The 54586-nt window shown below is 40.5% G+C and carries 69 protein-coding genes (2 of these 69 only partly in view); 49 read left to right on the top strand and 20 right to left on the bottom strand.

What is annotated here, in order from left to right; all coding sequences use genetic code 11:
* The 7 genes from O3670_RS03285 to O3670_RS03255 all read left to right on the top strand — a co-directional run.
* Positions 1 to 684, top strand: the 3' portion of a protein-coding gene (locus O3670_RS03285; protein WP_175061724.1) for a DUF4767 domain-containing protein. 564 nt of this gene lie to the left of the window's left edge; only the last 684 of its 1248 coding nucleotides appear in the window; the start codon falls outside the window, past its left edge; the stop codon is at positions 682 to 684.
* Positions 685 to 811: 127 nt separating this feature from the next.
* Positions 812 to 1651 (top strand): DUF4300 family protein, encoded by an 840-nt coding sequence (locus O3670_RS03280; protein ID WP_175061725.1) that lies wholly within the window; start codon positions 812 to 814, stop codon positions 1649 to 1651.
* A gap of 48 nt (positions 1652 to 1699) precedes the next feature.
* A complete protein-coding gene (locus tag O3670_RS03275; RefSeq protein ID WP_175057489.1) occupies positions 1700 to 2449 on the top strand; it encodes a CPBP family intramembrane glutamic endopeptidase in 750 nt (249 codons plus the stop codon).
* 163 nt (positions 2450 to 2612) lie between these two features.
* A complete protein-coding gene (locus O3670_RS03270; protein WP_272159077.1) occupies positions 2613 to 3656 on the top strand; it encodes a FecCD family ABC transporter permease in 1044 nt (347 codons plus the stop codon).
* Positions 3657 to 3660: 4 nt separating this feature from the next.
* The gene (locus O3670_RS03265; RefSeq protein WP_272159078.1) at positions 3661 to 4416 is read left to right on the top strand and encodes an ABC transporter ATP-binding protein; all 756 of its coding nucleotides are present in this window, start codon (positions 3661 to 3663) and stop codon (positions 4414 to 4416) included.
* Positions 4417 to 4436: 20 nt separating this feature from the next.
* On the top strand, positions 4437 to 5453 hold the full coding sequence (locus O3670_RS03260) for an ABC transporter substrate-binding protein (RefSeq protein ID WP_371595776.1): 1017 nt from the start codon (positions 4437 to 4439) through the stop codon (positions 5451 to 5453).
* Positions 5434 to 6123, top strand: a complete 690-nt coding sequence (locus O3670_RS03255; RefSeq protein ID WP_070439307.1) for an alpha/beta hydrolase-fold protein — start codon at positions 5434 to 5436, stop codon at positions 6121 to 6123. The genes O3670_RS03260 and O3670_RS03255 overlap by 20 nt, the downstream gene beginning before the upstream one ends.
* A gap of 292 nt (positions 6124 to 6415) precedes the next feature.
* Here O3670_RS03255 and O3670_RS03250 read toward each other — a convergent pair whose 3' ends face one another.
* The 3 genes from O3670_RS03250 to O3670_RS03240 form a co-directional block, all read right to left on the bottom strand.
* A complete protein-coding gene (locus tag O3670_RS03250; RefSeq protein ID WP_156685483.1) occupies positions 6416 to 7297 on the bottom strand; it encodes a diacylglycerol/lipid kinase family protein in 882 nt (293 codons plus the stop codon).
* A gap of 102 nt (positions 7298 to 7399) precedes the next feature.
* A complete protein-coding gene (locus tag O3670_RS03245) occupies positions 7400 to 8425 on the bottom strand; it encodes a DUF389 domain-containing protein (RefSeq protein WP_175057491.1) in 1026 nt (341 codons plus the stop codon).
* Positions 8400 to 8894 (bottom strand): hypothetical protein, encoded by a 495-nt coding sequence (locus O3670_RS03240; RefSeq protein ID WP_230310551.1) that lies wholly within the window; start codon positions 8892 to 8894, stop codon positions 8400 to 8402. The genes O3670_RS03245 and O3670_RS03240 overlap by 26 nt, the downstream gene beginning before the upstream one ends.
* Positions 8895 to 9475: 581 nt before the next feature.
* Here O3670_RS03240 and O3670_RS03235 point away from each other — a divergent pair.
* The 10 genes from O3670_RS03235 to O3670_RS03190 all read left to right on the top strand — a co-directional run bounded on the left by O3670_RS03235 (position 9476) and on the right by O3670_RS03190 (position 17184).
* A complete protein-coding gene (locus O3670_RS03235; RefSeq protein WP_037603940.1) occupies positions 9476 to 9715 on the top strand; it encodes a GlsB/YeaQ/YmgE family stress response membrane protein in 240 nt (79 codons plus the stop codon).
* Positions 9716 to 9775: 60 nt separating this feature from the next.
* Positions 9776 to 10342: an alkaline shock response membrane anchor protein AmaP gene (gene amaP, locus O3670_RS03230; protein WP_004182832.1), complete on the top strand. Its 567-nt coding sequence runs from the start codon at positions 9776 to 9778 to the stop codon at positions 10340 to 10342.
* An 11-nt stretch (positions 10343 to 10353) separates the two neighbouring features.
* Positions 10354 to 10524 carry a DUF2273 domain-containing protein gene (locus O3670_RS03225; protein ID WP_004182830.1) on the top strand — a complete coding sequence of 57 codons (171 nt, stop codon included), beginning with the start codon at positions 10354 to 10356 and terminating at the stop codon, positions 10522 to 10524.
* A gap of 14 nt (positions 10525 to 10538) precedes the next feature.
* A complete protein-coding gene (locus O3670_RS03220; RefSeq protein ID WP_004182828.1) occupies positions 10539 to 11099 on the top strand; it encodes an Asp23/Gls24 family envelope stress response protein in 561 nt (186 codons plus the stop codon).
* A 72-nt stretch (positions 11100 to 11171) separates the two neighbouring features.
* Positions 11172 to 11375 carry a CsbD family protein gene (locus tag O3670_RS03215; protein ID WP_004182827.1) on the top strand — a complete coding sequence of 68 codons (204 nt, stop codon included), beginning with the start codon at positions 11172 to 11174 and terminating at the stop codon, positions 11373 to 11375.
* Between the two features lie 233 nt (positions 11376 to 11608).
* Complete coding sequence (locus tag O3670_RS03210; RefSeq protein ID WP_004182825.1) at positions 11609 to 11812, top strand: CsbD family protein; 204 nt, start codon at positions 11609 to 11611, stop codon at positions 11810 to 11812.
* 565 nt (positions 11813 to 12377) lie between these two features.
* Positions 12378 to 13718 (top strand): dihydrolipoyl dehydrogenase, encoded by a 1341-nt coding sequence (gene lpdA / locus O3670_RS03205; protein WP_037603937.1) that lies wholly within the window; start codon positions 12378 to 12380, stop codon positions 13716 to 13718.
* 104 nt (positions 13719 to 13822) lie between these two features.
* Positions 13823 to 14896, top strand: a complete 1074-nt coding sequence (locus O3670_RS03200) for a thiamine pyrophosphate-dependent dehydrogenase E1 component subunit alpha (RefSeq protein WP_014634179.1) — start codon at positions 13823 to 13825, stop codon at positions 14894 to 14896.
* A gap of 16 nt (positions 14897 to 14912) precedes the next feature.
* The gene (locus O3670_RS03195) at positions 14913 to 15944 is read left to right on the top strand and encodes an alpha-ketoacid dehydrogenase subunit beta (RefSeq protein ID WP_002890539.1); all 1032 of its coding nucleotides are present in this window, start codon (positions 14913 to 14915) and stop codon (positions 15942 to 15944) included.
* Between the two features lie 10 nt (positions 15945 to 15954).
* Complete coding sequence (locus tag O3670_RS03190; protein ID WP_371595774.1) at positions 15955 to 17184, top strand: dihydrolipoamide acetyltransferase family protein; 1230 nt, start codon at positions 15955 to 15957, stop codon at positions 17182 to 17184.
* A 179-nt stretch (positions 17185 to 17363) separates the two neighbouring features.
* Here O3670_RS03190 and O3670_RS03185 read toward each other — a convergent pair whose 3' ends face one another.
* A complete protein-coding gene (locus O3670_RS03185; RefSeq protein ID WP_048674347.1) occupies positions 17364 to 17957 on the bottom strand; it encodes a class I SAM-dependent methyltransferase in 594 nt (197 codons plus the stop codon).
* Between the two features lie 155 nt (positions 17958 to 18112).
* On the opposite strand from O3670_RS03185, the gene O3670_RS03180 reads away from it, so the two are divergent.
* The 3 genes from O3670_RS03180 (at position 18113) to O3670_RS03170 (ending at position 19942) form a co-directional block, all read left to right on the top strand.
* Positions 18113 to 18694 (top strand): TetR/AcrR family transcriptional regulator, encoded by a 582-nt coding sequence (locus O3670_RS03180; RefSeq protein WP_048674349.1) that lies wholly within the window; start codon positions 18113 to 18115, stop codon positions 18692 to 18694.
* Positions 18695 to 18790: 96 nt separating this feature from the next.
* The gene (locus O3670_RS03175; RefSeq protein ID WP_014633350.1) at positions 18791 to 19102 is read left to right on the top strand and encodes a hypothetical protein; all 312 of its coding nucleotides are present in this window, start codon (positions 18791 to 18793) and stop codon (positions 19100 to 19102) included.
* A gap of 90 nt (positions 19103 to 19192) precedes the next feature.
* Positions 19193 to 19942 carry a CPBP family intramembrane glutamic endopeptidase gene (locus tag O3670_RS03170; protein ID WP_048674351.1) on the top strand — a complete coding sequence of 250 codons (750 nt, stop codon included), beginning with the start codon at positions 19193 to 19195 and terminating at the stop codon, positions 19940 to 19942.
* Positions 19943 to 20188: 246 nt separating this feature from the next.
* On the opposite strand, the gene O3670_RS03165 is transcribed toward O3670_RS03170, so the two are convergent.
* Together O3670_RS03165 and O3670_RS03160 are read right to left on the bottom strand one after the other, a co-directional pair.
* Positions 20189 to 20386: a hypothetical protein gene (locus tag O3670_RS03165; protein ID WP_002886034.1), complete on the bottom strand. Its 198-nt coding sequence runs from the start codon at positions 20384 to 20386 to the stop codon at positions 20189 to 20191.
* A gap of 99 nt (positions 20387 to 20485) precedes the next feature.
* Positions 20486 to 20905, bottom strand: coding sequence for an SP_0198 family lipoprotein (locus tag O3670_RS03160; protein ID WP_037603928.1), 420 nt, complete (start codon positions 20903 to 20905; stop codon positions 20486 to 20488).
* Positions 20906 to 21081: 176 nt separating this feature from the next.
* On the opposite strand from O3670_RS03160, the gene O3670_RS03155 reads away from it, so the two are divergent.
* From O3670_RS03155 to O3670_RS03120, 8 genes are all read left to right on the top strand, one after another.
* On the top strand, positions 21082 to 21474 hold the full coding sequence (locus tag O3670_RS03155) for a YbgA family protein (RefSeq protein ID WP_037603927.1): 393 nt from the start codon (positions 21082 to 21084) through the stop codon (positions 21472 to 21474).
* Positions 21471 to 21833: a TIGR02328 family protein gene (locus O3670_RS03150; protein WP_037603926.1), complete on the top strand. Its 363-nt coding sequence runs from the start codon at positions 21471 to 21473 to the stop codon at positions 21831 to 21833. The genes O3670_RS03155 and O3670_RS03150 overlap by 4 nt, the downstream gene beginning before the upstream one ends.
* Positions 21834 to 21845: 12 nt before the next feature.
* Complete coding sequence (locus O3670_RS03145; protein WP_002885898.1) at positions 21846 to 22223, top strand: hypothetical protein; 378 nt, start codon at positions 21846 to 21848, stop codon at positions 22221 to 22223.
* 4 nt (positions 22224 to 22227) lie between these two features.
* Entirely contained in the window at positions 22228 to 22590 is a 363-nt protein-coding gene (locus O3670_RS03140; RefSeq protein WP_037603925.1) for a hypothetical protein, read from the top strand.
* Positions 22591 to 22693: 103 nt separating this feature from the next.
* Complete coding sequence (locus O3670_RS03135) at positions 22694 to 23305, top strand: CPBP family intramembrane glutamic endopeptidase (RefSeq protein WP_037603924.1); 612 nt, start codon at positions 22694 to 22696, stop codon at positions 23303 to 23305.
* A gap of 26 nt (positions 23306 to 23331) precedes the next feature.
* Positions 23332 to 23973 carry a GDSL-type esterase/lipase family protein gene (locus O3670_RS03130; protein ID WP_037603923.1) on the top strand — a complete coding sequence of 214 codons (642 nt, stop codon included), beginning with the start codon at positions 23332 to 23334 and terminating at the stop codon, positions 23971 to 23973.
* A gap of 95 nt (positions 23974 to 24068) precedes the next feature.
* A complete protein-coding gene (locus O3670_RS03125; protein ID WP_371595773.1) occupies positions 24069 to 24683 on the top strand; it encodes a DUF2140 domain-containing protein in 615 nt (204 codons plus the stop codon).
* Positions 24684 to 24930: 247 nt separating this feature from the next.
* Positions 24931 to 26592, top strand: coding sequence for a SulP family inorganic anion transporter (locus tag O3670_RS03120; RefSeq protein WP_371595772.1), 1662 nt, complete (start codon positions 24931 to 24933; stop codon positions 26590 to 26592).
* Between the two features lie 52 nt (positions 26593 to 26644).
* On the opposite strand, the gene O3670_RS03115 is transcribed toward O3670_RS03120, so the two are convergent.
* From O3670_RS03115 to O3670_RS03105, 3 genes are read right to left on the bottom strand one after another with little or no spacing between them, the layout of a single operon-like run.
* Positions 26645 to 27460 (bottom strand): TIGR03943 family putative permease subunit, encoded by an 816-nt coding sequence (locus O3670_RS03115; protein WP_003093491.1) that lies wholly within the window; start codon positions 27458 to 27460, stop codon positions 26645 to 26647.
* Positions 27460 to 28362, bottom strand: a complete 903-nt coding sequence (locus O3670_RS03110) for a permease (RefSeq protein ID WP_013990843.1) — start codon at positions 28360 to 28362, stop codon at positions 27460 to 27462. Before O3670_RS03110 ends, O3670_RS03115 begins: the two co-directional genes overlap by 1 nt.
* A 5-nt stretch (positions 28363 to 28367) precedes the next feature.
* A complete protein-coding gene (locus tag O3670_RS03105; RefSeq protein ID WP_002885949.1) occupies positions 28368 to 28499 on the bottom strand; it encodes an SPJ_0845 family protein in 132 nt (43 codons plus the stop codon).
* Between the two features lie 228 nt (positions 28500 to 28727).
* On the opposite strand from O3670_RS03105, the gene O3670_RS03100 reads away from it, so the two are divergent.
* The 7 genes from O3670_RS03100 to O3670_RS03070 all read left to right on the top strand — a co-directional run bounded on the left by O3670_RS03100 (position 28728) and on the right by O3670_RS03070 (position 34439).
* Entirely contained in the window at positions 28728 to 30860 is a 2133-nt protein-coding gene (locus O3670_RS03100; RefSeq protein WP_073686242.1) for a Tex family protein, read from the top strand.
* Positions 30847 to 31287 (top strand): SprT family protein, encoded by a 441-nt coding sequence (locus O3670_RS03095; RefSeq protein WP_002890560.1) that lies wholly within the window; start codon positions 30847 to 30849, stop codon positions 31285 to 31287. The genes O3670_RS03100 and O3670_RS03095 overlap by 14 nt, the downstream gene beginning before the upstream one ends.
* A 65-nt stretch (positions 31288 to 31352) precedes the next feature.
* The gene (locus tag O3670_RS03090) at positions 31353 to 31616 is read left to right on the top strand and encodes a PspC domain-containing protein (protein ID WP_002890561.1); all 264 of its coding nucleotides are present in this window, start codon (positions 31353 to 31355) and stop codon (positions 31614 to 31616) included.
* A 126-nt stretch (positions 31617 to 31742) separates the two neighbouring features.
* The gene (hprK, locus tag O3670_RS03085) at positions 31743 to 32672 is read left to right on the top strand and encodes an HPr(Ser) kinase/phosphatase (protein ID WP_048790721.1); all 930 of its coding nucleotides are present in this window, start codon (positions 31743 to 31745) and stop codon (positions 32670 to 32672) included.
* The gene (gene lgt, locus O3670_RS03080) at positions 32672 to 33463 is read left to right on the top strand and encodes a prolipoprotein diacylglyceryl transferase (RefSeq protein ID WP_048790722.1); all 792 of its coding nucleotides are present in this window, start codon (positions 32672 to 32674) and stop codon (positions 33461 to 33463) included. The genes hprK and lgt overlap by 1 nt, the downstream gene beginning before the upstream one ends.
* 124 nt (positions 33464 to 33587) lie before the next feature.
* The gene (locus tag O3670_RS03075; RefSeq protein WP_002885965.1) at positions 33588 to 33986 is read left to right on the top strand and encodes a DUF948 domain-containing protein; all 399 of its coding nucleotides are present in this window, start codon (positions 33588 to 33590) and stop codon (positions 33984 to 33986) included.
* Between the two features lie 12 nt (positions 33987 to 33998).
* Positions 33999 to 34439: a YtxH domain-containing protein gene (locus tag O3670_RS03070; protein WP_037603908.1), complete on the top strand. Its 441-nt coding sequence runs from the start codon at positions 33999 to 34001 to the stop codon at positions 34437 to 34439.
* 52 nt (positions 34440 to 34491) lie between these two features.
* On the opposite strand, the gene O3670_RS03065 is transcribed toward O3670_RS03070, so the two are convergent.
* The gene (locus O3670_RS03065) at positions 34492 to 34788 is read right to left on the bottom strand and encodes a DUF3270 domain-containing protein (protein ID WP_037603906.1); all 297 of its coding nucleotides are present in this window, start codon (positions 34786 to 34788) and stop codon (positions 34492 to 34494) included.
* Positions 34789 to 35026: 238 nt separating this feature from the next.
* On the opposite strand from O3670_RS03065, the gene O3670_RS03060 reads away from it, so the two are divergent.
* The 3 genes from O3670_RS03060 (at position 35027) to O3670_RS03050 (ending at position 37655) form a co-directional block, all read left to right on the top strand.
* Positions 35027 to 35956, top strand: coding sequence for a peptidase U32 family protein (locus O3670_RS03060; protein ID WP_037603903.1), 930 nt, complete (start codon positions 35027 to 35029; stop codon positions 35954 to 35956).
* Between the two features lie 95 nt (positions 35957 to 36051).
* Positions 36052 to 37338 (top strand): peptidase U32 family protein, encoded by a 1287-nt coding sequence (locus O3670_RS03055; protein ID WP_002885971.1) that lies wholly within the window; start codon positions 36052 to 36054, stop codon positions 37336 to 37338.
* Complete coding sequence (locus O3670_RS03050; RefSeq protein WP_014634209.1) at positions 37338 to 37655, top strand: CHY zinc finger protein; 318 nt, start codon at positions 37338 to 37340, stop codon at positions 37653 to 37655. The genes O3670_RS03055 and O3670_RS03050 overlap by 1 nt, the downstream gene beginning before the upstream one ends.
* Before the next feature lie 45 nt (positions 37656 to 37700).
* Here the strand turns inward: O3670_RS03050 and O3670_RS03045 are convergent, their stop codons facing one another.
* Complete coding sequence (locus tag O3670_RS03045) at positions 37701 to 38240, bottom strand: biotin transporter BioY (RefSeq protein WP_014634210.1); 540 nt, start codon at positions 38238 to 38240, stop codon at positions 37701 to 37703.
* A gap of 95 nt (positions 38241 to 38335) precedes the next feature.
* Entirely contained in the window at positions 38336 to 38620 is a 285-nt protein-coding gene (locus O3670_RS03040) for a hypothetical protein (RefSeq protein ID WP_037603900.1), read from the bottom strand.
* A 124-nt stretch (positions 38621 to 38744) separates the two neighbouring features.
* On the opposite strand from O3670_RS03040, the gene O3670_RS03035 reads away from it, so the two are divergent.
* Positions 38745 to 38957, top strand: a complete 213-nt coding sequence (locus O3670_RS03035; RefSeq protein ID WP_002886106.1) for a YdbC family protein — start codon at positions 38745 to 38747, stop codon at positions 38955 to 38957.
* 36 nt (positions 38958 to 38993) lie between these two features.
* Here O3670_RS03035 and O3670_RS03030 read toward each other — a convergent pair whose 3' ends face one another.
* Complete coding sequence (locus O3670_RS03030; RefSeq protein WP_049545282.1) at positions 38994 to 40328, bottom strand: Nramp family divalent metal transporter; 1335 nt, start codon at positions 40326 to 40328, stop codon at positions 38994 to 38996.
* A gap of 196 nt (positions 40329 to 40524) precedes the next feature.
* Here O3670_RS03030 and O3670_RS03025 point away from each other — a divergent pair, with 196 nt between their 5' ends.
* The gene (locus O3670_RS03025; RefSeq protein ID WP_049545283.1) at positions 40525 to 40833 is read left to right on the top strand and encodes a hypothetical protein; all 309 of its coding nucleotides are present in this window, start codon (positions 40525 to 40527) and stop codon (positions 40831 to 40833) included.
* Between the two features lie 35 nt (positions 40834 to 40868).
* Here O3670_RS03025 and O3670_RS03020 read toward each other — a convergent pair whose 3' ends face one another.
* Positions 40869 to 41417, bottom strand: a complete 549-nt coding sequence (locus O3670_RS03020) for a DUF7832 domain-containing protein (protein WP_371595771.1) — start codon at positions 41415 to 41417, stop codon at positions 40869 to 40871.
* A 51-nt stretch (positions 41418 to 41468) separates the two neighbouring features.
* Entirely contained in the window at positions 41469 to 42959 is a 1491-nt protein-coding gene (lysS, locus tag O3670_RS03015) for a lysine--tRNA ligase (RefSeq protein WP_371595770.1), read from the bottom strand.
* Between the two features lie 227 nt (positions 42960 to 43186).
* On the opposite strand from lysS, the gene O3670_RS03010 reads away from it, so the two are divergent.
* The 4 genes from O3670_RS03010 to O3670_RS02995 all read left to right on the top strand — a co-directional run bounded on the left by O3670_RS03010 (position 43187) and on the right by O3670_RS02995 (position 46686).
* The gene (locus tag O3670_RS03010; protein WP_070476417.1) at positions 43187 to 44494 is read left to right on the top strand and encodes a LysM peptidoglycan-binding domain-containing protein; all 1308 of its coding nucleotides are present in this window, start codon (positions 43187 to 43189) and stop codon (positions 44492 to 44494) included.
* 13 nt (positions 44495 to 44507) lie between these two features.
* A complete protein-coding gene (locus tag O3670_RS03005) occupies positions 44508 to 44987 on the top strand; it encodes a hypothetical protein (RefSeq protein WP_002885961.1) in 480 nt (159 codons plus the stop codon).
* Positions 44988 to 45306: 319 nt separating this feature from the next.
* Positions 45307 to 46209, top strand: coding sequence for an HAD family hydrolase (locus O3670_RS03000; RefSeq protein ID WP_002890593.1), 903 nt, complete (start codon positions 45307 to 45309; stop codon positions 46207 to 46209).
* Positions 46210 to 46266: 57 nt separating this feature from the next.
* Positions 46267 to 46686, top strand: coding sequence for a hypothetical protein (locus tag O3670_RS02995; protein ID WP_014634219.1), 420 nt, complete (start codon positions 46267 to 46269; stop codon positions 46684 to 46686).
* Between the two features lie 100 nt (positions 46687 to 46786).
* On the opposite strand, the gene O3670_RS02990 is transcribed toward O3670_RS02995, so the two are convergent.
* The 4 genes from O3670_RS02990 to O3670_RS02975 form a co-directional block, all read right to left on the bottom strand.
* Positions 46787 to 47425, bottom strand: coding sequence for a histidine phosphatase family protein (locus O3670_RS02990; protein WP_014634220.1), 639 nt, complete (start codon positions 47423 to 47425; stop codon positions 46787 to 46789).
* 2 nt (positions 47426 to 47427) lie between these two features.
* Positions 47428 to 47901, bottom strand: coding sequence for an aminoacyl-tRNA deacylase (locus O3670_RS02985; RefSeq protein ID WP_014634221.1), 474 nt, complete (start codon positions 47899 to 47901; stop codon positions 47428 to 47430).
* Positions 47902 to 48013: 112 nt separating this feature from the next.
* Complete coding sequence (locus O3670_RS02980; protein WP_037600402.1) at positions 48014 to 48916, bottom strand: glycoside hydrolase family 25 protein; 903 nt, start codon at positions 48914 to 48916, stop codon at positions 48014 to 48016.
* 190 nt (positions 48917 to 49106) lie between these two features.
* Positions 49107 to 49496: a hypothetical protein gene (locus O3670_RS02975; RefSeq protein WP_021144402.1), complete on the bottom strand. Its 390-nt coding sequence runs from the start codon at positions 49494 to 49496 to the stop codon at positions 49107 to 49109.
* Between the two features lie 151 nt (positions 49497 to 49647).
* On the opposite strand from O3670_RS02975, the gene O3670_RS02970 reads away from it, so the two are divergent.
* Positions 49648 to 50490, top strand: coding sequence for a Cof-type HAD-IIB family hydrolase (locus O3670_RS02970; RefSeq protein ID WP_037603860.1), 843 nt, complete (start codon positions 49648 to 49650; stop codon positions 50488 to 50490).
* Between the two features lie 37 nt (positions 50491 to 50527).
* On the opposite strand, the gene O3670_RS02965 is transcribed toward O3670_RS02970, so the two are convergent.
* Positions 50528 to 51154, bottom strand: a complete 627-nt coding sequence (locus O3670_RS02965) for a Pr6Pr family membrane protein (protein ID WP_037611496.1) — start codon at positions 51152 to 51154, stop codon at positions 50528 to 50530.
* A 110-nt stretch (positions 51155 to 51264) separates the two neighbouring features.
* Here O3670_RS02965 and O3670_RS02960 point away from each other — a divergent pair, with 110 nt between their 5' ends.
* The 4 genes from O3670_RS02960 to O3670_RS02945 all read left to right on the top strand — a co-directional run.
* A complete protein-coding gene (locus O3670_RS02960; RefSeq protein ID WP_349955137.1) occupies positions 51265 to 52422 on the top strand; it encodes an Mbeg1-like protein in 1158 nt (385 codons plus the stop codon).
* 31 nt (positions 52423 to 52453) lie between these two features.
* Positions 52454 to 53221, top strand: a complete 768-nt coding sequence (locus O3670_RS02955; RefSeq protein WP_349955138.1) for an SDR family NAD(P)-dependent oxidoreductase — start codon at positions 52454 to 52456, stop codon at positions 53219 to 53221.
* 9 nt (positions 53222 to 53230) lie between these two features.
* A complete protein-coding gene (locus O3670_RS02950) occupies positions 53231 to 53362 on the top strand; it encodes a hypothetical protein (RefSeq protein ID WP_259659406.1) in 132 nt (43 codons plus the stop codon).
* Between the two features lie 118 nt (positions 53363 to 53480).
* Positions 53481 to 54586, top strand: partial view of a type I restriction endonuclease subunit R gene (locus O3670_RS02945; protein WP_349955139.1) — the beginning only. It continues 1885 nt past the right edge of the window; 1106 of the gene's 2991 nt are visible here — the first part of the coding sequence; it begins with the start codon at positions 53481 to 53483; its stop codon lies off the right edge, out of view.

Below are 54586 nucleotides of genomic sequence, written 5' to 3'. Positions count from 1 at the left end.
AAGACTGTCGTTAAAGATTTTAACGGTCAGCCTATGTTTTATTTTGCGGACAATGGTCCAGGACATGGGGTTAATCCTTTTGTGCCTGTGCCAGCCAACCAAGCGGCACCGTCTCCAGACAATTCTGTCAAAGACACAGATCGTCTGGTTCAAATTCCAGAATCTGGAGGGCCGGGAGTGGTTTACACGTCCTATTACAGAGTGAAAAGCAAGAGTCAGTCTGGTCAATCTAGCCAGACCAATATGACAGCCCTTTGGAATAGTGACAAGGCCGCTAAGCTTGCTAGTTACATGGTAGAGTTTGGTCACAAGATGAATCAAGAAAGTTATAGAAGACTAATACCTAACGGAAGTGATGACTTCTTTGGTGCCATGTCTTTTGCCAAAAATAACCGCATCATTGTAGGTGAAAAGACAGAACAAAATGCTCCAATGACCAACCAACAAAAGGTAGACGTTGCCTTTTCCGAAGATGGTACAGGGACAGCGGACTATCTCATCGTGGATAGCTACGGGTATTCAGGTTCTGCCATGATTCTCTACCATTTCACCATTCATAAAGGTCAACCAGTGGTCCTAGTTTCCATGCAAAATCAGGGAAATCCTGAAAACATGTATTACATGTACCCTACCAATAATAAGGACATCCAAGAAGCCTTTGCCAATATTGTGAATGGCAAGTGATGGTTTGGAGACTAAAAAGCCTTTGTCCTCAATCTAAAGCCTTAGCAACAAGGCTTTTTCTTGTGGATAAGTATCTTGAGAATGAGTAGTCAGCAAAATCTGGTATAATGAAGCCAAGGAGGCGCCTATGAAACATTTGAAAAAACAGACGCTAATACTTCTATCTATCGCTAGCCTATTACTCGTTGGTTTAGCAGTTTTTGCACATATCCACAAAAAGGAGGAAAAACCAAGCTACTCCAACCTTAATAGCAAGGCCAGTCTCAATGAGGTGCGTTCCATTCTCTCGAAACATTTAGACAAGGGGAGTGTGGATAACTTTACCAATCTGGTTAGAGATTACAATGATACTGTGGGTTCTGTTGGACTTTCTGGGGATTTTGCACCATTTACCAAAACAGACTATGATGTGGAAAAAATAAGTAGCCTGTGGACAGCCAAGCATGGTGACTTTATCGGCACCAACTGTCGTATCAACACCTATACGCTCCTGAAAGGCAAAATCAAGATTCCACAAGTCAAAAATGATACTGAGCTCCTTTTCCAAGATAAGGACGCTATTGACAAGGGCAAGCTCTTTGATGCCAAGGATCAGGAAAATTTTGAGATTCTTTTTTCAAGGGTCAAGACTGAGGCCACCCAAGATGTCAAGGTTCACGCCAAGCATATGGAGGATTACTATAAGCAATTCACCTTTGATGACAAGGCACGTATGCTGTCGGTCGTTGTCCACGATAATCTGGATGGCGATTCCCTTTTTGTCGGTCACGTCGGCGTCTTAGTTCCTACGACAGATGGTTACTTATTTGTCGAAAAATTGACCTTCGAAGAGCCCTACCAAGCCATAAAATTTGCTAGTAAGAAAGATTGCTACAAGTATCTCACAACCAAGTACAAGGACTATACCGGACCAGGTCTAGCCAAACCCTTTATCATGGACAATGACAAATGGGTGGATATGGACTAGCTCAGCGTGAGAAGAAGGTTTTTTATAGGCAAGAAAAGGAAGCAAGATATGAAAAGAAAAGAAGCCTTGTCGTTTTATCTGGCGGGGACCTTTGGACAGATTTTACTGGTCAGTCTCCTTGTTTGGTTGCTAAGAGCAGGAGGAGTTAGGGTTGATTATGGAACTCCAATTGGCCTCTTTACCCTTATCTTAGGTGGATTGTCATCAGCTATTTGGGGAGGCTATGTTAGCATTCGCTATCATCACTCTAGTTTTAAACAACTTGTCAGAGACTTTTTCCAAGTCAAACAGCCTCTTAGTAATTATCTCTTAGTCCTCATTTTTCTAGGTTTGGATTTTTTACCAATGGTCTTGAGTGGAGGGGCGATTATTCAGGCTTGGTATCTCCCCATTGTGTTATTTTGCAAAGCCCTTGTCTTTGGTGGAATCGAAGAAATCGGTTGGCGCTATTTTTTCCAGCCTGCTTTGCAAGAAAAGTTGACCTATCTAGTGTCCACGCTCTTTACATTTTTGGCTTGGTCACTATGGCATATCCTCTATTTTTACATTGATGGGTCTCTGGCCACGATTCATTTATTGCCTTTCTTGCTAGGCTTATTAAGCAATTGTTTCATCTTATCCGCCATTTATACAAACACCAGAAGTCTTTGGCTTTGTGTGATGACACATGCGCTTATCAATGCTTTATCGCAACTGTCATCAGCGGAGAGCCTTTGGTTGTCCCTTGTGATTAAGGTGTTGATAATTCTTCTTGCCATGAAAATTGCAAGTAGCAGTATGGAGAAAGTGAAATCCTAAGCTGGCTTGATTTTCATTGCTTCAGTTACTTATAATTCCCAAGAGTAGTTCAATGACTGCTCTTTTTTTCCACTCAAATGACCTTGCCCATCTTTTTGAGGCATGTTATACTAGAAGAGTATTGTCAAAATTTTCTGACATTACAGGTGGAAAGGAGGTGCTAATGCCTTTTAAAAAAACAAAACACCTTGTTTTTTCCCGCTACTTAAGCCTGCTCTGTTTGTTGCTAGTTTTACTAGTAGCGTCAGTTTTTATAGCAGTGTCTTTAGGGGCGGTCACTATAGATATAGGTGATACCTATGGTGTCATCTTCAGTAAATTGGGGCTTCCGATTGCCAGTCATAGCATAGCCAAGCCACTTGAAGCTATTATCTGGAATATGCGAGTTCCTAGGGTTCTCCTAGGGTTAATAGTTGGTGCAGGCCTTTCCATGTCTGGGAGTGTCATGCAGTCAACTGTCAATAATCCGATTGCCGAGCCCTACATTTTGGGCATCTCGGCAGGAGCAACGTTTGGAGCAACCTTGGCCATCATTTTAGGACTTAAAGCTGTGGTAGGCTTGGGTGCCTTTATGGGGGCTATCCTAGCGACGGTTCTTGTCCTAATTATTGCCTCTATGCAGGGGAGAGTGACCACATCTGGCCTGATTTTATCTGGAACGGTTGTCAACGCCCTCTTCATTGCCTTTGCCAATTTTATAATCTCTATTGGAGCGACAGCAGATAGTGTCATGACCATTAAGTTTTGGACCATGGGTTCATTGACAGGAACATCTTGGTCAGATTTGCTGCTTCCGGTAGTAGTGGTTGGTTTGGCCTTTCTCTTTTTCTCAACTCAGTATCGTGTCTTCAATGCCATGATGATGGGAGATGAGGCAGCTTTGACTTTAGGGATTCCACTTAGACTCTACTGGTATCTTTACATTGCCATTGTTGCGGTCATAACGGCTGTCTTGGTTGCTAGCTGTGGGATTATCGGCTTTGTCGGCTTGATTACCCCTCATATTGCTAGAAGTTTAGTCGGGACTAACTATCGTAAGCTTTTTCCAGTGGCGACGCTCTTAGGCTCCTTGTTTGTGGTTTGGGCAGATGTCTTGGCTAGAATCCTCGTCAAAAATGCAGAGCTACCTATCGGTATCTTTACAGCCTTAGTTGGCGCACCTTTCTTTGTTTATATTGTGACTAGAAATCGCAGGAAGGTGGTTTAGATTTATGGATGTAAATTGTAAGGATATTCATTATTCAATTGGAGATAAAAAAATCCTAAACGGTGTCTCCCTAAAGGTTGAAGGCCAGCAATTCCAGACCATACTAGGACCCAATGGAAGTGGCAAGTCAACCTTGCTCAAAATCATTTACCGTCAGTTGAAGCCAGATAGCGGTCAAATTTTACTTGATGGAAGGCCACTAGACCAAGTAAGCCTAAAGGAAACTGCGAAAGAAATGGCCGTTGTGACACAGTTTAACACCCTTCAATTTGATTGTACGGTGGAAGAAATTGTCATGCTTGGCCGAACGCCCCATCTTTCCTTTCTGCAAAAAGAATCGGAGCGGGATTTCGTCCTCGTTCAGGATGCCCTAGACAAGGTTGGCATGTCTGAAAAGAAGACACGCTATTATTCGTCCTTATCAGGTGGCGAAAAACAAAGAGTCATCCTGGCGCGTGCCTTGGCTCAGGAACCCAAACTCCTTTTATTGGATGAGCCTACCAATCATTTGGACATTAAGTATCAGTTGGAGATGTTGGCCTTGGTTAAGGAACTCGGCATTAATGTTCTTGCAGTTCTCCACGATATTCAATTGGCCTGTCGTTTTTCAGATTATATCTACTTAATGAAAGGGGGTGAGATTGTTGCCCAAGGTGTCCCAAGGGATGCCGTAACCCCACAATCCTTGCAGGCGGTTTATGATGTTCAGAGTTGTATTACTTGGACAGATGACCAGCAGGCAATGATTCAGTATTTATAAGCCTAGGAAAGGAAGGCCTTATGAACAAGAAAACATTTCGTATCGCATTAATCGCTGCAGCAGTCCTCACATTGACAGCATGCAGTTCTACATATAAAAACAGCACATCATCGTCATCATCAGCAAAAGAAACGGTGAAAAAGACCAAGTCAGAAACCCAGTATCCTTTGACTGTCAAAACTTATGACGATAAAGGAACTGAGCTAGATCAAGTCTTCAAAAAGGCACCAGAAAAGGTTATCACCAATAACCTTTCATCAACTGAAATCTTGATTGAGCTTGGTTTGAAAGACAAAATTGTCGGTATGCTTAACCCTGACAATGAAGTAACCGATAAATATAAGGATGACATTGCTTCAATCCCACATATCGGTGATAAGAAAACAATTTCTCAAGAAGCCATCTTGGCTTACGGACCAGATGCTCTTATTGGTCGTAATATGATGTTCTCAGACAAATCAATGGGAACCATCAGCACGTGGAACAGCAACGACATTCCCGTCTATACGCAAAAAGCTTCTGTTTCAACAACCAAACAAGATTTGAATAATATCATCGAAGATGTTAAAAATATTGGTGACATTTTCAACGTTCAAGACAAGGCAGACAAGTATGCAGGACAACTCCAAAAGCGTATCGACGCCGTTAAAAAGAAAAACAAGTCTTCTGACAAAGACTTGAAGAAGGCTCTGATCATGTGTGCCTACAACGATGAGACCTTTGGAACTTACAAATCTGCCCTTCAAGAAAGTATGCTTAATCAGCTTGGCTATACCAATGTTGCGACAGGAACATCAGATTTGACTCTGGAAAATCTCGTGTCTATGGAACCAGAATTGATTATCTATGTAACTAGTGACCGTAATAAGGCCATGGACAAGGATGCTACAGACAAGATGGAAAAGAACGCTGTTCTTGAAAATGTACCAGCCGTTAAAAACAAGAAAATCATGACTATTTCTTATGATGAGCTTATGGATTACGGTCCATCTGTGATTGATTCTCTTGAGAAGGTTAATGACTTTGTTAATAAATAAAGACTTTGTCTGCCATGGCATTCGAGTGACGATTGCCCTTCCTGAGTCTTATGATGCTACTAAGACTTATCCAGTTGTTTTTCTGAACGATGGACAACTGGATTATCTGGGAAAACTAGCGAATTCTGTTATCCTGATAGGCCTTGAGCCCAAGAATCGCTTAGATGATTTTACACCTTGGTATGCTCAGGCTTTGAGACCTGGAAGTCCTGATTTTGGTGGCAAGCTAGCTAGCTATCATGACCATCTATTTGGCCATATTTTAAATAGCATCCAAGAGGAGTTTCGATTGGATGACAGTCGTATGGCTTACGGAGGCTACTCGCTGGGTGGACTGGCTGCTATTTCCAGTCTTTATGGCAGTGATAAGATGCCTTTTATCTTTTCCATTTGTGGATCCTTTTGGTATCCAGATTTTGTAGATTACTGCCAATCCCATCAGCTTCTTAATAAGTCTTGCTCGGTCTATTTACGTAACGGTTTGACCGAAGGGGCTAATCATAAGAATAGACTGGTCAGGGCTCCTAGCTTTGCCAAAGAAGTACATGGATGCATCAAAAAACAGTGCTTGTCCACTTATTCAGCATTTGACTCCTACGGTCATCATGACCATCTCCAAGAAAGATATGATGCTCTTTCGGATTGGTTGATTGAAGAGTGGAAACTCTGAAATGCTGCTATTGGTGATTGAGTAGGAAAGAGAGAAGAAAAGTAGTGAAGAAGATTCCGACGATGGAATCTCTTCACTACTTTTTGTTATGCTCGAAAACTACGATCACAGTTGATGCTTCCGAAAAGTTTTTTGACATGAATCAAAAAACGCCTTAACTCCATATATTAAAAGTAATTGACTTACCTTTGACTTATATCCTAACTTCAAAAAGGACAAGACTATTATTGTTGCTGATGCAGTAACTTATATCATTTAGAACTTTTTTGTTGGAGAAGTAGAAGGGAAAAAACTATACTTTGGTGCCTGAGAATACTTCGATATGGTTTCCTAGTATTTTTATATCTACTGGAAGATTATCCGATTTGTCTCCATCAACATCTGACTCTAACTCAACCTCTGAAGAAATCCTAATATTACGCGCTTTGATATATTCGATATTATCGTTACCTACTAGATCCCCTTTTAACAAATCTGGGATAGTCGATAATTTAGAAATGATGGATGCATCTTTTAAAATCAAGATATTTCCATATCCATCTGTATTTTCATCAAATAGTTTTTTGTCTGCATAGTAATTAGATAGAAGAACTAAGACCTGACTAGCTTCACCTTCATAATTGCCATTTTCGCTTTCAATACGAACATTAAATACATCGTCTTCCATAACGGACCTCATCGTATTGATTGCATATGCAAAGATACCGTACTTTGTTTTATCTTCAATATCAACGTTATGAATAGCTTCTGGTAAAGATCCAACACTAAAAATATAGCCAAAATAATTTTGATTAGCTTTTCCAACATCAATGGTTTTAGTAAAATTGAAATCAAGTTCTTCAATCGCTTGATCAATATTTTGGTTGATTTCTAATAGCTTAGTGATTAAATTACCAGTTCCACCAGGAATAATCCCAAGTTTTGGAATGTGATTTTTTTCAGCAATCCCTGAAATAACCTCATTTACAGTACCGTCTCCACCAAAAACAATTACTGCATCATATTTTTCTTTAGAGGCTTTTTCAGCAAATTGAGTTGCATCTTTGGCTTTTTGCGTAATCTTAGTTTCAACATAATCAAAATACTCTTTAGCCTTATTCTCCAAGCTCTCTTTATAATCTAATGCTGTTTCTCCTCCAGAAGTTGGATTAATAATTATCATTACTTTTTTCATTGATATTTCTCCTATGGACCACTAGTGACAATACTTTTCAACGGTTTCTTATGCTTATCAGATTAATATCTCACATTACTTGTTGTTATTTGGGGATTCTTTTTACTTATCCTTTTCTATTTGTTGAAGATCATCATCGTTTTTATATTGAATGATGTAGTCGACTAATTCTTTTTCAGTTAATCTATCATTTGTTAATTGTGAAACCTGAATCGAGATATTTTTCAAACCATATTCATTTTGTTTGTTAATGATACCTTGTAACTCAGCTTCTGAAAGATATTTACCTGAAATGGTTAGCTTTAGTGTATTATTTTCTTTACTATATTTCTTTTTCAAAATAGTATGGTTTTCAAATTGATCAGATAGATAATTATTGATAGACTCATTGATTAGCGTATCTCTAACTAAGGTAGTTGCAGAAGCTAAACTTGGAATAATAAGAACAAGCGAGACTAGAATTAATATTTTTCGCATTTTAGAGGCTTCACGATTATGTTTAACATAAGGATTATTAACCATCATCACATTAGTGCCAATATATGTAGCAATCATAATAAAACTGCAGTTAATGGAGAACAAATATGACGCCCCTATCATATACTCAAGATTTCCTGTGGCAATAGAATACCCCACGGTACAAACGGGTGGCATAAGAGCAGTTGCAATGGCGACACCAGGAACAATGTTATTAGCTTCTTTCTTTCGTGCTCCAATAATGCCGGCTAATCCACCGACGAATGCTATTACAACGTCCCAAATTGTGGGCGAAGTTCTAGCAATAATTTCCGTACTTGCGTAAGAAATGGGCGAAAGTAAAAAATAAAGTGTAGAGGCTAAAAGGCTTACTGCAACTTGAATAAAAAGAATTTTAAACGACTTTTTGAGAAGTTTTATATCTAATATTGCTAACGCAAAACCTACTCCAAGGATAGGTGTCATCAATGGAGAAATCAACATTGCCCCTATGATTGTTGGAATAGAATTCATATTCAAACCAATAGATGCAATCAATATCGCACACAATAAAGTGGTTAAGTCACTTTTTGATAAATCTAAATCCTCATAGATTTTGTCCCTAAATTCTATTAGAGAATAAAGTTTACCATCCTTCAAAACTTTTTCCATAACAGTACTCCCTCTTTGTTAGTATAGTCAACTTTTTAAGCTCACTCTTTGACGACGTATCTAAATCATTGGTTATTATTATTGTAACTTCTTTACGTGGGCGTGTTTTATATTCTACTTTCAATTTGTAATCAGTTCTCTCCTCAAAATTGGTATAAGGATATTGACCAAGTAGTGCATTGATACGTTGATCAAATTCATAATCAATCCACCACTTCTCAAACAATTCTTTGAAAGCTTGCAAATCTGTTTCAGAATCCAATAGGGTTAATGCATCCATAAAACCTGTTTTATATCCATTAATTTCTGAGCATAAACCAACGACCTCATCCTTATTAATTTTGGTCAATTCCTGACGCATTTTAAGCAAATCCTTGTCTGCAAAGAGTCCTTCAAAGCCCTCAAGCTGTTTACTAAATTCGTCTAATTTAGTGTAATCCTGACGATTCAATGTTTCTCTAATATCCATATTTATCTCCTTTTTGAATTTTAAACTCCTACTGAAAATAACACAGTATCCTGTGTAAGATTTAGGCTTTTTATTGGATGATACTTCATAAAGAAAAAGTGTGTAAGGGTTTACATGTTTCAATTATACATTTTATTTCCACTTTCGTCACTCTTACTTCTTAGGGCGTTTTTTTTTAACGTTTCAATTGGCTAAAAATTTTAAGGTCATACCACCATAATCAAAGGTTTTATTGATGAATTATTCAATTATCAGAATGGTCTGATAGTAATAACCATGTATGTAGAGTATTTACAAAACTGTTCAAAAAACTACAAGAATCATAACATAAACATACTTGCAAATCTATGCAATCGTTTGCAAAACAATTGACAATTTTCATTCTATTTTTTTGTAAGCGCAAACATTTTCATTGACTTATCAATTTGATTAACTTATACTGTTATTAACAGGTATATACTAACATTAATCTTATGATTGTTAAGATTAATATAAAAAATGTTTTAGCTAAAATGTAACTCTTTAGATTGTTTGATTTCCAAACAACCTAACTTTCCTCAATTTAGAAAGGGGGAGACATTATGCTTTGGGCTATTATCGTAGGAGGCTTTATCGGTCTTATTGCAGGTGTAATCACTAAAAAGGGAGGCTCCATGGGAATAATCGCTAATATCTTTGCAGGTTTAGTCGGTTCATCTGTTGGACAATCACTTTTCGGTGCATGGGGACCTAGTCTAGCTGGAATGGCATTAGTTCCATCAATCTTAGGAGCAGTCATTGTTGTTGCAGTAGTATCATTTTTCCTAGGGAAAAAAGAATGAACTTGAATCTTTTGACAGGAATATATTAAAGTTCAAATTCTGTTGATGAAAGGATTCAATATGTCAAAAACCAAAAAAATACTTTACCTTATTTTATGTATTTTAATCTTGACAATTTTGATTCCTATTTTGCTAGATTATCATAAAGTCAGTGGCTTAGGACTTCATTTAGTTGATTGGAAACAAATTTCCTTTTTAGACTTTTATCTTTCAAGATATATTTTCTGGGGTGCTCTAGTACTTTCAGCTGTAGTGTTGTTTCTAATGCTTGTTATACTCTTTTATCCTAAACAATATTTAGAGATTCAATTACCTGATGTCGATGGTGAACTAAAATTAAAAAATTCAGCTATTGAAGGATTTGTTCGTTGTGTGGTTGCTAATCACAATTTTATAAAGGATCCTACTATTAAGGTAAACAGTCGTAAGAATAAATGTTTAGTTCACGTAGAAGGACAAATGCTTCCATCAGACAACATTATTAAACGAACTCAAATAATTAAAGATGAGATTGCTGATGGATTGACACAGTTTTTTGGAATGAATCATCGTGTAAAACTGTATATTTCTGTAAAAGAATACAAGCCAAAACCACCACGTAAAAAAACTGTTAGTCGTGTAAAGTAAGGAAGTAAAAAATGGAATGGTTTAAAAAATACCAATATCCATTTCTTTCCGGATTAGCGGGTGCTATCTTAGCTTGCTTCATCCTATCCTATGGTTTTTTTAAGACTTTGTTTGTCTTGATTTGCGCCATTCTAGGAGTTGGAATTGGATATTATATTCAACAAAAACAATTATTTAAATAGTAAAGGAGATTCATATGTCAAAAGTAGAAAAAAAAGTAGAAGAAGTAAAAGGCGAATTGACCTACGAAGATAAAGTCATTCAAAAAATTATTGGTCTTTCTTTAGAAAATATTCCAGGTTTGCTGGCTATTGATGGAGGCTTTTTCTCAAACCTAGCTGAAAAACTTGTCAATACTGATAACGTTGCAAGCGGAGTCAATGTTGAAGTTGGTAAAGAGCAAGTTGCTGTTGATTTGAACGTAATTGTCGAATATCAAAAGAATGTTCCTGAACTATACAAGAAAATCAAAGAGGTTGTTGTTTCAGAAATTTCTAAGATGACTGATTTGGAAGTGGTTGAAGTTAATGTAGATGTTGTTGATATCAAGACTAAAGAGCAACATGAAGCAGACTCAGTAAGCCTACAAGATCGAGTAACTGGAGTTGTTGAATCAACAAGTGAATTTACTTCCGATAAGTTTGAAAGCGCAAAACAGGGATTGAGTGATGGCTTCTCGGCTGCAAAGGAAAAAGTTAGTGAAGGCGTTGAAGCTGTCTCAGAAGCGACTGCTAAATCAGAACCAAGAGTTCACTAAATTCTTTTATGCCTAAAAAAGTTTAAAAACGTTCATTTTCAATAATCTAATTTTCCAATGGAGGGTAACACTATGTCAGTAGAAGAAAAACTTAACCAAGCTAAAGGCGCTATTAAAGAAGGTGTCGGAAAAGTAACTGGTGATGAAAAAACTGAAAAAGAAGGAGCTGCTGAAAAAGTAGTTTCAAAAGTTAAAGAAGTTGCCGAAGATGCCAAAGATGCTGTTGAAGGAGCAATCGAAGGCGTTAAAAATATGGTTAAAAAGGACGATAAATAGTTCTAAGATTAATTGATTTTTCACACAAAGTCTTAAAAACTACTGTATGAAAAAGATAGGGATGTCATATCCTACTCCTAATAACTCATTTATACTGATTACATTCAATTTATCTACAAATCAATATCTTTAAAAGATTACTCAAGTGGAAAATCAATCCTCTTTTGAACAATCTAAGTTCTTTACATATTCCTTTCAATATTTAAAACAATTCATTAATGTAGGTTGATACTATGTCAGTAGAAGAAAAACTTAACCAAGCTAAAGGCGCTATTAAAGAAGGTTTCGGAAAAGTAACTGGTGATAAAAAAACAGAAAAAGAGGGTGCTGCTGAAAAAGCAGTCTCAAAAGTGAAAGAAGTTGCCGAAGATGCCAAAGATGCTGTTGAAGGAGCTATCGAAGGTGTGAAAAATATGATTAAAAAGGACGATAAATAGTTCTAAAATCGATTGATTTTTCACTTAAAACATGGAAATTGCTCTACAAGAAATTTAAGGTTGTTTTACTCCTAACTACTCACTTTTAAAACAACACCAAAAACTATGACAAATCCTTAACATTACGATATTACTCAGGTGAAAAATCAGTTTTCTTTAGATTAATTAAAATTCCTTTTTAATTCTATATACATATTCTTTCTCATACATAGTAAAAGCACTCTAATTTCTATAGTTTTATCCAAGCTATAGACGCTAGAGTGTTTTTTATAACATTTTGAAGAATTATTTAATGATTGGGGAGATTTGTATTTATCTAGTGTATATAAAAATCAGCAAAGTATAAGTGCTGACGTCATCCCGAATAGGGAATGGCAAACGTTTGCATTACTTGTGAATATTTTCACTACAAAAACATCACATTTTCAGTGAATTACTTGATTTTCATAAGTATTAGTTTTATAAATAAAGTATAGAAAACGCTTTCAAAAACATCTCCGAGTTTTTGTCCTACTTGAAGTGGTTCGGCTAACAGCCGACTTCCATTCTAGAAAGGAGTATTGTTTTGAGTCAATGTGATATTCTCATTATAGGGGCAGGTCCTGGTGGTTATGTTGCTGCTGAAGAAGCTGCTCGTTTAGGTAAAAAGGTAACTGTCATTGAGAAAAACTCCATAGGTGGCACTTGTTTGAACGTTGGCTGTATCCCATCCAAAGCCTATCTTGAACATGCTCATTGGCTATTAGCTGCTAAAGAAGCCTCTCAGTATGGAGTAACAGTTTTAAATGATAATCTTGATTTTCAAAAACTTGTTGCTCGCAAAGATCAAGTCGTAGCAACACTACAGTCTGGTATTCAATCAAGTTTTAAACAATTAGGGATCACCTATATTGAAGGTGAGGCAGCTTATATTTCTGATAAAACCTTCCAAGTTAATGGTGAAAGAGTCTCAGGTAAGTCTGTTATTTTGGCGACAGGGAGTCATCCATTTATTCCTCCTATTCCTGGTATTAACGATGTTGACTACTTGACAACAGATAACTTTTTCAACTTAAAGGAACTTCCTCAACGTTTGGTTATCATTGGTGGAGGTATTATTTCCGTTGAGTTAGCTTTTGCCATGGCTCCACTTGGTGTGGATGTGACAGTGATAGAGGTTGCACCAACAATTTTAGCAACTGAAGATGACGAAGCACGTTCCATTATTAGAGAAAAGATGGAACAACTTGGAATTACCATTCTGGAGGGAGTTAGCATAGATAGGGTTAGAGAAAATGCTGTAATTTTAGCAGATGGTAAGTCCTACTCTTATGATAACTTACTTGTAGCAACAGGGCGTAAGCCAAATATTGAGTTAGCCCAAATGATGGGCTTGGAGCTGACCGAAAAAGGCTTTATTAAGGTAGATAGTTATTACGAGTCATCTCAATCAGGTGTTTATGCGATTGGGGATTTGATTCCTGGATATATGTTAGCTCATGTTGCTAGTAGCGAGGGAATCAAAGCTGTTCGAGCCATTTGTCGTCAGGCTGAGGAACCGGTTGATAATTCAAGTGTTCCACGGTCGCTCTTTACAACGCCAGAGATTGCTTCCTTTGGCTTGTCAGAAGAGGAGGCGGTACAACAAGGATATGATATATCAGTTGGTCAACTTCCTTATGTTTATAATGGTCGAGCCATTGCGTCTAATTCAGCAAAGGGTTTTGTTAAAATTGTCTCCGAAAAACGCTATCACCTACTATTAGGTGCCGTTATCGTTGGTCCACATGCAACTGATATTCTACAATCCTTGATTGTCTTGAAAGATGCTGAAGGAACACTTGATCAGCTTGATAAGACAATTTTTGCACATCCAACAATTTCTGAGTTGGTTCAGGAAGTTGCAAGACTGATTTTAAGGTCCTAAGGTCGATGGATAGGTTTAGCACAGCCATTCTCATTTTTTCAAATCTATATATCTGTCAATAATATTTGTTTTTTATAAAGCTCTCTATAGAAGGAGGAAACAATATGACACATTATCAAGAATTGCCACAAGCCCTAATGAAAGAAAAACATCAGGGACAAACCTTAACCAAGGAAGAAGTTAAGGTTCAAACTGCCCATGATCTTGGTGTGGAAAATGTTTCAAAAGAAGAGGCTAAATCCATGTATAAGACTATGTGGGATATTCGAAATTTTGAAGAAAATGCACGACATTTCTTTTCAATCGGTCAAATTCCAGGATTTGTTCACCTTTACTCAGGTGAGGAAGCTATTGCGACTGGGGTATGTGCTAACTTGACTGATAAAGACTACATTACTAGCACACATCGAGGACATGGACACTGTGTGGCTAAAGGTGGAGACCTTAAAAAAATGATGGCTGAAATCTTTGGTAAGTCTACTGGGCTTGGTAAAGGTAAAGGTGGCTCTATGCATATCGCTGACTTGGATAAAGGAATCCTTGGTGCTAATGGTATGGTAGGCGGAGGCTTTGGTCTTGCGACTGGGGCTGCTATGCGCAACAAATATCTAAAGACTGATGATGTTGCTGTATGTTTCTTTGGTGATGGTGCTGCCAATGAAGGTAATTTTCATGAGTGCTTAAACATGGCCTCTATTTGGAATCTACCTGTAGTATTTGTAAATGAAAACAACCTTTTTGCAGAATCAACACCACAATGGTATTCATCAGGTTCTCCAACAATTGCTGAACGTGCACAAGCTTACAATATGCCTGGAGTTCGTGTTAATGGTAAGGACTTATTTGCTGTTTATCAAGTGGCTAAAGAGGCCATTGAACGTGCGCGTCGTGGAGATGGTCCAACGTTAATTGAAGCTATTACTTATCGTAACCATGGCCATTTCGAAGGAGATGAGCAAAAATACAAAGCACCAGATGGAATCGAAAAAGAATGGGCAGATGTGGATGCCTTGGAAGTATTTCGTGACCTGGTAACTGAAAAGGGTATCCTTAGCCAAGATGAATTGGATGAGATTGTTGCCCAATCACAAAAAGATGTTGAAGATGCAATCCACTTTGCTCAAGAGAGCCCAATTCCAAAAGAAGAAGCTCTCTATGAAGACGTATTTGCAGACTGATTGAGGAGGATTCATAATGACTAGAGAAACATTATTTATGAAAGCCATCAATGAAGGGCTCGATCAAGCCATGGAAAGAGACGAGCGAGTTGTTCTCCTAGGAGAGGATATCTCAGGTGGTGTTAATGTTGAACACTTAGAAAATAATAACGAGGATGCCTGGGGCGGTGTCATGGGTATCACACGAGGATTGATGCCGAAATATGGCAGGGAACGTGTTATTGATACTCCGATTTCTGAGCACGGCTATTTATCAGCTTCGGTTGGGATGGCGCTTACGGGACTAAGGCCTGTACCAGAGTTGATGTTTAATGATTTTATTGGATTCTGTTTTGATGCCCTATTAGGACAGGCTTCTAAGATGCGTTACATGTTTGGAGGAAAAGCTAAAGTTCCCATGGTTGTGCGTACTATGCACGGGGCAGGTGCTTCAGCTGCTGCGCAACACTCTGGATCCTATTACGGTTTATTTGGATCGATCCCTGGTATTAAGGTGGTCGTTCCTGCTACTCCTTATGATGCCAAAGGATTACTCCTAGCATCAATAGAGGATGATAATGTAGTTATCTTTTCTGAAGACAAGACTTTATATGGATTAAAAGGGGAAGTGCCAGAAGAATACTATACTGTACCAATTGGTAAGGCTGCCGTTCGTAGAGAAGGTAAGGATTTAACAATTGTGACAATTGGTAAGATGTTGTATGTAGCCTATGAGGTCGCCGACCGCTTGGCAAAAGACAACATTTCTGTAGAAGTGATTGATCTTCGTACAGTTGCTCCATGGGATGAAGAAACAGTGTTAAATTCCGTGAAGAAAACTGGTCGTTTAATTATTGTGGATGAGGCCAACCCACATAACAATACTGCAACTGATATTGCATCTGTAGTTTCAGATAAAGCATTTGATTATCTTGATGGACCAGTGAAATGTGTTTGTGCACCAAATACTCCTGTTCCATTTGCGACAAACTTAGAACAAGCCTATATCCCGGATGCGGATAAGGTTTTGAAAGTAGCTGATGAATTGATTCAGGACTTGAAAGGATAGGAGGGCGCTTATGGCAACAGAAATTTTAATGCCCAAGCTCGGCCTAACCATGACTGAAGGACTCATTCAAAAGTGGTTGGTCCAAGTTGGTGATACAGTAACAAGTGGTCAGCCTTTATTGGAAATTAGTTCTGAAAAATTGACTAGTGAAGTCGAATCCCCTGCTTCTGGGGTTGTTCTAGACATTGTGCATGATGAAGGTGCTACAGTTAAATGTAAGGAAGTCGTTGGATGGGTTGGTCAGGAAGGAGAGGATGTAGGAACCCAAGAGGCTCCTGCACAAGAGGAAGCTCCAACTGAAGTCGCTAAAGATTCAACACCGTCTAGTCCTAAATCTACTACAGCACCTATAGCTCGTACTGGTGGGGAACGCATTTTCATTACACCGGTGGCTCGTAAGATGGCTGCTGAGAAAGGCTATGATATCTCCCTTATTAAAGGGACAGGTGGAAATGGTCGTATTACAAGACGTGATGTAGAAGCTTACCAACCAAGTCTTGTTGTTGATAAGGTCGTTGAACCTCTACCACAAGATATGACCTCAGGTCAATACGGTGAGGGACTCCAAGGCATGCGTAAGATTATTGCCGAACGTATGATGAACAGTCTTCATTCTTCTGCTCAAGTGACACTCCATCGTAAGGCTGATTTAACTGAGCTTTTGAAATTCCGTAAAGAACTTAAGGCCAAGGTCCATACTCCACTTGAAAATGGTGAACTAGGTATCACAACTCTATTAACTAAAGCAGTAACCAGAGCTTTGAGAGATTTTCCAGCTTTGAATGCTTGGTATGGTGGCGGAATTCATAAGATTCACGAACGCATTCATATTGGTATGGCAACAGCTTTGGATGATGGTTTGGTTGTTCCTGTGATTCAAGACGCAGATCGTATGACTTTAGCAGATCTTGGTCAAAGCATTAAGACTTTGGCTAATCAAGCTCGAAAAGGTACACTTGCATCTGACCTATATAGTGGTTCTACTTTCTCAATTACGAACCTAGGGGGGCCAGGTGTAGAATACTTCACATCAATCCTTAATTCCCCAGAGGTGGCAATCCTTGGTGTAGGAGCAACTCAACAAGCTTTAGCATTTAATGAGGAGGGAGAGGTTGTTCAAAAAGACTATCTTCCATTGAGTCTGAGCTTCGACCATCAAGTCATCGATGGCCTTCCAGCTGCTGAATTTTTAGCAAGAGTTGTTTCTTATCTTGAAGATCCTTATCTCCTTATCTTCTAACAGAAGTATCCATTTGTAAGATGCAATTGTGGACGAATAGGACTTACTAGAGGTATAAAAGTAAAGTAATTGTTGATGTTCCGCAACCTAGTATGAAGAGAAGACTAAATTAGTCTTCTCTTTGTGTTTTGCTAGGGTTGAGACATTAGATTTGATTAAGGAGTTTTTTATTAAATTTCCTAATCACTCTTAGTGACAACATACACAACCCATTTGTAATTTTGCTTTTCTTCAATCTTTGAAAAGCCAATGCTTGTTAACAACTGCATCAATTCATGGCTTGTCCCATAATCTGTCATATGATATTTTATTTTTTCTTTTTCGGAAGCAATAATCAAAGTGGAAGGATTGGACATGACTCTATAGATTTCCTGAAAACTCTGTTTTAAATCCTCCCAGAAAATATGTGTCTGGATGGCAAATACCAAATCAAAATCATTATTTTGGTAGGGAAGGTTTGCTACATTACCAATCCTCAGCTTAACACTTCCGTTTTCTATAGCATCTGAATGAATTCGTCTAGCAGTTTGATAAGACTCCTTAGATATATCAATACCATGAATGTCAAGATTTTTATCTAACTCAAGAAGGTTCTTAATAGTGCTGCCTCCGCCATAGCCGATTTCTAAAATCCGACTATTGTTAGGGATAGTGGTTTGTTTGATTGCCCAAAGGCTGAGTTCTTTGAAATAGGACGACCAGATGTTGGTAATCAATCGACCGACAAGACCACTCGGTTTTCTAGATTGCTTTATAAGATATTGAATGAGCATGTTCTCTCCCATTTTTGAAAATAAAATTTGAAATATACATGATTAAAATTCAAACTTTATTATAGAGAAAGCTAGTAAGAATAGCAAGGGAAAATGAAATATATATTCATATATTTCAAACTTATGCTACAATTGTTTATAACAGAGGTGTTCACATGAATCAATATCAAAAGACAACTGAGAAAAAGAAGCAAGCGATTGTTCAAGCAGCTTTGCGTTTGTTTAAAGACAAAGGTTTTAAGGAAACTAGTATAAAATCTATTGCAGAGGCAGCAGAAGTATCTCCTGTTTCTATCTACAATTATTTCGGGAGTAAAGATAATTTGGTAGCTCTCTGTGTTAATGACTTGTTTGAAGAAGTCACACAGCAAGCTGAGGACATTTTAAATAGTAATCTAGATTTTAAAACAAAATTAAACCAGGCTTTTTCTCTATGTCAGGAGAAAATGAGTCGGCAAATCTCGGACTATTTTCAAGATAAAATGGTGAAAGAACCTACTTTTTCAACTCTCTTAGCGAAAGCGATCACTGCAAAAAAACGTGATATCTATCGTGCTTATATTGAGCTAGGAAAAGAAGAGGGCCTTATTGCTAAAGACCTATCGACAGAGCTTGTCCTAAATGTCATGGATGCTCTTAATGGTATGGGAAATCAGTTAGACCACAGTGACAATTTAGAGACAGAGGTTGAGCAAATTCATCAGATTTTTTTGTATGGTATTTTTGGAAAAAAATGAGTCTAGCTTTCATGTCTTGTCCATCAATCCCAATCAGTTGTATATTCTCATGCATGGGTGTAAAATCTACTATATAAAGATAAAGAGGAAGTAGTAATGGAATTAAAAGATTTTACAGAACAAGAACAAAAGCAAATCGAAAAAGGTTTGAGTACAGCTGAGATTTCTGACAAGGAAGCGGCTAAGAAGTTGCTCGCTCTCGTACCGCAAGAATGGATTAAACGTATTCCTTTCTTTGTCAGAGGGCATGCGACGACCAAGACGGTGGAGCGTGTAGCCAAGCAATACCCTGAACTCTACGCAGTAGCTAAACGCCAAGGGGACCTTCCTGAAAAAGAAGGCCAAGAGCTACGTAAAATCATGACAGCTATCTTTGAAGAAAAAATGAACAAACACAAGATTAAGTAAGATTTATAAAGATTGTGAACAATACCATCTTTGAGTCGATGCGGATTAAGGTGAGATCTATCTGATTTATTATCCCGTAACGGAGGAAAAATGAGCAAATTTATTTCAAAAAAATCAGTCGCTATCTGGTATGCACTGACTGCCCTCCTTGCTACATTTATAGTAGGGCAAGTTATCCTTTGGTGTTTCCCAGATGGAAAGAGCACAGGTGACTCTCTACTGTTTATCCTAATGAACTGTATTCCCCTGATTATGGCGGCTATCTTTTCTCTTGTGTTGAGTGAAGTCAAATCTTTGGGCGATTTTTTCAAAAAGGTCTTTCTTCAAAAAGAAAGTCACCTATCCTGGATCCTAGCTTTCATCATCCCCGTCATCTATTATGGGATTTCAATCCTGCTCATGAATGTTCGCTTTACTGGGAACTCCCTCTTAGCCTTCTTCCTATATCTCCCCTGGACCTTTTTATATGGCGGTCTGGAAGAAGTCGGTTGGCGTTGGTTTTTACAAGAACATCTTTACTTTAGTAAGCACTTTATAACTAAAATGATGGTTCTTTCCATTATCTGGTTCCTCTGGCATATCCCTATCTATCAACTACCTTGGATTACAGCAGGCTCGTCCAACTATCTCATCTTTTACCTGATGATTTTAGGGAATACCTTTCTTTTGGGAGCTCTTAAAGAGTACTCGAGAGGAGCTGTTCCTTGTATCCTCGCTCATATGCTGATCGATAGTCTGGCTGTCCTTATGCTGGTTCAGAGTTCACTCACTCAGATTGTCCTTCTTGTTATTTTCGAAATTCTAGTAGCCTTTTGGCTGGTGGCCATGAGAAAATCATAGAAATAGACTTCAAGCTCTCACCTGATTTAGGTGAGAGCTTTTCTTTCCTATCTGTTGACATAATGATATAGTGTCATTTTTAGGAGGTGACTCGTTTGGCTTCATCATCTAAAGACTAAAAAAGAAGGCCAAGAGTTGCGTGAAATCATGACAGCCATCTTTGAAGAAAAAATGAACAAACACAAGATTAAGTAATGTTGTATGAAAAGAGGTATAAGTCCGCAAACTTACACCTCTTTCTTATCTTTACTTCTTATTTGATTTGGATAGGCTGATGGCAACCATTGTCGCACACAGGAAAAATGCAGCTAGTAACCCTTTTGTAGTAGTCGTCATGAAAGGTTTATCAAAGACATAATAGTTATAGACAGCAAATCCCAGTCCAATAAGAGTTACAATAATCGACACAACAAATAGCGTCACCCATAATCTTCTTTGAGTCATCGTCAACCTCCTCTTTGTATCCGTTTTCTTTCTGCCTATAGTATAACATAAAAAACCTTAGCTAAATTCCATAGAGCGGTTCGGCTAAGGTTTTTCATTTTATTTCGTCAAGATAACCGTATCATTTGGATCGTGGTCATCATCTTCAATAGTCAGTTGATTACCATCGAGTTTATAGTGTTTGGTGTCATCACCGATTGTTAGACTTTGATTGTCAGAGTTAACTGTCACAGGCTTGCTTTCCTTCTCGCCATCTGCCTCGTCCTCTTCCCAAGTTCCAGTATTTCCAGAGATGGTAAGAGTAATGTGATCATTTTCGTCAGTCCCTTTATAGGTGCCATCTAGCCCTTCAGTTTGTTTAGAGGCTTCAGAGCTTTGTGAAGATGAAACCTTACTTGAACTTTGTTGGGTGCTAGAAGAGCTTTCAGGTGTTTGAGCTTTCTGGTTTGAGCAGGCTGCTAAAAGACCAAGAACTGCCATAGAGGCAAGAGAAAGTGTGAGTTTTTTGGACAATGTCATAGGCTTGTCTCCTTTCTTTGATATCTTAAGTATAGCAAACGCTTACAGGCAAACCAAGCAAAAAACTTTTTTTGAAAATGCTTGAAAATCACTCTTTCGGATTCTTAAAAGCATAATCTATTATCCCTATTTAAACTATGCTATACTGATAAAAAAGCAATCAAGGAAGGTTCCTAATGACAACTACCAATCCACGTCGCCAGTGCGAGCGACTTTGGGCAGCCAATAAGTATCTGGTGCTCAGCCATTCAAACAAGATTTACTTGGAAATCCGTAACTATCTCAAGAATGAAGAGGTTAGTTTGGATCAGGTTCAAGCCTATATTGATCAAGCACTTGACCTTCCTGAAAATCCTGGTCAGGTCGTCAATGCCTTCCAACATATCTGGGGATATTTTAAGAAAAAGGCGACTGCCAGCGAAAAGGAAATGTTTATGGCCCAACTAGATAGCTATGCAGCAGGTCAAATTCCTCAGCATGGTTTGGTGGAATCCGTCAAAGAGCTCCTCAGCAAGTATCCTAATCGTTATCTGGAGGAGTCAACCTTAATTAATGGGGGGTCAAAATGAGACTGTGGCATCAAGACTTGATTGCAAAACTACCCCGTCAGCAATTATTAGGACAACACCGAGAATGTTGTGCCCTTCGTGGCAAGGGATGGCAACGCAAACACGCTACGGTTAACTATGTTTTTGACTATTCTCCATATCGCCTGTTTAAATACCATGAACTTATTATGCAAGAAATGACGAAACGTGGCTATCGTGTCAGCCCTGAGTGGTTAGACAAGGAGTATCGAGGTAAGCAGATGCCAGCCTACGACAAGCTTGAAGCGGAGACATTACCAGCCATCATTTATCCTGAGCATGATACCGCCTATTTACAGGAATGTCTGGACAATCTCAAGCAAAAAGGAATCATCATCTAAAGGAGGAAAACGATGCATTTATTTAAGTGGCTAGCACCTAAAAAGAAAGTAGAAGAAGGCCTTGTCATGCGTATATCGACAGCGGATCAGGTGGACTATGCGACGATTACAGCCCCAAGTGACAGTGATATCTGGGATGCCTTGGTGCAACTCCCAGCATCCTACGATAGTCTCTATCTTACCTATGGCGATAAAAAGTCAACGAGCTTTATCTTCGTTGAGTACGAGGATGACCAGTATCGTTTGGAACACGACACACCTGAGCTAGGGTTAGAATTGACCAATGTCGCGCGTGTATCCCAACAAGTTGCCAGAGATATCCTTATTCGCTTTTCAAAAGAGCACACAGTGATTTTGGACGACCATTGGAAACAAGAGAAAGTCAGGTAGTCCTATGGCACACCTTACCCCAGAAACCAGACGAAAATGGCGAAAAGCTTTGTGCTTAATTATCGAAATCATTTGTCTGGCTCATTTCGCTATCATTGTCCCTCGTGACCGATTCTTTACGCCTGAAAAATGGGCCCAAACACCAGCTCCCATGCGACACAAACTCATGTGGAGTTTTCACCGTCAGTATCAGCTTGAGGGCATGACGAGAGAAGAAGTGGAGAAGCTCTTGGGCAAGGGTGACGACCTTAAAGGAAGTGTTGAGTACAAGCTGAAGGACGATTGGATTGGTGGCTGGCGAGTTTACCATATTGACTATAATCAGGACCGTGTGATTCGTGCCAAAGAAACCTGGCAAGATTGGTGAGAATGAGCTTTCTCTTCCCCTAAAAGTAGTATAATGAAAATATAGAGGTATACGCTTTCAAAAGGTAAAAACTGTCTTTTGACTAGAAGAGGAGGATAAACTCATGACCCTATTTATATCTAAACTGATGAACGGTATTATGGAACTGCTCATAGTCTCTATCATTCCTTTTATCACTTGGTTAATTTGGAGCAGGAAAAAGGTCGGTTTCTTTGACTGGATTGGGTTGAAGAAAGTTGAAAGTCAGCAGAAGAGGCGATTACTACTGACCATTTTAGGTATTAGTCTACTTTTTCTTCTTTTTTCAATTGTCGTCCTCAGTTGGTTCGACTCTAGCCAAACGGCCACAGCAGCTTTTTCTGGAAAGGGAATGGGAGCCCTTCCTGCTATCATGGCCTATGCTATCTTAGGGACTGCCTTGCCAGAAGAAATCTTCTTTAGAGGTTTTCTTTTGAAAAGGATGCAAGGAAAACTAGGATTCCTAGGGGCCAATCTGGTTCAGTCTCTCTTATTTGGCCTCATCCATGCACTTATATTTATCCAATTAACTGGTTACCTAAAAGCTATGGCTATCATGGTCTTTATCAGTCTCATCGCTTACGTTTTTGGTGCTATCAATGAGAAAAAAGCAAGTGGCTCTATCCTTCCAAGTGTCTTTATCCATGCCTTGGCCAATACGGTTGTAGGGCTTCTCTTTGCCTTCTCCTTCATTTAGATAAAATTATATAGAAGAAAGTTATCATGGATGAATTAAAAGAAATCAAACTTAAAAATTATCAGTATTTAAATGAGGTTGCCATCAAGGGGGAGACGCTCTTCACGGGATCATCTCTCATGGAGCTTTTTCCCATTTGTGAAATCGCTAGGAGTAGAGGTGTCGACGACATCATCTACAATCGAGGCATCAGCGGCCTGAATACGGATGAGTTTCTTCAGCATATCCATCCCCTACTTTTGGATCTGCAACCGAGCAAGGTGTTTATCAATATCGGTACCAATGACATGACCGAGGAGCCTTATGGAGACCAATGGTTCCAACATCTGACAGCAAATATCAGACAGATTTTGGAGCAAACACAAGCTGTCTTGCCTCATACAAAGATTTACCTCATGGCTTTCTACCCAGCCAATCTTCATCTGCCTTGGCAGACCAAGGCTTCAATCCAGTGGATGAAACTGCGGACACCTGAAAATCTTGACCTTTGCAATCAGGCACTCGAGGAAATCGCCCAAGCCTATGGCTGCCACTTTATTAATTGTAATGCTGGGCTGGTCAATGATAGGAAAGAGCAGAAGGCTGAGCACACCTATGACGGTGTCCACCTTTATGCCAATGCTTACTTAAAAGTCTATGAGGCTCTTGAACCCTACCTCTTGAATTAAGAAAATATGAGAGAATTTCCAGTTCTTACTCGCTTTTTTCCCTTGATTACAGTACAATAGACGTCAAAAGTGAAAAATTGAAATGAGGTATCCCTATGTGGAAATGGTTTAAACGACTCATTGTCCTCGTCATTGTGGTCTTTTTTGCAGTGGCGGCTCTGCTCATTCCGGACAAGATCGACAGTCAGGACCAATTAAAAAATGTATCAACACAAACATCCCTTGCCGATTTAGCCCAGGCGGGTATTGGTGGGGCGTCCCTTTCATCAGGTGGAGTTTCAACCGAGATTAATCTTGATAGCAACCAGTTTCGTCAAATCCTAAAAGCAAGCATGGCTGATTCTAATGACGAGACCTTGCAAAACAGTACTGTAGAGTTGAATTATTCTTATCTGACAGCTAAGGTACCGGTGTCTCTTGGACCTATCGAATCAACATTCAGCCTTGATTTCACGGTCAGCACTAACAAGGAAGTCATTCTACTAGACTTGGCAGGTGCCCACCTGGGTCGCCTCCCTGTACCTAAATCACTGGTTCTGCCTTATCTCAAGAAGAGTATTGCCCAGTCAAGCAGTGGTGTTCGCATGGTTAACAACCAAATTCAGCTCAAGCTTCCTGAAATCGGCTACGAAATTGAGCAAGCCACTGTGACCAATAGCAAGATGAAGGTCAAGCTTAACATTCCGATTTCCTTGCCAACCAGTTGGTAATGTAAGAGAAATCTATCAATCCATGATAAGTTAAAACAAGTCCATAGTCTGGACTTGTTTTTTGATGCCTTCACTTCTAAACTAAGAAAGTTAAAAAATTCTTGAAATAATACGTTTACATCTCCCAATCCCCTAGAAAATGGGGGTTTCCTGTGCTATCATAAGACTGTAAAAATGACAAGCGTCTGACACTCATTGAAAAAAGAGTTAAGTCAAAGAGTTTTAGGATAATAGTTAGGAGGAAAAAATGGACGCTTTAAAATATATCACACCCAAATTTTTCACCACCATCAAGGATTATTCCAAGGGACAGTTCATCAAGGACCTGATTGCAGGAGTTATCGTGGCTATCATTGCCCTGCCCTTGTCGATTGCCCTAGCGATTGCCTCTGGTGTTAATCCCGAACAAGGTCTTTACACAGCAGTGGTTGCAGGCTTTTTTATTTCCTTTTTAGGAGGTAGCCGAGTTCAGATCGGTGGACCTACCGCAGCCTTCGTTGTCATCATCTATGGCATCATCGCCCAGTATGGCATGGCGGGTCTGACTGTTGCCACGCTCATGGCGGGACTCATGCTTATTATCATGGGGCTCCTGCGTTTTGGCGACCTGATTAAATTCATTCCCAAAACCATCACACTGGGCTTTACCTTGGGGATTGCCGTTGGGATTGTGTCTGGACAGATTAAGGATTTTCTAGGCCTTGAGATGAAGTCCGTGCCAGCTGAGTTTCTGGAAAAGATGATTGCCTATGGAGAGTATCTTTCGAGTATTAGTTGGGCGACCCTAGCTATCGGTATTTTGGCCCTGCTCATTCAAATCTTTTGGCAACGCCTTTCTCAGAAAATTCCGGGTTCTCTGGTTGCTATCTTTGTGACCACAGCTATCGTTGCTTTTGGTCATCTCCCCGTCAAAACCATTGGTGACCTTTACACCATCAAGGCGGGACTTCCAAGTTTCACGGTTCCTGACCTATCATTTTCTTTGATTCGTCAAATGATTTCGCCAGCCTTCACCATTGCCATACTAGCAGCTATCGAATCGCTCCTTTCTTGTGTGGTTTCAGATGGCATGATTGGTGGTAATCACCGTTCTAATGCAGAATTGGTCGGCCAAGGTGTTGGGAATATCATGTCAGCCTTCTTTGGTGGGATTCCGGCAACGGGAGCTATTGCCCGTACCGCAGCCAACGTCAAAAATGGTGGCCGAACACCAGTAGCAGGTATGGTTCATGCCTTCACCTTGCTTCTGATTTTACTCTTCCTCATGCCTTACGCCTCATTGATTCCCATGACCTGTCTAGCCTCAATCCTTATGATTGTCGGGTATAACATGAGCGGTTGGCGTACAGTTGGTCGTATGATCAAACGTGCCCCTAAGAGTGATGTGGCGGTTCTGCTAGTGACCTTTGTCTTAACCGTTTTCTTTGACCTAGTAGTTGCCATCGAATTTGGTATGGTCCTAGCAGCCTTCCTTTTTCTCAAACGCATGTCTGACGTGGCTCAAATCCGTCAGTGGGTGGACAAGGAGAATCTGGATGATCCAGTTTTGTCCGAAGATAGCGACTTGAAACAAGTTCCAAAAAATACTGTCGTCTATGAAGTTTTTGGTGCCCTCTTCTTTGGTGCAGCCAATAACTTCTTGAATGTGATTAATGATGAAACTAAGAATGTTCTCATCCTACGCATGCGAAACGTTCCAGCCATGGATATCTCAGGCCTAGATGCCCTTGAGGAAACTCTGGCCATTTGTCAAAAACGTGGCATGACCTTGCTTCTTTCTCACGTCAATCCACAACCCTACCGAGTGCTTGAAAAATCAGGCTTTATCCTAACTATTGGACCAGACCATATCTGCGAGTCGACCGATCAAGCCCTTGAAAAAGCAGCAGCACTAGCACAAGAAACCTAGACAAATGTTTTTAATACAAGAAGAAAAAGCCAGTTCAACTGAACTTGGCTTTTTAAAATACACGATATACATAAGGATTGTCAGGCTGTCCGACCTCTTTGACCTCAGTCAAATTAAGGATAGGCAGGCTCTGTTTGAGATTTTGATAATAATCCACAGTGATGGTACCAGTGACTTTCACCCAAGTATTGTCCTTGAAGGTTTGGTCACTTCCTGTCGTTGCCAGTCCGTAAACACCTGAATCGGCGATACAGTGGATAATTCCGAAACGGAAGATGAACTGATAACCCTTGGTTTGTGGGTCATTGTAGACAAAACCGGTATAGGTGACCTTCTTGCCCACAAAATCGTTAGGATAGAGGTAGATGAGCTCCATGACTTCCATGTAATTTTCCGTGGTAATCTGGATGGTCTCACGTCCCTTGTACTTGGCGAGCTCTCTGGTCATTTCCTTCTCATAAGCTGAGGAGGTGAAGTAGGAGCTGGTGTCCGGCTTCAAGTACTGAATAGTCGTTCCCTCTTGGTCGGCCTGATTAGGATCGCTCCCTGCCGCCAGTGGGAAATGATAGCCCTTAGCTGATACGGTATTGGCATCCAAGGTTACTGTTGGAACCAAGAGCCCCGTGAGGACTGGAAAGGCCAAGAGAACGATGCTGGCTACCTTGGCTACTCGACCTGACAAATGCGAGTGAACCTTCATCTGCTTCATCCAAACGATGAGTTGAACCACAGCAAGGATAAAGGAAAGCACCATGGAAATGTAGGCCAAGTAGGAGTAGTGGATGTTAATGTACTGGTTGAGCTTGCCAGAAACTTGCAAGTACATGACGAGCTCAAAGTACCCAGATAAGATGAGAAAACGTAACATTAAATCACCCCCAATAACAGACAGTAAATGATTGTCACCAGACTTGCGGTTCCTACGAAGAGACCAACAAAGCGTGTTTTAAATTGGTGTTTCATCATAATCAAGTTCTTGATATCAACCATAGGACCAATGATGAGAAAGGCAACCGTTGGTGCCACTCCGAAACTAGAGAGCAGCGAAGCCCCGATAAAGGCATCGGCCTCTGAACAAAGGGAGAGGATGAAGGCCAGGAGCATCATGATCAGGATGGCTGTCACTGAATTATGACCGATGGTCGTGAGGATACGGGTCGGTAGGTAGGTCTGCATACTTGCTGCCACCAAGCTTCCGAAAATCAAGTAACGCCCAGTGTCAAAGAACTCGTCAACCGCATGAACCAGGGCTTGAAAGACTTTCTTACCAGCTGACAAACCACTATAGTCGTGAACATGACTAGCCTTACGATTGTCCTTGAGAATCTGGTCATCCACCACAAAGCCCAGCAAGATTCCCAAAATCATGGCAATCAAGAAAGCCCCGACGAAACGTAAAAGCACGTAGTACCAAGAGTTCCCAAAGGCCGTGTATGTCGCAAAGAGAACAACTGGATTAATGATAGGGGCAGTTGCCATGAAAGGAATAGCCGTGTAGCTAGGCACTTTTTTCTCTAAAAAGCGCGTGATAATAGGAACAATCCCACACTCACAAGAAGGGAAAATAAAACCAATCAGGGTTCCAAAGAGGATAGCCAGGACCTTGTTTTTAGGAAGGAAGTTTTGGACCTTTTCAGGAGTCACGAAGACTTCGATAAAGCCAGACAAGATGCTTCCCAGTAAAACGAAGGGCAGGGCTTCGATAATAATAGATAGAAAAACTGCCAGAAGCTGCAAAACGCTATCTGGTAGTTGATGAAAAATAGCCATAACTATTATTTCTTCTTATCTTCTTGAAGACGTTTGTCCTTCTTAGGATCAGTTCCCGCCTTCTCAAAATCAGGGATAGCCGCAAAAGATGCCATCATGCTTTCAAGTTCATTTGTTTTTTTCTGAATAACCGCCATAAAAAGCCTCCGAGTTAAAATAAGATACTAAGGGTGTCATTTCTAAGAGAAAATTAGGTCATCGACCGAAGAAGCTCTGCTTCTAGGAAGATGCATCTATTTTCCGAAAGAAATAGCCCCTAACAATAGGTTTACCTTTCTATTATACTACCTCTTGCTTAAAAATTCTCGCTTCAGCTACAAGGTTTTCTACCCAAGCAAATCTCCTATCGTGGTATAATAGAACTTATGGAAAATCGTAATCTAGAGACATTGGCTCAGGAATTGGGCCTAAAAAAACAACAAGTTGAAACAGTTTTGGAATTGACCGCAGAAGGCAATACCATTCCTTTCATTGCCCGTTACCGTAAGGAAAAAACAGGCAATCTTGATGAAACGCAAATCAAGGCTATCATTGATATGGATAAGTCCTTGACGGCTCTTCAAGACCGCAAGGAAACAGTTCTGGCCAAGATTGAGGCACAGGGCAAATTGACTGATCAACTCAAGGCAGCCATTGAAGCGGCTGAAAAGTTGGCGGATGTGGAAGAACTCTACCTCCCCTATAAGGAAAAACGTCGCACCAAAGCGACTATTGCCCGTGAAGCAGGTCTTTTCCCATTGGCTCGTCTTATCTTGCAAAATAGCCCCAACCTCAAGGCTGAAGCTGAAAAGCTGACATCTGAAGCCTTTCCAACAGCTGACAAGGCTCTTGCGGGTGCTGTGGACATTTTGATTGAGGCCTTTTCTGAGGACAATAGCTTGCGCTCTTGGACCTACAACGAAATCTGGAACAACAGTGACATCACTTCAACCCTCAAGGATCAATCGCTGGATGAAAAAGAAACTTTCAAGATTTACTATGATTTTGAGGATAAGGTGTCTAAACTTCAAGGTTACCGTACGTTAGCCCTTAACCGTGGTGAGAAACTAGGCGTTATTAAGGTAAGTTTTAAGCACAATCTTGAGAAAATGCACCGTTTCTACAGTGCTCGTTTCAAACAAAAAAATGACTATATCGAGGAAGTTATCAATCAATCTCTCAAGAAGAAAATCATTCCAGCTATGGAGCGTCGTATCCGAAGCGAATTGACTGAAGCAGCAGAAGATGGTGCTATTCAACTTTTCTCTCAAAATCTTCGAAACCTCCTTCTAGTATCGCCACTTAAAGGCAAGATGGTACTTGGTTTTGACCCAGCCTTTCGTACAGGGGCTAAGTTGGCCGTGGTTGACCAAACTGGTAAGCTCATTACAACGCAAGTGATCTATCCAGTAGCTCCAGCAAGTCAGGCTAAAATCGCACAGGCTAAAAAAGACTTGGCTGACCTCATCAAAAAGTATGCCATTGAGATTATTGCGATCGGTAATGGAACAGCAAGCCGTGAAAGTGAAGCTTTTGTGGCAGAAGTCCTCAAGGATTTCCCAGAAACTTCTTATGTCATTGTCAATGAAAGTGGTGCCTCTGTCTACTCTGCATCAGAGTTGGCCCGCCATGAGTTTCCAGATTTGACGGTCGAAAAACGCTCTGCCATTTCTATTGCCCGTCGTCTCCAAGACCCATTGGCCGAGTTGGTTAAGATTGACCCTAAATCAATCGGAGTAGGCCAATACCAGCATGATGTTAGTCAGAAGAAACTGTCTGAAAATCTTGATTTCGTCGTTGATACCGTGGTTAACCAAGTCGGTGTCAATGTCAATACGGCAAGTAGTACCCTCTTGTCACACGTGTCAGGACTCAACAAGACCATCTCTGAAAATATCGTTGCCTACCGTGAGGAAAATGGTGAGATTGCATCACGTGCTGAAATCAAAAAGGTCCCACGTCTCGGTGCCAAGGCTTTCGAACAAGCAGCTGGTTTCCTCCGTATCCCAAATGCCAAGAATATCTTGGATAATACAGGGGTCCACCCAGAGTCTTACCCAGCGGTAAAAGACCTCTTCAAGCAGTTGGATATCACAGATTTGGACGACTCTGCCAAAGAGAAATTGAAGGCTCTTAATCTTAAAGAAACAGCAGAAGAGCTAGTGCTTGGACAGGAAACCCTTAAAGATATCATCGCTGACCTTTTGAAACCAGGTCGTGACCTCCGTGATGATTTTGAAGCACCAGTACTTCGTCAGGATGTTCTTGAACTCAAAGACTTGTCAGTCGGACAAAAACTTGAAGGGACAGTCCGAAATGTTGTGGACTTTGGTGCCTTTGTGGATATCGGTGTCCATGAGGATGGACTTATCCATATCTCTGAGATGAGTAAGAGCTTCGTTAACCACCCAAGTCAGGTCGTTTCTGTTGGGGATTTGGTTACCGTGTGGGTATCAAAAGTTGATTTGGAGCATGAAAAACTCAACCTCTCCTTGGTGAATCCACGTGAATCTAACTGATTATGTTAAGACTGTTTCTATAGAAGATTTTGGCTGGGAATTTAAGCATCAAGCCTTGTGGAACAAGCGTCTCCGGACCACTGGAGGGCGGTTCTTTCCCAAGGATGGACACTTAGATTTCAATCCAAAACTCTATGAGGAACATGGTCTTGAGACCTTTCGAAAAATCGTCCGCCACGAGCTTTGTCATTATCACCTTTATTTTCAAGGTAAGGGCTACAAGCATGTTGATAGAGATTTTAAGGACTTACTAGCCAAGGTTGAAGGCCTTAGATACGCTCCAAAGATGCAAGGTCAAAAGGAGAAGTACTACCTCTATCAGTGCCAATCTTGTGGTCATATCTACCGTCGCAAACGCCGTGTCAATACACAGAAGTTTGGATGCGGTCTGTGTCGAGGCAAGCTCATTTTTCTAAATCAGTCCTAGGGCTGATTTTTTTAATTTAAAAAAATCATATAATTAAATCAAAGAAATGATGGGAGAAGAAGACCATGTCAAATCGTTTTTATAAAACACGAAAAAATAGACTCGTCGCCGGTGTTGTTGCAGGTTTGGCAGATAAGTTTGGTTGGGACCTAGCTTTGGCTCGTATCTTGGCTGTTATTCTAATGGTTTCAACGCAGTTTGGAATCTTTCTATACTTGGTTTTAGCCTTTCTCCTTCCTTACAAAGAAGATATTTATCCCGAAATCAAACTCAAGGATGGACGTAAACGTAAAAACGCTGAACCTGTCGAAGACGAGTGGAATTGGTGAGTAAATTATAATAGAAAAGATCTATGATTGGCCTTAGTGCTAGTCATAGGTCTTTTTTGCTTTGAGAACCGCATTGAAAACCTTTTTATGATACAATGAAACTAGTAAATAATCGGAGGAAATAACATGATAGTAACTGTTAAAATGCTGGTTGATAGGCTTAAACTCAAGGTTGTCTATGGAAATAAGGAGCTTTTGGCAAAAGCGATAACAACAGCTGATATCTCTCGTCCTGGTTTAGAAATGACGGGGTATTTTGACTATTATTCACCTGAACGACTTCAGTTGGTTGGGATGAAGGAGTGGTCCTACCTTAAAACCATGACTGATTACAACCGTTATTCTGTTTTTGCGAATATGTTTAAAGCGGAAACTCCAGCTGTTATCGTGGCGCGTGGTCTTGAGATTCCGGAAGAGATGCTTCGAGCTGCTAAGGAAAATGGTGTAGCAGTTCTTCAAGGACGAAACGGCACATCGTCGCTTTCAGGTGACATGTCTTGGTATCTTAACTCGCAATTAGCTGAACGAACTAGTGTCCATGGTGTTTTGGTAGATATCTACGGGATGGGAGTTCTTATTCAAGGAGACTCTGGCATCGGTAAGAGTGAGACAGGGCTTGAGTTGGTGAAACGTGGTCACCGTCTTGTCGCTGACGACCGTGTGGATGTTTATGCTAAGGATGAGGAGACTCTCTGGGGTGAGCCCGCGGAAATCCTCCGCCATCTTCTTGAAATTCGTGGGGTTGGGATCATTGACGTTATGAGCCTTTACGGAGCTAGTGCTGTCCGTAATTCCTCTCAAGTTCAGTTGGCTATTTATCTTGATAATTTTGAAAATGGCAAGATCTTTGACCGTCTTGGAAATGGCAATGAAGAAATTGAATTGCAGGGCGTTAAGATTCCACGTATCCGCATTCCTGTTAAGACAGGACGTAACGTTTCAGTCGTTATCGAAGCTGCAGCAATGAACTATCGTGCTAAGCAAATGGGATTTGATGCAACCAAAACCTTTGAGGACCGTTTGACCAACCTCATTAGTAAGAATGGTGAAGACTGATGTTAGCTACCATTGATCCAATTGCCCTAAGACTTGGTCCAATCAGTATTCATTGGTATGCCATCTGTATTGTATCTGGTCTTTTACTAGCCGTTTATCTGGCTCAGCGTTGGGCTCCCGAAAAGGGAATTGACCCTGAAAACATCCTAGATTTTATTCTTCTTGCCTTTCCTATAGCCATTGTTGGTGCAAGGCTCTACTATGTGATCTTCCAGTGGTCTTACTACAGTCAGAATCTTTCAGAAATTGTTGCGATTTGGAATGGCGGAATTGCCATTTATGGTGGCTTGATTGCAGGTGCAGCTGTCCTCTATTGGTTTTCGAAACGTCATGCCATTGCTGTCTTGGATTTTCTTGATATTGCATCACCTGGCGTTATGATTGCTCAGAGTATCGGTCGCTGGGGAAATTTTGTTAACCAAGAGGCTTACGGAAGAGCAGTTAGTCATCTGAATTATGTCCCAGAATTTATTCGCCAGCAGATGTTCATTGATGGGAGTTATCGTGTACCGACCTTTCTTTATGAAAGTCTTTGGAACTTAGTCGGATTTATCACTATCCTAGGACTAAGACGCTTTTATAAGAAACTACGTCAAGGAGATGTGACCTCATTTTACCTTATCTGGTATGGTCTTGGACGTTTTGTCATTGAAGGTATGCGTACCGATAGTCTCATGTTTGCTGGCTTGCGTGTTTCTCAATGGGTCAGCATCGCCATTATCATCTTGGGTGCTATCTTACTATATTTGCGAAAGCAACGTCCAGAGGCAGATTATAAAATGAAAAACTAGTCATACCGCTCAGACTTTGTTATAATATAATGAAAATTATCATAACAAAGGTTACTGGAAACTGAAGAATCTATTTCAGTTTTCTTGTAGTAACCTTTTAAAAAGGTCAAAGGAGTCCTAAACTATGGCAGAAATTGCATTTCTTATTATCGCAATCGCACTTGCTGCGTTCCTCATTGCATTAATCCCTACCCTACTTCGTACCCGTCATGTGGTTAAAGAAGTTGAAGAAACAGTTGCTGTGCTTCGTACAGATATCAATGTAACCCTTCATCAAACAAATGAAATCTTGGCTAAGGCAAACGTCTTGGTTGAAGATGTTAATGAAAAAGTTCAAACCATCGATCCTCTCTTTGTAGCAGTAGCTGAGCTTTCAGAAAGTGTCTCTGACTTGAATACTGAAGCCCGTTACCTCGGTGCTAAAGCAAGTGCAGCAGGAGCAAGTGTCGGTAAGGCAGGTTCAGCCTTTGCTATCGGTAAGGTTGCCTCAAAACTTTTTGGTAAAAAAGACAAGAAAAAATAAGGAGATCTTTTCATGAGTAAATTTTTAAATACCCTAATCATTGGTGCAGCTTCTGGAGCTGCAGCAGCATACTTCTTTACAACTGAAAAAGGTAAAGCTGTTAAAGCACGTATTGATGAAGAAATCGCTTCATTCAAAGAAGATCCTAAAGCTTATCAAAATCAAGTGGTGGAAAAAGCTAACGACTACAAAGATTTGGCAGTCGATACTTTCCAAGACTATAAAACAAAATTTGAAAATGGCGACATCACTGCGGATGATTTGACAAAAGCTGTCCAAGAAAAAACAGCTCAAGTTGCTGACTTTGCAAAAGAGAGCTTTGAACTTATCAAAGAGAAAACTGCTCAAGTAACTCCTGAGCAAGCAGATGTTGAAGCAGAAACAAAAGCTATCGTTGATGATATCGTCATTGATATCAAAGATATCTCTGAAGAAGCAGCAGAAGCAAAATAAAAAGAAAGCCCATGAGGCTTTTTTTAGTACGAAAAAAACGTTGACCAAACAGTCAACGTTTTTGTGCTTTATAATACTCGATTAGGACATAAATGCCTATCTGACCAATGACGCTGATGGTAATTGCCCAGAAGAAGGCCCAGAAGGTAGCCACCTGTGCTACCAAGAAAAGGAAGGCAACTAGGACTGTTGAAACACAGAAGCTTGAGATACGTCCAAAGAAAATCATATCTTGTAGCTTAATACTATTACTATTTAAAGTTTGATAATCTTGGTAATTCGTCGTTTGAAGACGCTCAGTCTCGAAATCTTCGATGTGATCAAATTGACGGTGTAAGTTGTCAGCCATGTCTGCCTCCTTTCTATATAAAATATCTAAATCACTTTTTCGTGTAGGTTAAAATACTTAGTCAGTATTTCACTATTTAGAATCTCATTAATAATACCATAAAAAATTTATATTGCAAAGTTTTTTTTGATTTTTGTGAAAATTATAGTATTTAAAAACTAATTTAAAATATTGAGATACATAGTTTTGAACCTAAAAATTCTAAAAAAATCAAATCATTTGTGCTATAATGTGAGTTATGGAAAAAATTGTAATTACAGCGACTGCTGAGAGCTACGAGCAAGCACGTGAGCTCCTAGAACTTGGCGTAGATCGTATTTATATCGGCGAAAAAGCCTTTGGCCTTCGTTTGCCTAAGCCTTTTTCATTCGCAGAAATGCGAAAGATTGCAGAGCTGGTACATGAGTCAGGCAAGGAATTGACTGTTGCCGTTAATGCCCTCATGCACCAAGGTATGATGGATGCTCTTCCAGACTATCTTGATTTTCTTGAAGAAATCAAGGCAGATTATATCACGGTTGGTGATGCAGGAGTTTTCTACATCTGTAACCGTGACAAACGTCCCTTCAAAATGATTTATGATGCTTCAACTATGGTAACCTCTAGCCGTCAGATTAATTTCTGGGGCAAACAGGCAGGAGCATCTGAAGCGGTTTTGGCTCGTGAGATTCCATCTGCGGAACTATTCATCATGGCTGAAAATCTTCAGATTCCAGCTGAGGTTTTGGTTTATGGTGCAAGTATCATTCACCACTCAAAACGTCCACTTCTTCAAAACTATTACAACTTTATCAAAACGGATGAAGCTGTTACCAAAGAACGTGACCTCTTCCTTTCTGAGCCAGGAGATCCAGATTCTCACTACTCAGTTTATGAAGATATGCACGGGACACATATCTTTGCCAACAATGACTTGGATATGATGACTAAACTTTCAGAACTCGTTGAACATGGTTTTGACCACTGGAAGTTGGACGGCGTTTATTGCCCAGGTGAAAACTTTGTAAAAATCACTGAGTATTTTGTGAAGGCTCGTGACCTCATCGAGGCTGGCGAATTTTCACAAGACCAAGCCTTCCTCTTTGATGAGGCTATTCATAAATTACACCCAGCCAACCGTGGTTTGGACACAGGTTTCTACGACTATGAACCTGACCGTGTAAAATAAAAATACTTCCTCCTTCGTTTGAGAGTTTTCCATTTTCAGGGAACGAAGGAGTTGTTCAAAACTTAAAATCGACAATCTTGCAAATTGGAGAAATTATGACTACAACTAAAAAACGCCCAGAGGTACTTGTACCTGCTGGAACTTTGGAAAAATTGAAAGTCGCTGTAAATTACGGCGCAGATGCTGTTTTCGTTGGTGGACAAGCCTATGGTTTGCGTAGCCGTGCCGGAAACTTTACCATGGATGAGCTTCGAGAAGGTATCGAATATGCTCACGCTCGTGGTGTTGATGTGCACGTTGCTTCAAACATGGTTACCCATGAAGGAAATGAAAAAGGTGCTGGTGAGTGGTTCCGTGAATTGCGTGACATGGGACTCGATGCTGTTATCGTATCTGACCCAGCCTTGATTGAAATCTGTTCAACCTACGCACCAGGACTTAACATCCACTTGTCTACACAAGCATCTGCGACAAACGTTGAAACCTTCCATTTTTGGAAAGAGTATGGTTTGACCCGTGTCGTTTTGGCACGTGAGGTTACCATGGAAGAGTTGGCTGAAATCCGTAAGCGTACGGATCTTGAAATTGAGGCCTTTGTCCATGGCGCTATGTGTATCTCATACTCAGGTCGCTGTACCCTTTCTAACCACATGTCAGACCGTGATGCCAACCGTGGTGGTTGTTCACAGTCTTGTCGTTGGAAATATGACCTTTACGACATGCCATTCGGCCAAGAACGTAAGAGTATCAAAGGTGAAGTTCCTGAAGAATACTCTATGTCAGCCGTTGACATGTGTATGATTGAAAATATCCCTGACCTTATCGATAATGGCGTTGATAGCCTTAAAATCGAAGGTCGTATGAAATCTGTCCACTATGTCTCAACAGTTGCCAACTGTTACAAGGCTGCTTGTGACGCTTACATGGAAAGTGCAGAAGCCTTTTATGCCATCAAAGATGATTTGATTAACGAACTCTGGAAAGTTGCCCAGCGTGAATTGGCAACAGGTTTCTACTACAAGACACCAACAGAAAACGAACAACTCTTTGGAGCTCGTCGTAAGATTCCACAATACAAATTCGTTGGTGAAGTCGTAGACTTTGATCCAGCAACTATGACAGCTACTATCCGTCAACGTAACGTTATCCTCGAAGGTGACCACGTTGAATTCTACGGACCAGGCTTCCGTCATTTCGAGTGTGATATCAAAGACCTTCACGATGCCAATGGTAACAAGATTGACCGTGCACCAAACCCAATGGAACTTCTTACAATTACCGTGCCACAAGAAGTTAAACCTGGTGACATGATTCGTTCAACTAAAGAAGGTTTGATTAACCTCTACCAAAAAGACGGTTCAAGCAAAACTGTTCGTGCCTAATGACAAGTCAAATCAATGGGCTCCTGGTAGATGATCAGAGTAGGTGTCAACACTACCATTCTCCACTAGATATAGTTGCCCTAAAATGCTTCGAGTGCCAGAAGTATTATGCCTGTTATCAGTGTCATGATTGCTTAGAGAAACATAGCTTTCGAGCTTATCCTTGTCAATTGAAGCAGGACAAGGTCCTTATCTGTGGCGTTTGTAGGCATGAGATGACAATTGAGGAGTATCAAGATGTAGAAGCTTGTCCCAATTGTCACAGTGCCTTCAACCCAGCTTGTTCAAAGCACTATGATATTTATTTTGAAAAATAAAAAGATTGAAGATTCTGTTCACATGAACAAAGTCTTCAATCTTTTTTAGTTAAAGTAACTATGATTTTTAAGAGCTTTTAAGACTGGCTTAGTCACCAAAGCGACGATGAGACCTTTTAAGAGGTCAGGAATAATAAAGGGTGTCAAGCCAACAGCTACAGCTGCAGACCATCCCATTTTTCCGAGAAAGTGCAGGCTGAGGATACCACCAACAAAGACAAGTGCATCTCCCAAAACAAAAGCCACAAAGATTTTCCAGATAGGAGTCTCAGCATGAGTTAGTTTTGAAGTGACAAAGGCGAAAAATGGATAGGCCAACAAATAGCCAGCTGAAGGTCCAAAGAAGGATTGGAGCCCACCGCCTCCACCTGCAAAAACTGGTAGACCAATGGCGCCTAGAATCAGGTAGAGGGTAGCAGCAAGTGTCGCCTCTCTTGGCTTAAGGATAGCAGCAACAAGTCCGACAGCAAAAGTTTGCAGAGTAATGGGAACTGCACCGATAGGAATAACAATTTGAGCTAGGGCAGCAATGATGGCAGCACCAAAAGCTGGAAGAATAAGTGACAGTGTACGATTTTGTGTCATTTTTAGTTAACCTTTCGTAAATAAATAGTTAACTTATTATAGCAAGTGGTTTCAAAAAAGTCAACCTAATAATAAAACGAGGTTAACTGATAAACTTAACCTCGTTGTGATATGATTTTTAGACGTTTGATTTCATCAAGTTCAATCATGCTGATGATCTTATCCTGCTCGATAAAGATGGCTTGTCGCTCCCTGTCATAACGGTTGATGTAGCCCTTATAGGTCTTCTGATTGGATGTCAGCATGACCATTTGGTTATGATCAATAGCATGATAGATATCGTTAATAAGTTGATTCTGCATTAGGTGGACAGGTTTGCTGTGACCTATTTCCACAAACTGATGAAGCTGATGCTTTACGGCTTCTAAAAAGTTTATCATGGTCATTTCCCTCGTTTCTTGATAAAATAATTATAGCATGAAAGGTGAATTTTTGTGGATAACTTCATTCTAAAACAGACAATTTTCACAGAAAAAAACGAATAAAGCTAGTGGAGGTAAGCAAATGGCAGAATTTTCATTTGAAATTGAAGAAAAACTCTTGGTCTTGTCTGAGAATGACAAGGGTTGGACTAAGGAACTCAATCGTGTGAGTTTCAATGGCGCACCAGCTAAGTATGACATCCGTACATGGAGTCCAGACCATACCAAGATGGGCAAGGGGATTACCCTCAGCAACGAAGAATTCCAAGTTCTCGTTGACGCCTTCAAAAACTAAAACAAGGTCAGCATGGCGCTGGCCTTATTTTTTTGTTTAAAACGTATCAAAGATAAGTTTGAGATTGAGAATGGTTAGGACAATAGCGATGGCATAACCAAGGAAGGTATTCCACTTGGCATTGACGTGTTTTCCCATGAGTGATTTCTTAGAAGTATAGTAAATCAAAGGGAAGATAGAAAATGGCAAGGCAAGTGAAAGGAAAACCTGTGAATAAACCAGCAGTTGATCCAGAGTCTTTTCTTGATCACCGTAGAGAATAGCTACAACGATAACAGGTAGCAAGGCGAAGAGACGTGTGAATAAACGAATTACCCACTGCGGTAACCTCATGTGGAGAAAGCCTTCCATGACAATTTGGCCAGTCAGAGTACCAGTAATGGTAGAGTTTTGACCACTAGCCAAGAGCGCCAAGGCAAAGAGTGTTGAAAGTGTCGAACTAGCTACCGCACCAGCAATCTTAGAGTCCTGAAGAGCATTGTACATCTGTGAGAAAGCTGAAATATCAGAAGCATGACCAAAGAAGAGAGCTGCTCCCAAAATCAAGAGGAGGGAGTTAACCACAAAGGCCAAAGTCAACTGGATGTTAGAATCCCAGGTCATGAAACGGACAGCCTTAGTCACGTCTTTGCCATCAGAATAGTCAACCTTACGAGTCTGTGACAAGGATGAGTGCAAGTAGAGGTTATGTGGCATAACGGTCGCACCCACAATCCCAAGCGCCAAGGTCAACTGGTTGGTATGTCCAGCAGCATGTGGCTCGAAGAGCGCTGGCGTAGGGAGATAACCCTCTAGGATTCCCGTAATACTAGGTTCAGACAAGGCTACCAGATAGACAAAGATAACCAAGATAGTCAAAATCAAGGTTGAAACAATAGCCTCGATTTTTTTGAATCCCAGCTTCATGATGAGCAGTAGCAGGAAGACATCAAGGACTGTCACCAGAATGGCAACCATAATTGGAATACCAAAGAGCAGGTTAAGAGCAATGGCAGAACCAAGCACCTCAGCCAAATCCGTTGCCATTAAGGCAAGCTCCAGAATCACCCAAAGTGTGTATCGCAACCATTTGGGCGAGTGATAGGCAGTCGCTTGAGCTAAGTCCATTTGGGTCACAATCCCTAATTTCCCAGCCATTTGTTGCAACTGCATAGCGATTAAAGATGAAATTAAGATGACAAAAAGCAGACTATACTTGTAGGTCGCCCCACCGACGACACTGGTAATCCAGTTCCCTGGATCCATGTAACCCACGGCCACAAGAGCCCCAGGTCCCAAGAAAGCCTTAAGATTTTGCCAAAAACGATTATTATTTGGTGTATCTATGGATTGGTTTACCTCAGAAAGGGAAACCTTCTTTGAATATGTCATAAACACCTCTTTCTAAGTCATATCTGCCTAAAAGTGTATTATTTCTAGACAGACCGACATCTTTATTATAGCACCATGAGGAAGATGTGCAAGGTTTTGACTTATCTTACATTGGTGTCATAGAGGACTTTTCAGAATTGCCTTTTTATACTAAACTATATGAGTAGATTATTTCATAAATGAGGGAGAAAAATAATTGAAAACATTTCAACTAACAGCTAAGAAAAAGATTACCCTGGCACTCCTAGTTGTCATTGCGCTTGCTTTGGTTATCTTTATCGTTAACGTGCAGATGAATCAGCCTGATAACCTACCTGCCAATTACATGGAGCGCCTTAAAAATCCTGGAATGACGGGCGATTACATTGGCCTCTGGAAGTCTCGCTGGCATGAAGAAAACAAAGCCTGGCTTTATCCTACGAAACAATACGCTATCTATGCAGTAGTAGCCCTAGCTTGTCTATCAGCTTGGGTCGCAGCCTCAAAAGCAAAATTTTGGAAATAAGAAAATGCTTCTTTCGATTGAGGGAAGCGTTTTTCTTATTGTCTGATGTGAGTCTTATATTGACTGAACATCTCGTCAATATCATCTTCAACCAAGTGATAGATTTTCCAGTCAAATTCAGTTCTGGCAACATCATCAACCAAGACTGTATAACAGAAATCCATGTAATCTTCATAAAAATCAGAGATGAAGGGGAGGAGTGTGTCACTAATATCAGATGAATAGAGTTTTTCATCAAGATGTTTAAAGAGATAGTCTGTACCCGTAATCGTTTCATTCTTGAGTTTTTGTGCATCCTCAAGGTTAAATCCATCGCTTTTAGGATTCAGAAAATCATGTTTTGCTAGCCAGGCGACGAAGATACTGAGATGAAAAGCAGCTCTTTTACTAATCTCTAGCATATCTGATTTGCTTAGTTTTTCTGACGGGATATTATTTTCTTCACAATAGAATACAAGTGCATGATCGAAAAAATAATCTGCGCGGTCTATGGGAAAGTCTAATTGACTTTCTTCGATCTTTGTCTCAGGCTGTTCAACCACAGTTGATTTTTTCTTAAAAAGGGACTTCAATTTTTTAAACACGTTTATACCTCATATAAAAATATCCCATTATTCAATAATGGGATATAATTATTATTTCATCGTTGGGAACAACAAGACATCACGGATAGTTGTTGTATCAGTGAGGAGCATGCAGAGGCGGTCGATACCGACTCCGAGTCCACCTGTTGGTGGCATACCGTATTCAAGGGCTTCAACGTAGTCGTAGTCGATACCTGTTGCTTCGTCATCACCGAGTTCTTTAGCAGCAGCTTGTGCTTCGAAACGTGACAATTGATCGATTGGGTCGTTCAATTCGGTGAAGGCATTTCCGTACTCTTTAGTCATGATGAAGAGTTCGAAACGGTCAGTGAAGCGTGGGTCTTCTGGATTTTTCTTAGCCAATGGAGACACAGCAACTGGGTGACCGTAAACGAATGTTGGTTGAATCAATGTTTCTTCAACGAATTCTTCGAAGAAGGCGTTGATGATGTGACCAACTTCAGTGTAGTGTTTTTCAACTGGAACATTCTTTTCAGCAGCGATAGCTTTGGCTTCATCCAAAGTCATGTCTTGCCAGAAGTCAACGCCAGTGATTTCTTTGATAGCGTCAACCATGTGGATGCGTTTGAATGGTTCGTTGATCTTGATTTCAGTTCCTTGATAGTTGATAGGTCCGTCACCTTTAACAGCTTTAGCAGCGTGTTGGATGATACCTTCAGTCAAGTTCATGATATCGTGGAAGTCAGCGTAAGCTTGGTAAACTTCGATAGATGTGAACTCAGGGTTGTGAGTGGCATCCATACCTTCGTTACGGAAGATACGTCCGATTTCGTAAACGCGTTCCATACCACCAACGATGAGGCGTTTGAGGTGGAGCTCAGTCGCAATACGAAGCACCATGTCGATGTTTTGTGCATTGTGGTGAGTGATGAAAGGTTTAGCAGCAGCACCACCAGCTTCATTGTGAAGGACAGGTGTTTCTACTTCAAGGAAACCTTGAGCATCGAGGTAGCGACGGATTTCAGAAATGATTTTTGAACGTGTGACAAAGCGGTCAAAGCTTTCACGGTTAGAAATCAAATCGAGGTAACGTTTACGGTAGATTGTTTCAACGTCTGAAAGTCCGTGGAATTTCTCAGGCAATGGACGAAGGGCTTTAGACAAGTGTGTGATATGAGTAGCTTTAATAGAAAGTTCTCCCATATCTGTACGCATAACTTCACCTTCGATACCGAGGAAGTCACCAAGGTCAGCTTTCTTGAAGATTTCGTAGTTTTCTTCACCGACAGCATCTTTACGCACGTAGATTTGGATTTGACCATCGCGGTCTTGGATGTGGGCGAAGCCAACTTTACCTTTACCACGTTTAGTCATCAAACGACCTGCGATAGTAGCAGTTTCGTTGATTTCGTGCAATTCTTCTTTTGTTTTGTCAGCGTATTTTTCTTTTAATTGACCAGATGTAGCTGTGCGTTCGAATCGCTTACCAAAAGGATCGATTCCTTGTTCAGCCAAGGCCGTCATTTTTTCACGACGGACAATCTGTTGATCGTTCAATTCTTCCATGTGTTGATTTGACATGTTAGTCCTCCATAAAATAGTCGTAATTATTGTATCATAAATCATCTTCTAAAGATAGGACAAATGATTAAATGTCAGATAAATAAAGCTAGGATTTGTCTATTTTTAGGACAAATCGCTAACTAGCATTAACCTTTGATTAGAAAGTTATAGAATTTATTGACAAATATAATAAAAAGGGTGTACAATAGCAAAGTAAGTTTCGTATGATATAAGGAGGAAATGCGATGAAAAAGAAAAATTATGTTAGTAAAGCCGTGATGCTTGGCGCTTTACTAGCACCCATTGGGATGCCTACGGTATCTGTGTTAGCAGATAGCTTTTATCAAAATCAAACAAGTGCTCACGCTGCTGATATTACAAACTGGATTGCCAGCACACCTGAACAAATTACAAATAATTTGACAACTCAGAACATCAATCCACAGCAGTTAGATGGCCAACAATACGTGATTCAATGGGGAGATACCTTGTGGGGAATCTCTCAAGCAACTGGAATTTCTATTGAAAAATTAGCCTACGATAACAATATTCAGAATATTGATCTTATCTTCGCAGGTGATGTCCTCATCTTGAAACGTGATGGTGATGTCCCAGCAGGTTACCATGTGACTGGTAACGGTTACCGTTGTGCACATTCTAAGATTGTTATCAACAACTACTACGGTGATAACAACCGAGTGATTATCAATAACAGCACATTTGTCTCTGATGACCATTCTAAGAATACAGTGATTTACGCTCCAGATAATTCTGACAATAGCGTTTCATTCTCAAACAACACGACTAACAATAACAACGATAAAGACAAAGATACTAAAGATTCTAAAGATGGCAAGGAATCATCTTCAACATCATCAGAATCTAAAGATGCTTCATCAAGCTCAACAAGTGGATCATCATCTTCTGCATCAAGCTCAACAGCAAGCAGTAGTGAAAGCAAAGCAAGTACAGAAAGTTCTAAGGAAAAAGAATTGACTGATGATGCTTTCCAAGATAAGGTTCAAAGTGAATTCGAACAAGTATATCAACAAAAACGCTCAGGTAGTCCTGCATGGACATTCTTCTCACATGAAGGTGATAAGAATGGTGCAAATGCTACCGCTAAGAAGGACACTGAAAGCAAAGCCCTTTACCTTGAAGGTGAAACGCCAAAAGCTAAAGATATTGTTGATGGACCTAAAGATGGTGCCAAAACGGAAGCTAATGCGAAAGCTCTCGCTGAAAAGATTTACGACACCCTTAGCAACGGAGGTAAGCTGTCAGATCTTATTAAGGCAAAATATGCTCAAATTCAGGTAAGTTATAAGGGTGATAAGTGGGCTTTCAACGTTGATGTTTACAAGGAAAAAGAAAGTTCATCATCAAGCACTGAGAAATCTTCAGAATCTAAGGCTTCATCAAGTGATGATTCTCAAACAGAAACACGCATGAGTTCAAGTTCATCAAGTGTTGAACGTTCATCATCAAGTTCTTCAAGCCACACTGAAACAGACTCAGAGGCAACTTTCTCTGACCTAACTGGTGACGAATAGAGAGGGGCAAGACATGTCAAAGAGAAATATCATTATTAGTGTTGTTCTTGCTTGTCTCTTGGTTACGGGAGCTGGATTTGGTGCTTTCTATTACTGGGGAACACACCATTTGGATAGTGTTGTACCTGGTAAGGTTTACCAATACTCAAGTACTCTAAACGGTGAGGTCAATAATCGTGTCATGTATGTAGCCTTCCAAGAAGGTGGGAACAAGGCACTTGTGAGTCAAGATCGTACGACAGTGGTTAATGCTGCTAAGAGTCAGACTGACTTTGACAAGGCCTATAATGACCAAACAGCTAAGTGGGAATACAGTGTGACAAAGACAACATTGACTCTTGGTAAAAAAGAGGATGATCAACTGTCACAATGGCAGTACAACAAGGTCTTTGCTTATGGTGACCACTTCACATCAAAAGATTTCTATTACCAGATTGCCAAGGGTGGTCAGGGTGAAGTCAAACAAAAAATGACCTTCAAAGAAATTAAATAAGTGTCTGAATATGACAAGATTCATTAGGTTTGGGACAAAATGTTCCAAACCCTTTTCTATCTTCAAAACACAAATAATCTTTTCTTAAGTGGGGTCAAAAATTGAAAAGAAAGGGCAAAAACGGTATAATAAGACTGTTTGGGCAATTGCATTCAGATAAAAAACAGACGAGTAAGATTGCCACAAGACAGTTGACTTAAAGCTTACTTTTGCAAGACTTAGTATTTCACTAGGAGTGTCTGATGTTTCAGTTTAGTTGTTAGACCCCTTAATTTACCTAAGTCTCTGACAAGAGAATGATATAAGAAAGAACGGACAGATGATTACCTCTATTGTTTTTGACGTTGACGATACTATTTATGACCAACAGGCACCTTATCGTATTGCCATGGAAAAATGTTTCCCTGACTTTGATATGAGTCACATGAATCAAGCCTACATTCGTTTCCGCCACTATTCTGATGTTGGTTTTCCACGTGTAATGGCAGGTGAGTGGACAACCGAGTATTTCCGTTTTTGGCGCTGTAAAGAGACCCTTTTGGAGTTTGGCTACCGTGAAATTGATGAAGAAACGGGCAACCATTTCCAAGAGGTTTACGAGCATGAGTTGGAAAACATCACCATGCTTGATGAAATGCGCATGACCCTTGATTTCCTCAAGGAAAAAAATGTGCCTATGGGGATTATTACCAATGGACCAACAGAGCACCAACTTAAAAAGGTTAAGAAGTTGGGACTTTATGATTACGTTGATCCTAAGCGTGTCATCGTCAGTCAGGCGACAGGTTTCCAAAAGCCTGAGAAGGAAATCTTCAACCTCGCAGCTGAGCAATTTGACATGAATCCATCGACGACGCTCTATGTTGGAGATTCTTATGACAATGATGTCATGGGGGCCTTCAATGGTGGTTGGCATTCTATGTGGTTTAACCACCGTGGACGTAGCCTTAAACCAGGTACTAAGCCAGTCTTTGACTTGGAAATTGATAGTTTTGAGCAACTCTTTGGAGCGGTGAAAGTCCTTTTCGACCTTCCAAATAACAAATATATCTTTGATATCAATGATAATGAAAATCCAGTACTTCAACTAGGTATCAATAATGGTCTTATGATGGCGGCTGAACGTCTTCTTGAGAGCAATATGAGTATTGATAAAGTGGTTATCCTTCTTCGTTTGAATGCGAACCAGGAAAAAATCCTTCGTATGAAATATGGAAGATAATAGAGCGGCCTCGTGTGGCCGTTTTATTGTCTAGAACGTGAGATAAGGAGTTTGAAAATGGTAGAAATCAACAACTTAAAACATGATATTGAAGCACTAAGTGCTGAACGTGAGGCTTTGAGAAAAGAGGTCGAATCACTCGAAGCCAAACGTGACGATCTCTTTGAAGGTGTTAGAGATGCAGAACAGATGAAGTGTCTTGCCTGGGATTCCTATAATGCATTATCAGACCACCTTAATACTGAAGAAAAGCAACGAGAGTTTGCTAACAACTATTGGGAACATGTTCATAGAACTGTCAAAATAGATATGGAATTTGTTTTGAGTCGTGGTCTTCGTTTTAAGCGTTTATTGTCTGAAGGACAGTATGATCTTGTCTTACAGGAACTAGACGTTTTCGAAAAGGAATTAGATGATTTGGCTCGAGGATTTGGTGTTGAATTAGACCGTTTGCCAGAGGAACCGAGTTGGAAATAATGGAAGTGAAGCTCTTGAAGTAGTAGGCTTTAAGGGCTTTTTGAGTGCAAAAAAGCGACCCTTGTTCAGGATCGCTTGTCTTATGAAGTCAGTCGATGATTTAGCTGATCTTGTTTTGTTCATCCATATAAGATGTATCATTCCAACATTTGAGAGTGAAGTGCTCGAAATCATTGGTTTCGAGAATAGTGACAGAAGCATTGTCAAGACCTCCTGCCTTACGAAGAAGACCCGGTTCAAAACCAAGGAGGGTACGGATAGAAGCTGTTAGGTTAGCTCCGTGACCAACAATGAGGACATTTTTAGCATCACTATCTTTAAGTGTTTTGACAAATTCGGCCACACGTTTGGTTGTCTGGTAAACAGATTCAGCTTGGAAGTCATTAGCACGGAAGTTGGCTAGGTTATGACGGAAGGCATCCATTTCTTTTGGATAGATGGCCTGAACGAGTGAAATTTTTTGTCCTTCCAGTTTGCCAAGCTGCCATTCACGCAAAGCTTTAGTGTAGGTAACTTTAGCTTTAGGTTTTTGAGACTCCATGATGAGCTCTGTAGTTTTTTTAGCACGTGGTAGGTCACTTGAGAAGACCAAGTCAAAATGAGTGTCACTAAGATAGTGACCTAGCTCACGTACTTGTTCAACAGATTCTTTAAGCAAAGGCGAGTCTCCCTTGGCGCCTTGAAGTCGGCCTTCCAAGTTCCACTCAGTTTTACCGTGACGTACAAAATACAGTTTCATGATTACTCCTTAATATCAGCAAATTCAGCATTAACAAAATCAGCAAGTTCTTGACTATTGATACGGATAGAGCGCCCAATTTCTCCCGCTGAGACAATAAGGAAACCAGCTTCTTGGGCAGACTGATCGATGTAAATAGGGAAATTGTGTTTTTGGCGAATTCCCACTGGGTTGTTGGCTCCGTGAACATAGCCAGTCGTTTTTTGGAGATCCTTTTGTGGAATCATTTGAACTTTCTTGTTCCCTGAAATTTTAGCTAATTTCTTTTCAGACAGGTGCTCGGTGATAGGGACGATGCCGATGACTGGTCCTGTCTTATCTCCCTTAAGGGCGAGGGTTTTATAAATGCTCTCACGTGCCACATCTTCTGGAAGCTCTCCTTCTAAACCATTGAAGGATAAGCTATCATGGTCAATTTTAGCTTTATCAAGAATTTGGTCAACCAAGGTTTTCTTGACTTTGCCTTTCTTAGCCATTGTCATATCTCCTTTTAAAGTTATACATTTCTACCATCCATTATAACACATTCGTCCGAACACGCCTAAACCAATTTGACAAGAAGAAAACCAGTGCCTTAGACACTGGTTTTTACTGACTACTAGATGAACTTGTCGAAGTAGTCTTCTTATTTTTAGTTGGTTTTTGCTTAATCTTACCAAAGAGTTTTTCAAAGGTTTTACGTTTGTTTTTCTCTGGATTGATTTGGTTAAGATCTAGGATGTTGTCGAAACCTGGAAGGCTTCCTTGAGACGTATACTGGTGAAGGTCATAGTCGATTTCAGTGTTTGGTAAAGCCTCGTAATAACCAGAATCGGTACCGTAGGCTGGAATCCAAACAGCGTCGAAGTTTTTAGTTGAAACTTCTTGCTCGAGCATGAAATAAGCACCAATATAGAGACCAACATTTTCAGCTCCAAGTCGTTTGAGCTCAGCGAGAAAGGCTTGGACACCTTGCTCCATGTTAGACATGGTTTCCTCTTCGACGTCAATCCAGTAATAAGTCGGTTTGTATGGAGAAGCATTTTTGTAGAAAATACGAGCTTCTTCCTTCATCTCCTTGACAGAAGTACCTTGAGCGTAGGAATAGACGGCAACTGGAACGTCACGTTTTTTGAGTTCTTTAATATGTGTTTTAAAAGATTTGTCGACCCCATTCGAACTAGCGGCATTGCTATCCTTACTAATCAGTGATCCACCGAAGACGCGGACGATAGCACCAGAAATATGATTTGACAAGACATCGTAATCGATATCCTGAGGTAGTTGCCACCCTGAAAGGTCGATAATGGGATTGAGTATCAGCTCCTCGTCGGAACTGCTAGATGTACTACTGGTTGTTGTTTTTGGTGTAGTAGCATAAGGAATAGCAGATTTCACGTTTTGAAGATGCGCCTGTTGTTTGGACGTATTGTGAATATTTGCAATAACTAATGCTAATCCTAAAAGAGCTAGAACCACGTAAACAACGATCGGTTTTATTCTTTTTCTCATTACTCCCATTCTACCTTAAATAGCGCAAAAATGCAAAATAGAATGTTTATAAATTCTGTGAGAGATATTAAAGTGACTGATTTCCAAAAAGCCTTTGTAGTGCTGACTTAGGCACATTTTATGAATAAAGGTGTTTTGAGCTATCCTTGAATTAAGTGAATTTTTCATTTATTAAAGCAAGAAATTTAGCTTAAAAGTCAGTTTCCTCCTTGAAACTAGCGCCACTAGTGGCATCAGACCAGGCGACAAGAGCTTGAGCAGAGTTATCCAGATAGGTCTTGAGAGGTTGCTTCAAATCATAAATGGTTTCCCAAAATCCTAGTACCTTTCCTTCGTTGTCGATAGCAGCTTGGTAGGTTTGGATGAGGACTTGATCAAAACTGTCTGTTGGAATCTGATAACTTCTTTCTTTGGTAGGAGAGGCTAGCACTTCAGACATGATCCAATCAGGCAGATTTTCAGACTCACGGGGGAAGAAACTACCGTCAGCGCCACCATTGTCATAGAGAAAGTTTCCTTGGGCATCATAGGCTGCTAATTTATAGGGCAGGTGATTCAGTAGTGTTTTTAAATCATTCATACTTTCATCATAGCTTCTTTCATGCAAAATGGCAATGCATTGGATTGGAGACAATACTATCGTAGGATAGTATCAGTTTGTCCAAGGATAGTAGTATCTCCTGTAGCAGTATCAGGGTATAATAAAGTAAAAGAAGACTCGAGGTGAAAACATGTCAAAACTTATTTTTTTAGATGTTGATGGGACCTTGGTGGATTATCATAACCGCATTCCAGAATCAGCAATCAAGGCTATTCGTCAGGCCCGTGAAAAGGGCAATCTGGTCTATGTTTGTACTGGTCGTAGTAAGGCAGAAATGCAGCCAGAATTATGGGAAATTGGCTTGGATAGGATGATTGGTGGTAATGGCTCTTATGTAGAGCATCATGGCCAAGTCCTCATGCATGAGCTGATTTCTAAGGAAGATGCGGCTAAGATTGTGGATTGGTTGACCCAACGTCATCTAGCTTTTTATCTTGAGAGTAATAACGGTCTCTTTGCCAGTCCTGATTTTCGGGAGCGGGCACGTGAGACGCTTAAGACTTACGCTATTCAAAAGGGGCAATCTGTAGCGTCTGTTGAGGGGAAAGAACCAGAAGATTTTCTTCATGGCCTTCAGTATGGTAGAGAACTCTACCGTGATGACCTAAACAAGGTCAGTTTCGTTTTAGAATCCTATCAGGACCATTTAGATTCAAAAGAAGCTTTTCCACAGCTTGAAGCCCATACTTGGGGAGGTCGAGGTGAAACAGCCTTGTTTGGTGATCTAGGTGTTAAGGATATTAACAAGGCCAATGCCATCGATGTCCTTTTGGAACATTTGGGGGCTGAGCGTTCGGAGACCATTGCTTTTGGTGATGCCAAGATTGATATCCCTATGTTGGAATACTGTGAGATTGGTGTTGCCATGGGAAATGGTGGTCCAGAAATCTTGGCTATGGCAGACCTAGTCACAGACGATGTTGAAGCTGATGGCTTGTACAAAGCTTTTGATAAATTGGGCTTGTTGCAATAGAAAAAACTGAGTTCCTTTTTGGAGCCCAGTTTGTATTTTATGCTGGTTTACGACCGATAAATTTTTTCAAGAGATATAAGAGATAGCCAACAGCGATATACCCAGCACTGATGACCAGGACGTTTACCAAGACCTTGTTCCAACCAAATTTATTAACATTGATAAAGAAGTAGGCGAAGGGGCTATCTTTGGCACCTGGAATTGGGAGTTTTAGCACCAAGCCATTTAGAAGGGCAAAGGCAAAGTAAGACAGAGGGACCACGGACCAGTAAATTGGCTCACGTAGACGGTAGGCTTTCTTAGCATCGAAAATAAGGGTATCAAGCACCAACCCCCAAGGGACAATATAGTGGACCAAGAAGTTGCGGAGGGTCCAGAATTTCTCAGGTTCCGTAATAGGTGCCAAGAGGATATGATAGATGACTCCAGTGATGAGGATGGCCATGGTTACACCACCCTTGTAACGCAAGAGTTTGGTGTTGGTTGTCGCGTTCCCTTTTTTGAAGTCATAGATGATAAAGAAAATCAAACTAGAGAAGACAAGGATATTGGACAAAACAGTGTAATAGAGCAACATACCCCAACCATCGTCATGGATTTGGATAGAGACACCCACTAGTCCACAAAGAGCTAGTAAAATACGGTAAAATCGTGAAATAGTCATAAGCTTCCTTTTCCTAATAAATAATCTCTCTTATCATATCACATTTTTCACTAACAATTTTTTGAAAATTCTAGTAAAATCAAAGTAAGAAAGACTTCAAGGAGATTACTATGTCCAATCTAATCGATTATCTTGAAAAGGTAAAGGAACTTACCTTTGATCAAGAGCCTCTAAATATCTTGGATAAGGTTTGCATCAATGAGATTGGCTACCTGACTTATGAAAAATGGCTCTCAGCAAGTGATTTGAAGGAAACCATCAATTTACATGACTATGCTGAAGGGAAGGACTTAAATCTAGACTACAGCTTCATGGTGACTAAGGAACGGGTAGATTTGGCTGAAGCCATGGTCAGGTCTAGGCGTTTCGCTGGACTTAATCTAAGTGACTACTGTAGTGTCTTGGACAAGGAAGTCGAAAAACAGTTTGCGGCTATGATTTTCAGCTTGCCTGAATTGGACTACCAGCAGATTGTCTTTCGTGGTACCGATGATAGCGTCATTGGTTGGAAGGAGGATTTTCAGTTGACCTACAGTCGGGAAATTCCTGCCCATCGCTCAGCCATGGCCTTTCTGGAGAAGCACTTGCCAAACCTCAGTGACCATATCGTTGTTTCTGGACACTCCAAGGGTGGCAATCTTGCCCTCTATTCGGCTGTTCAGAGTTCGACTGTCTTGCGTGAGCAAATAGCAGAGTTCTTGCTTCTTGATTCTCCGGGCTTTATGAAGCCCCTCTTAGAGAAGCCTTCTTACCAAGAGTTGAAAGCCAAGATGACGGTTATCAGACCTCAAGAATCAGTTGTGGGAGTCATGCTCTACTGGGACAAGGTCGCAAAGCTCGTAGCAGCAGATGGCATAGGCATCGCTCAACACAATGTCTTGCTTTGGCAGGTTGACTTGGAAACAAATGATTTTGTTTATGTGGACCAGCCGACAGACCTGAGTCAACGCTTAAAAGAGACCTTCCAAGAATGGATTGAGACCTTGCCTAATCAAGAACTCAAGCAGGTTTGTGACTTGTTCTTTGATACCATTCTTGATTCTGGAATTGAAAGTCTGGATGATATTGGTATCAAAACCCTTCCTAAGCTAGGTCAACTCTTGCAAGAATTCGGCAATCTCTCGGACCAACAAAAAAAGGTCCTGCAGGATGGTTTCAACCAGTTACTCTGGATATTTTGGAAGTCGGGAAATAAGAGATCTAGCCTGCCCAAGCTAGAACTTCCTGATTTTATCAAGAAGTTGAGTGAATTAACCAACAACGATTAGAGACAGCGGAATCATAGAAGTGGAGGATTTTATGTCTAAGAACGTACTTATTACAGGAGCAACATCAGGAATTGGCGAAGCAACAGTGCGTGCCTTTGCCAAAGAGGGAGCAAATCTCATCCTAACCGGTCGCCGTGTAGAGCGTTTAGAAGCTCTAAAAGAAGAGCTCCAAGCAACCTATCCAAATCAAAAAGTTTGGACCTTTGCACTCGATGTCACAGATATGGCCATGGTCAAGGATGTTTGCCAAGCCATTCTAAAAAGTGTGGGTCAAGTCCATGTTTTAGTCAATAATGCAGGCCTGGCACTAGGTTTAACAGCTTATCAAGACTATGAGGAGTGGGACATGCTGACCATGCTCGACACCAATGTCAAGGGATTGATGATGGTGACACGTCAGATTTTGCCAAGCATGGTCGCTGCCAATGAGGGCCATATCATCAATATGGGCTCTACAGCAGGCATCTATGCTTATGCAGGTGCCGCTGTTTATTCAGCAACCAAGGCCGCTGTCAAAACTTTCAGCGATGGTTTGCGTATTGATACCATTGCCACAGATATCAAGGTGACAACCATTCAGCCCGGTATCGTTGAGACGGATTTTTCTCAAGTTCGCTTTCACGGTGACAAGGACAAGGCAGCCAAGGTCTATCAAGGTTTGGAAGCCCTCCAAGCCCAAGATATTGCGGATGCAGTCCTCTACGTCACCAAGCAACCACGACGCGTCCAGATTTCAGACATGACCATCATGGCTAACCAACAAGCTACAGGGTTTACCATTCATAGGGAGGTAGACTAGGAGAAGCTTATGAAGAATGAAACTAATCTAGCCATCGGTAGTAGCTGGGAAGACTTGCAATCAAAACTGTTTAGCAAGGAAGAAATTGAAGCTAGTTACCAAAGAGTAGAAAAACTCATTCAGGAAAAGGGTTATAAATAGTAGATAAAAACACGGCACTAAGCTGTGTTTTTTTTTGTTTGAATTTTCCCAAAACTATGAAAGAAACCGTGAAAATGCTATAATGTAAGGGATTACGACAATGTTGAAAGGATAAGTCATGCCAGCAGTTACTCCAGAACTTGAGATAGAACGTCAATTAATCGAGCAATTAACCTCTGGTGAGAGCCAGTGGACCTATCGCCAAGACTTAAAAAATGAAGGTCAATTATGGGATAACTTTTTTGAGAAGTTAGCTCAGAATAACGTTGCCCTACTTGCTGACCATCCCTTGACCGAGCAAGAAAAGCGACAAATCAAGAACCAGCTTAACTTCATTAACTATTATGAAGCTGCTAAGTGGTTGGCGGGTGAAAATGGTATTGCCAAAGTCGAGGTGCAACGTGAGGATGCTAGCCTTGGGACTATCCGACTTTCTGTCATCTGGCGTGACAATATCGCTGCTGGAAAATCCAGTTACGAAGTGGTCAATCAAGTCGAACGTGACAAGGCCTATCCTCAAGATCAGGACCGTCGTTTAGATACAACCCTGATGATTAATGGACTTCCTCTTATCCATATCGAGCTCAAGAGTCCTCGTGTGGCCTTTTTGGACGCCTTTCATCAAATCAAAAAGTATGACCGTGAAGGAAAGTTACGTGGCATCTATTCTGCCCTTCAGATGTTTGTTGTGACTAATAAGGTTGATACACGTTATATTGCAGCTGCACGAGAGGATAAGCTTAATAAACAATTCTTGACATCTTGGGTGGATAAAGATAATAAACCCATGACCAGTCTCATGGACTTTGCCCACGAAGTCCTGTCTATTCCACGTGCTCATCAGATGGTGATGCAGTACTCCGTTATTGATGATAGTAAGAAAGCCCTCATCATCTTACGTCCTTATCAAATCCATGCCATCGAGTCTGTTCAGGATGCCTCTCGCCGTCAGGAATCAGGCTATATCTGGCATACCACGGGTTCTGGTAAGACCCTAACTTCCTACAAGGTGGCTCGCAACCTCTTGCAGATTCCAGCCATTCAAAAGACGATTTTCGTTGTAGACCGAAGGGACCTTGACCAGCAGACGACGTCGTCCTTTCTTTCCTACGCTGCTAATGATGTCATTGACATCGACGAAACGGACAATACTCATGACTTGGTCAAGCGTTTGGCAGGAAATGATAAGCGTGTGATTGTGACGACTATCCAGAAAATCACAAC

The sequence above is a fragment of the Streptococcus sp. 27098_8_74 genome, assembly GCF_041431705.1.
Lineage (GTDB): Bacteria > Bacillota > Bacilli > Lactobacillales > Streptococcaceae > Streptococcus > Streptococcus salivarius_E.
Note: the sequence above shows the minus strand (reverse complement) of the source record. Positions and strands in the feature narration are given on the sequence as shown.

Bases quoted from the DNA above. Each gene is read 5' to 3' on its own strand.
- O3670_RS03100 (WP_073686242.1), top strand. From the start codon at position 28,728: ATGGAAAATCGTAATCTAGAGACATTGGCTCAGGAATTGGGCCTAAAA.
- O3670_RS03170 (WP_048674351.1), top strand. From the start codon at position 19,193: ATGAGCAAATTTATTTCAAAAAAATCAGTCGCTATCTGGTATGCACTG.
- O3670_RS03215 (WP_004182827.1), top strand. From the start codon at position 11,172: ATGTCAGTAGAAGAAAAACTTAACCAAGCTAAAGGCGCTATTAAAGAA.
- O3670_RS03130 (WP_037603923.1), top strand. From the start codon at position 23,332: ATGGATGAATTAAAAGAAATCAAACTTAAAAATTATCAGTATTTAAAT.
- O3670_RS03175 (WP_014633350.1), top strand. From the start codon at position 18,791: ATGGAATTAAAAGATTTTACAGAACAAGAACAAAAGCAAATCGAAAAA.
- O3670_RS03250 (WP_156685483.1), bottom strand. From the start codon at position 7,297: ATGAAAAAAGTAATGATAATTATTAATCCAACTTCTGGAGGAGAAACA.
- O3670_RS02985 (WP_014634221.1), bottom strand. From the start codon at position 47,901: ATGGCTAAGAAAGGCAAAGTCAAGAAAACCTTGGTTGACCAAATTCTT.
- O3670_RS03185 (WP_048674347.1), bottom strand. From the start codon at position 17,957: ATGCTCATTCAATATCTTATAAAGCAATCTAGAAAACCGAGTGGTCTT.
- O3670_RS03075 (WP_002885965.1), top strand. From the start codon at position 33,588: ATGGCAGAAATTGCATTTCTTATTATCGCAATCGCACTTGCTGCGTTC.
- O3670_RS03210 (WP_004182825.1), top strand. From the start codon at position 11,609: ATGTCAGTAGAAGAAAAACTTAACCAAGCTAAAGGCGCTATTAAAGAA.
- O3670_RS02975 (WP_021144402.1), bottom strand. From the start codon at position 49,496: ATGAATGATTTAAAAACACTACTGAATCACCTGCCCTATAAATTAGCA.
- O3670_RS03005 (WP_002885961.1), top strand. From the start codon at position 44,508: ATGTCAAAGAGAAATATCATTATTAGTGTTGTTCTTGCTTGTCTCTTG.
- O3670_RS03270 (WP_272159077.1), top strand. From the start codon at position 2,613: ATGCCTTTTAAAAAAACAAAACACCTTGTTTTTTCCCGCTACTTAAGC.
- O3670_RS02965 (WP_037611496.1), bottom strand. From the start codon at position 51,154: ATGACTATTTCACGATTTTACCGTATTTTACTAGCTCTTTGTGGACTA.
- O3670_RS03010 (WP_070476417.1), top strand. From the start codon at position 43,187: ATGAAAAAGAAAAATTATGTTAGTAAAGCCGTGATGCTTGGCGCTTTA.
- O3670_RS03275 (WP_175057489.1), top strand. From the start codon at position 1,700: ATGAAAAGAAAAGAAGCCTTGTCGTTTTATCTGGCGGGGACCTTTGGA.
- O3670_RS03035 (WP_002886106.1), top strand. From the start codon at position 38,745: ATGGCAGAATTTTCATTTGAAATTGAAGAAAAACTCTTGGTCTTGTCT.
- O3670_RS03050 (WP_014634209.1), top strand. From the start codon at position 37,338: ATGACAAGTCAAATCAATGGGCTCCTGGTAGATGATCAGAGTAGGTGT.
- O3670_RS03110 (WP_013990843.1), bottom strand. From the start codon at position 28,362: ATGGCTATTTTTCATCAACTACCAGATAGCGTTTTGCAGCTTCTGGCA.
- O3670_RS03105 (WP_002885949.1), bottom strand. From the start codon at position 28,499: ATGGCGGTTATTCAGAAAAAAACAAATGAACTTGAAAGCATGATGGCA.
- O3670_RS03135 (WP_037603924.1), top strand. From the start codon at position 22,694: ATGACCCTATTTATATCTAAACTGATGAACGGTATTATGGAACTGCTC.
- O3670_RS02995 (WP_014634219.1), top strand. From the start codon at position 46,267: ATGGTAGAAATCAACAACTTAAAACATGATATTGAAGCACTAAGTGCT.
- O3670_RS02990 (WP_014634220.1), bottom strand. From the start codon at position 47,425: ATGAAACTGTATTTTGTACGTCACGGTAAAACTGAGTGGAACTTGGAA.
- lgt (WP_048790722.1), top strand. From the start codon at position 32,672: ATGTTAGCTACCATTGATCCAATTGCCCTAAGACTTGGTCCAATCAGT.
- O3670_RS03260 (WP_371595776.1), top strand. From the start codon at position 4,437: ATGAACAAGAAAACATTTCGTATCGCATTAATCGCTGCAGCAGTCCTC.
- O3670_RS03040 (WP_037603900.1), bottom strand. From the start codon at position 38,620: ATGATAAACTTTTTAGAAGCCGTAAAGCATCAGCTTCATCAGTTTGTG.
- O3670_RS03235 (WP_037603940.1), top strand. From the start codon at position 9,476: ATGCTTTGGGCTATTATCGTAGGAGGCTTTATCGGTCTTATTGCAGGT.
- O3670_RS03190 (WP_371595774.1), top strand. From the start codon at position 15,955: ATGGCAACAGAAATTTTAATGCCCAAGCTCGGCCTAACCATGACTGAA.
- O3670_RS03150 (WP_037603926.1), top strand. From the start codon at position 21,471: ATGAGACTGTGGCATCAAGACTTGATTGCAAAACTACCCCGTCAGCAA.
- O3670_RS03120 (WP_371595772.1), top strand. From the start codon at position 24,931: ATGGACGCTTTAAAATATATCACACCCAAATTTTTCACCACCATCAAG.
- O3670_RS03000 (WP_002890593.1), top strand. From the start codon at position 45,307: ATGATTACCTCTATTGTTTTTGACGTTGACGATACTATTTATGACCAA.
- O3670_RS03195 (WP_002890539.1), top strand. From the start codon at position 14,913: ATGACTAGAGAAACATTATTTATGAAAGCCATCAATGAAGGGCTCGAT.
- O3670_RS03030 (WP_049545282.1), bottom strand. From the start codon at position 40,328: ATGACATATTCAAAGAAGGTTTCCCTTTCTGAGGTAAACCAATCCATA.
- O3670_RS02980 (WP_037600402.1), bottom strand. From the start codon at position 48,916: ATGAGAAAAAGAATAAAACCGATCGTTGTTTACGTGGTTCTAGCTCTT.
- O3670_RS03045 (WP_014634210.1), bottom strand. From the start codon at position 38,240: ATGACACAAAATCGTACACTGTCACTTATTCTTCCAGCTTTTGGTGCT.
- O3670_RS02950 (WP_259659406.1), top strand. From the start codon at position 53,231: ATGAAGAATGAAACTAATCTAGCCATCGGTAGTAGCTGGGAAGACTTG.
- O3670_RS03060 (WP_037603903.1), top strand. From the start codon at position 35,027: ATGGAAAAAATTGTAATTACAGCGACTGCTGAGAGCTACGAGCAAGCA.
- O3670_RS02955 (WP_349955138.1), top strand. From the start codon at position 52,454: ATGTCTAAGAACGTACTTATTACAGGAGCAACATCAGGAATTGGCGAA.
- O3670_RS03180 (WP_048674349.1), top strand. From the start codon at position 18,113: ATGAATCAATATCAAAAGACAACTGAGAAAAAGAAGCAAGCGATTGTT.
- O3670_RS03090 (WP_002890561.1), top strand. From the start codon at position 31,353: ATGTCAAATCGTTTTTATAAAACACGAAAAAATAGACTCGTCGCCGGT.
- O3670_RS03070 (WP_037603908.1), top strand. From the start codon at position 33,999: ATGAGTAAATTTTTAAATACCCTAATCATTGGTGCAGCTTCTGGAGCT.
- O3670_RS03245 (WP_175057491.1), bottom strand. From the start codon at position 8,425: ATGGAAAAAGTTTTGAAGGATGGTAAACTTTATTCTCTAATAGAATTT.
- hprK (WP_048790721.1), top strand. From the start codon at position 31,743: ATGATAGTAACTGTTAAAATGCTGGTTGATAGGCTTAAACTCAAGGTT.
- O3670_RS03055 (WP_002885971.1), top strand. From the start codon at position 36,052: ATGACTACAACTAAAAAACGCCCAGAGGTACTTGTACCTGCTGGAACT.
- lysS (WP_371595770.1), bottom strand. From the start codon at position 42,959: ATGTCAAATCAACACATGGAAGAATTGAACGATCAACAGATTGTCCGT.
- O3670_RS03240 (WP_230310551.1), bottom strand. From the start codon at position 8,894: ATGGATATTAGAGAAACATTGAATCGTCAGGATTACACTAAATTAGAC.
- O3670_RS03200 (WP_014634179.1), top strand. From the start codon at position 13,823: ATGACACATTATCAAGAATTGCCACAAGCCCTAATGAAAGAAAAACAT.
- O3670_RS03280 (WP_175061725.1), top strand. From the start codon at position 812: ATGAAACATTTGAAAAAACAGACGCTAATACTTCTATCTATCGCTAGC.
- O3670_RS03255 (WP_070439307.1), top strand. From the start codon at position 5,434: ATGACTTTGTTAATAAATAAAGACTTTGTCTGCCATGGCATTCGAGTG.
- amaP (WP_004182832.1), top strand. From the start codon at position 9,776: ATGTCAAAAACCAAAAAAATACTTTACCTTATTTTATGTATTTTAATC.
- O3670_RS03155 (WP_037603927.1), top strand. From the start codon at position 21,082: ATGACAACTACCAATCCACGTCGCCAGTGCGAGCGACTTTGGGCAGCC.
- O3670_RS03065 (WP_037603906.1), bottom strand. From the start codon at position 34,788: ATGGCTGACAACTTACACCGTCAATTTGATCACATCGAAGATTTCGAG.
- O3670_RS03220 (WP_004182828.1), top strand. From the start codon at position 10,539: ATGTCAAAAGTAGAAAAAAAAGTAGAAGAAGTAAAAGGCGAATTGACC.
- O3670_RS03145 (WP_002885898.1), top strand. From the start codon at position 21,846: ATGCATTTATTTAAGTGGCTAGCACCTAAAAAGAAAGTAGAAGAAGGC.
- O3670_RS03160 (WP_037603928.1), bottom strand. From the start codon at position 20,905: ATGACATTGTCCAAAAAACTCACACTTTCTCTTGCCTCTATGGCAGTT.
- O3670_RS03265 (WP_272159078.1), top strand. From the start codon at position 3,661: ATGGATGTAAATTGTAAGGATATTCATTATTCAATTGGAGATAAAAAA.
- O3670_RS03115 (WP_003093491.1), bottom strand. From the start codon at position 27,460: ATGTTACGTTTTCTCATCTTATCTGGGTACTTTGAGCTCGTCATGTAC.
- O3670_RS03140 (WP_037603925.1), top strand. From the start codon at position 22,228: ATGGCACACCTTACCCCAGAAACCAGACGAAAATGGCGAAAAGCTTTG.
- O3670_RS03125 (WP_371595773.1), top strand. From the start codon at position 24,069: ATGTGGAAATGGTTTAAACGACTCATTGTCCTCGTCATTGTGGTCTTT.
- O3670_RS03225 (WP_004182830.1), top strand. From the start codon at position 10,354: ATGGAATGGTTTAAAAAATACCAATATCCATTTCTTTCCGGATTAGCG.
- O3670_RS02960 (WP_349955137.1), top strand. From the start codon at position 51,265: ATGTCCAATCTAATCGATTATCTTGAAAAGGTAAAGGAACTTACCTTT.
- O3670_RS03165 (WP_002886034.1), bottom strand. From the start codon at position 20,386: ATGACTCAAAGAAGATTATGGGTGACGCTATTTGTTGTGTCGATTATT.
- O3670_RS02970 (WP_037603860.1), top strand. From the start codon at position 49,648: ATGTCAAAACTTATTTTTTTAGATGTTGATGGGACCTTGGTGGATTAT.